Source organism: Mycobacterium sp. (assembly GCF_002863225.1).
Lineage (GTDB): Bacteria > Actinomycetota > Actinomycetes > Mycobacteriales > Mycobacteriaceae > Mycobacterium.
This window is the reverse complement of the sequence record NZ_PKEK01000076.1, coordinates 1-46,786: the sequence shown is the minus strand read 5'-3', so window position 1 is coordinate 46,786 and position 46,786 is coordinate 1. Positions and strand designations below refer to the sequence as shown.

The following is a 46,786-nucleotide window of genomic DNA, read 5'->3' as shown; positions in this document are numbered from 1 at the left end:
CCGGCCGCAGCAGGGTAGTGATACTGATGCGGCGATCGTTTGCGGTGCGCGGGATCTGATATCGCCACATGTCGGCTGCGCGTTGCAGGTCTTCGGTGGTGTAGCTGCCGGGGATTCGGGAACTGTACTGCTGATAGTGCATGAGCATATGGGCGACGGCTCGGCGTACTCCGCTGGCGGCTTGGGCCGTTGCGAGGGCGTTGCGGATGTGGGCGAGGTGCAACGGGTGCAGCGATGCGGCAATCTTCAGGCCGAGCGCGATGACTTGCGGTTCTAGAGGGACTGGGCCGTTGAGGCAGCGCAGGGTGGTTTCGATGAGGCGGCGTTGGTCGTTGGGTTTCGATGCCGCCAGCCCGTCTTCGAGTAGGTAGGCGGCAAGTTCGGCGGCGGCGGGATAGAGCCAGGCGGGCCAGTGGCCGTCTTCGTCGCAGTGGTCGACGATGTCAATGACCAGCTCGCGGCGGTGCCGGCCGCCGTCGAAGAGTCGGCCGGCCGCGAACAGCCAGGTGTTGCGCCAGTGGGGGCTGTTGGCGGCGGCCGTCAGGTTGGTGCGGATCGCGTCGTCGTTGCCCTCGACAAGCGCGCAGGCTGCCATGAGTTCTTGCAGACTGCGCACTTCGAAGGAAACGGTGTCGTCTTCATCGGTAGTGAGCAGGACCAGGCGTTGGGTGGCGACGTCAAAGATGCGGTCGGCGAATTCGGTTGCGGCCGTCTCGCTGTGGCCGTTGTCGAGCATGTGTTGACGGGCGAGGTTGTGCAACTCGGCGCGGGGCAGTCGGGCGTGGGTCTCACCGGTGGATTCGCAGTCGATCTGCATCAGTAGGCCGACGCGTTGGTGTAGGTCGGTGATGTCGTCGCGGTGGGTACGGAAAAAGGAGCGGTAGGTGGTGTGTTTTTCTGCTTCGCGCTTGAAAACGGTTTCGTAGTAGCCCCAGAAAAGCAGGTAGCGGCTGGTGGGCAGGGTGCCGGTACTGCCCAGGATGATCGTGAGGATCAGCACCTGAAGCGGTGTTTGCAGTAGCCGTTCCATGGCTGGGTTGGCGATGGCGGTATCGAGGCGAGCCAGCACCAGCTCGCGGTGCGGCGCCTCGTCGTCAAGGCGTTGGTTGGTGATGTGGTGTCCGTACTCGGCGGCTTCCTCGAGGGTCAGGTAGTCGAGGTCGAGCTGATCGAAGTGTTCAGGATGGATCCGTTCGGTGTAGCCGGTGCGGCGGGTAGTGATGATGATGAGCAGGTCGGCGTCGACGGCGTCGGCGTGCTCAAGTAGGCCGGTGATCTCGTCGATGATTCTGTGCCGCAGGGCAGGTGCCGTGACTTCGTCGAGTCCATCGAGGACCAGCAGCGTCGGCCATGTCTTTATCCAGGCGTCGAGGGTGACGGGTTGGATGACAACGCCGGCGCGTTCGGTCACGCGGTCGGCGAGCCAGCGTTTGATGCTCGGGCCGCCCTCGGGACCCATCTCGGTGGCCATCTTGGCCAGCTCGGCGTGCAGGGGCCAGCGTGGGCTGGTAGGCGCGGTGACGCCGATGCGTTGAAGGGATTCGGCGGTGCGGGTGATCAGGTCGGTGATGCTCGCCTCGTTGGCTTCGCCCGCGGCAAATCGGGCCCGATAGACCTGGGTGAGGTACTTGGCCAGGGTGCTCTTGCCGTTTCCCGGCGCGCCGGTGATCACGAGATGACGGGGGTGGGACGAGTGCCACACCGACGCGCGCACGATCTGGTCGGCACGGCGCATCACTCGGTCGAGCACCGAGTAGTGGCGGTGGCCGTCGGGGTCGCGGGCGGGAAGGTCGACGATGATTCGGTCGATGGGGTGGCGGGTCTCGGGCGAGTCGCCAGCTTCGTCGAATCGCAGCCATTGTTCGTGGCGCAGGGTGTTTTGGGCGTGGCCGATCAGGATTGGGGCCAAGTGCTCGGGGTCGATTTTTCCGGGCAGGGCGGCCAGGCGGGTAAGGATGTCGCCGACGGTGAGCAGCGCGGGGAAGGCGTCGCGGATGCCTGGATGATCGGAGATCAGGGCGTTGAGGGTGTCGCGGTGCCAGACGAACACCTCGGTGAGTCCGCGTAGACGCAGCGTGGCCATAAGTTGGCCGGCGGCGTCGTGGCGATCCCTATCGAGTTCGGACTTGATGAACTTGTTGACCTGATCGACGCCACCGACTTCGATTTGGGCCGAGAGCCGCACGTTGGTCACGAATAGCAGGTTGCGGGGGAGGCGCTTGCGTTTGCCGGCATCCCAGTCGTTGAGCTCGTCGTGGATCTGCTTCTTCAGCCAGTTCAGATCATCGGAGGGAGACACAACGCGTTCACGCTGTTTGGCTTGCACCACGGTGTAGCCCGTCCAAGCACGGTCAGGACAGTGCGCGCCGTCGGCGATCTGAGGCCAGTCGATCGGGCTGTCATAGGTCGCTTCGCGGCCGCCGTCCTTACCCGAGCCATACACCTCGATCTTGGGGCCGATCACTGCGGCGGCGAGGGCGACCGCGAGTTGCTCAAATGCGCGCGGTCCGAGCTCCTCCAAGGCCCAGTCGCTTGCCACGTTTGCGCACCTTACCGGGGGACAGCGCGGGTTTAGTCACCCGTGCCAGGTGAGGCACGATCGAGTCTGCGCTCGATTCAACACAGTGACGGAGTGGCCGTCCAACCAAAATCGATCCGGCCGTCCAATCGGGGTCGCCCGCAGCGACTGGCCACGATCGCTGCCGGCGTCACGCCTACACCCAGCACCGGCAACATTTAACGAGCGGCCGCTCGGACCACGGCGCGCGAAGCGCTGCCTGGGCGCGTTCACGTTCTCGACGTTTCTTCGGATTCGCCACGAAGATGAGAAAACGCGCCCCCATCTTCATGAGAATTAAAGCAAACCTGCAGTTGGAGGAACCGGGTTCCGCCATCAAAATTGAGAACCGGCATTCGTCGTCGTCGAATCCTGGGCAACCTAACGAGCGATGTCCGGCACGCGAATTTCGTTGACGGTCAACCTTGTTCTAGCAGGCGGAGTCCCGCGCGCTGGTCGCGTCGCGCTGCAGAGCCAGCGATAGTTCGTCATTGTCGGTCAGTTCTGAGACAGACGTCAGTATGCGGGCGACGCGATGCAAAAGCGCCGGGGGACAGGCTATTTCAGCATCAGTCTGAGCGGCCTGTATCTGTCCGGTGACGGACAGCAGTTGGGTGATCTCGAGCATACGGTCGCGGCGCTCGTTGTCGGTCAGAGAGCTGGCATTTGTGTAATGCAGAAGACACTCGGCCAGTCCAGCGATGAGCCGTCCGAAGATGTCCACGCCGACGGCAGCGCTTCGGTCGAGCGCGAACAGGTCAGCCCCAGGCTGCTCGTCGTCGAAGGTGGAGACGAGGCGGTCCGCGGACAGGTTAAGAGCGTCGTCCTCGAGGTAGCTCTGCGCGGCCTGCTCGCTGATTCCGAGCTGGTGGGCGAGCGTGGTGCGATGTTGTCGCACAAGGGTCTGCGCAGCCTCCGGCGTGACGGTCATGCCGGCTGCGCTGACCCGTGCGGCGAGGTGTTGGCCCGCCCGCGCCACCCAGCGAGCTTCCGCGAATGAGGTTAGATCGGTTGGGGTTTCGTCAGTCATCGGCGTCACATGCGCCCGAGGAGTTCGGTCTTTTTCGTCGTGAATTCATCCTCGGTAAGTACGCCCGCGTCGCGTAGCTCCCCTAATTTGCGGATGTGGTCTGTCAGGTCTGGCGGACTGGACGTCGCTGTGGGCGTCGCCGACGCTGACCGAGTGCGGTGGAAGGCGGAAACGAAGGTTTCGGCACGACCGGATGCCACTTGTCTGATACTGGCCGAACGCCCAGCGGCGGTGATATCGATTCCTTCGTTGCCTAGGCTTTTCACAAAGACCAGTGAGGTGATGGCCGGTAAGTGGAACTCCTCGATCTGCGCGGTCTTGAAGCCCTTGTCGAAGAAGAAGATTCGTTGCGTGGTGAGGACCAGAAGGCCCTGAGCGCCGTTGTAAATGCCTTGGGCGAGTTCGATCACCCGCTCGTCGACATGGACGTGGTTGATGAGGCTGCGTGCCTCTAGCCAGCCGAAGAGCCGTCCCATCTTATTCAGCCGTTCCAGCGCCTCGGCCACGCCCAGATCGTCGACCGGTGCCGTTGTCGCGGCCACGATCTCAGCGATGACAGCGAAGTGTTGATCGCCGGCCATATCGACCGTCCAATCGACTACCGTCGACGTCGACGATTCGGACCGAAGCGCCGCCGTGATCTTGGCCGCCCAACGGTTCTTGCGCAATGAGCGCTTCGCGTCACCAATCAGCGGGTCCGTGGACTGACGGATGTCGATGCCCAAGCTGCCCATAGCTTCCAGGACCGCCTCGCGTGCTCTGTCGTGCGGGACCAACAAACGCGTGGACGACTTACGAACGATCCCCATAACGGCATCATAATTGCCGCCGAATCTAGCGAGGGGTACTCAGGGGCGCGTACAACCAGGTGTAGGCGGCAAACGAGCTATCGATCGGGAAGTGTGTTTGCACCTGGCAGCCTTGCGGGGCTCGTAATTTGCCAGATCGCTGCACGAAAGTACCGCCGCAAATAGAATCGAACCCTCGAGCGTTCACCGTCTGACCTCTAGAATTCGTGCCGCTTTCGTGCTGGCTCTAAGTGGGATTGTCGACTCCGAACGCGCGAGGACGAGCCGGGTAACTCCGGTGTTGCGCCGTCACCTGGTGTCTGGCTGCAGGGCTTCGTGCCGCCCGCACGGGTTGGCATTAATGGACGATGCCGACGTCAGGCGGCGGCGCGACGCGTCGCATTGATCGCAATTATCGATCACGCCGCTGCTGGCAAGGAGGGTCCCAATGGGTGTGGTGGTTGGCATCGACGCGCACAAGAAAGAACACACAATGTGCGTCGTTGATGCTGTTGGCCGCAAGCTGGCCGAGAAGACCGTGCCAGCCACCAGCGCCGGTCATCGGCAGGCGATGAGTTTTGTACGCTCCCGCTTCGTCGACGTGGTCTGGGGCGTCGAGGACTGCCGGCCGCTGACCGCACTGTTGGAGCGCGAGTTGCTAGGCGCCGGGCATCGGGTGGTCCGCGTGCCGCCCCACCTCATGGCACGTGCCCGCGCATCCTCGCGTACCCCCGGCAAATCCGATCCCATCGACGCGCTGTCGGTCGCTCGGGCAGTGCTTCGGGAGCCAGATCTGCCGGTGGCCTTCCATGACCGCGCATCAATGGAGTTAAAGATGCTGGTCGATCGTCGCGATGACCTTGTCGGACAACGCATTGCGACCATCAACAGGCTGATAGCGCGGGTCCACGAACTAGATCCCCTGCAGGGGACTCCGGCCAACTGGAGGGTAAAGAAATCGCTGGAAGCCTTGGGAATGTGGCTTGCCACGCAGCACGGACTGATGGCCGAGTTAGCCCGCGACGAACTCAGCGATACCCAGCGGCTCGGTGACGACGTCGACGCATTAGAAAAGCGAATCGGCGGCCGTGTCGCCGGCATCGCCCCGACCTTGCTCGCATTGCCGGGCTGTGGTCAGCTGACCGCAGCCAAGATTGTCTCCGAAGCCGCGCGGATTGAGCGTTTCAAGTCCGAAGCAGCATTCGCGCGCTACGTCGGCTTGGCGCCGATCCCACACTGGTCAGGACCGACCCAGGTTGCGATGCGACCAACCCGTCGGGGCAACCGACAGCTAAGCACAGCAATCCATCGCATCGCCATTGTTCAGATCCGGCTCGATTGCACTGGGCGACAATACTTTCAGCGTCGTCTCGATCAAGGTCTCAGCCGGCCGCGAGCGTTGCGCGCCCTGAAACGCCATCTGTCCCGGGTGGTGTTCAGATCGCTGTATTGCGACAGAGGACTTCGCCCGCAGGCGTGGCCCTTCGCCGTCGATAGCCAAGTGCTTGTCCACGATCTCAATGAGTAACATGCGGACGCGCGGCGAAATCGGCGTTGAGTTGCAGCCCAGGCAACGCCAGTAGGCTCGTTGGCAGTGATGTCGCACCCCATTCCGCTGCCAATGCTGGCCACGCTTGGCGATCCACCCGCGCACTTCGATGAGTTCGCTGTTGAAGCGAAATACGACGGTCAACTTCACTGGACTTGTCAACACGATTGCCGGTGGGTTCGGAGATCGACTACATCAGATCGAACGTGCTCACGGGTGGGCCACCCTCGTTGCGGATCTGACTAATCCGGCCTTCGGTGAGCCCGCTGAGACGAGCGACCCGCTTGGGTGCCATCCCTTGGTCTAGCGCTTCGCGGATGAAGTGCTTCTGGTGGTCCAAGGCCTGCTGAACTGCATTGCGGCGGCGGATGATGGTGGCGCGATTCCGCCGGATCTGGGTGGTCAGCACGGCGACGTGGTCGTCGGCGAGCTGGGGAGGGTTAATAGTCATGACCGCCAAGCTTCCAGAGTCGCGACCTGTTCGCAAGGCATATCGCCTGTATAGACGGTACTAACTATTTAAGGAAGTAAACGCCTCCTAGGCCGGGAGTAGTCGCGAGGCGAGTTCTTTCACGTGGGTGGCGATGTCGTCGCGGATGAGGCGCATGCGTTCGATGCCGTCGATGCCGCGCAGCGACGGTTCGTCGGTGTCCCAGACCTCGGTCGGGGTGCCGGTCGGCTGAACCTGGGCTTGGGTTCCGAGGACGACGATGAGATCAGCGGCGTCGATGAGGGCGTCGTTGAGCTGTATGGGCGTGTGGTCGCTGATGTCGATGTCCACTTCGGCGAGAGCCTGCGCGGAAACGTGGTTGACTTCGGTCTTGGCGTGGGTTCCCGCGGAGAGGGCGTTGATGCGCCCTTTGGCTGTGTGCCGCATGAGGCCTTGTGCCATAACGGATTTCCCGGCGTTGCTCACGCATACGAAAAGCACGGTGGGTGCATCGTGGGCTGTCATGGGTCAGGCGCTGATGGGGACTTCGAGTTGTGATAGGAGTTGGCGGACGCGGCCTTCGATCTGGTCGCGGATGGGCCGCACCGCGTCGACGTCTTGGCCGGCGGGATCGGGTAGGTCCCAATTCTCGTAGCGTTTTCCGGGGAAGATCGGGCACGCATCGCCACAGCCCATGGTGATGGCGACGTCGGCGGCTTGGACGATTTCGTCGGTCCAGGGTTTGGGGTATTCGCCGGTGATGTCGATGCCCACTTCTGCCATGGCGGCGATGGCGGCGGGGTTGATCTCGGTGCCGGGTTCGGAGCCGCCCGACCACGCCACGGCCTGATCACCGGCGAGGTGGGTGAAGTATCCGAGTGCCATTTGGGAGCGTCCGGCGTTGTGGGTGCAGAGGAACAGCACGGTGGGTTTGCCGTCGCTGATCTTGCCTTCCACCCTGGCCAGAGCGTGCAGGCGCTGGCGGGCGAACCGTTCGGCCAGCAGCGGTAGGAAGTTGGGAACCGTTGCTCGCCCGGCGAATTGATCGTAGGACGAGTGCAAAAATCGCTCGATGGTGTCGGTGCCGAAGGTATCGGCGAAGTCCGTGTGCAACCGGGTGGCTGCCGTGCGCAGGGCGAGCTGCTGGTCGATGGAGAGATCGCGGGCTGGGTGGATGACGGGGCTGTCGGTCATGGCGTGACTTCTGGCTCGGTGACGGGTCCGGATGAGGTGGTGTCGGGGAAGCGGCGGCGCAGCGCCAGGGAGACGTAGACCAGGGCGACCAGGACCGGCACTTCGATAAGCGGGCCGACGACGCCGGCCAGGGCTTGGCCGGAGGTGGCGCCGTAGGTGGCGATCGCGACGGCGATGGCGAGTTCGAAGTTGTTGCCGGCGGCGGTGAACGCCAGGGTGGTGGTGCGTGCGTAGCCCAGGTGCAGGGCCGCCCCCAGCAGGTAACCACCGCCCCACATGATGGCGAAGTAGGCCAGCAGCGGCAGCGCGATGCGCACGACGTCGAGGGGTCGATGGGTGATCTGATCACCCTGCAGGGCAAAGAGAATGACGATGGTGAACAGCAGGCCGTAGAGCGCCCACGGGCCGATGCGGGGCAGGAATCGGGCTTCGTACCAGTCACGGCCCTTCGCGCGTTCCCCGAGCCGTCGGGAGAGGTATCCCGCGGCCAGGGGGATGCCCAGGAAGATGAGCACCGATTTAGCGATCTGCCAGGGCGAGGTGGAGATGGTGGTTTGGGACAGACCCAGCCAGCCGGGCAGCACCGAGAGGTAGAACCAACCCAGCACGGCAAACATCACGACCTGAAAGATCGAGTTCAGCGCCACCAGAACGGCGGCAGCTTCGCGGTCCCCGCAGGCTAGGTCGTTCCAAATGATGACCATGGCGATGCAGCGGGCCAGCCCGACGATGATCAACCCGGTGCGGTATTCGGGCAGATCGGCCAGCAGCAGCCAGGCCAGCGCGAACATCAGCGCCGGGCCGAACACCCAATTGAGTAGCAGCGAACTCAGCAGCAGGCGCCGATCGGAGGTGACGGTGTCGAGGCGGTCGTAGCGGACCTTGGCCAGCACCGGATACATCATGATCAGCAGACCCAGCGCGATGGGCAGGGAGATCCCGTCGACCTGCACTTGGTTCAGGGCGGTGTTGAGTCCGGGGATCAGCCGGCCCAGCAGCAGCCCGGTGGCCATGGCCACCCCGATCCAGACCGGCAACAGCCGGTCGAGGGTGGAAAGCCTTGCTGGAGTTGACGATTCGGTGGTGGCCACGGCGTCGGTCATCGGGTTCTTCCGCTGGGGTCGGCGAGATCGGTGGTCAGCAGCACGACGCCGTGGGCGCCGCGCTGGCCGGGGTGTCGGCGGCCGCGCCGCAGCACACGCCTGCACCGTTGCCCGTGCTGTCGGGGTGTTGGGGGCTGGTGCCGAAGGTCTCGGAGTCGGCCAGCACGGTGTAGACCTCCCACCGCTCGCCGCCGGGCCCGGTGACCCAGACCTTGTCCTGGGTCGCGAAGCAGCACGTGGTGCCGATCTCCTCCTCGGTGAACATTCCGGCCTCGGTCAGCCGGGCGATCTCGTCGTGCACGGTGTCACTGGAGTCGACCTCCACCCCGAGGTGGTTCAGGGTGCCGCCCTGGCCGGGGTTCTCCAGCAGCACCAGCTTCAGCGGCGGCTCGGTGATCGCGAAGTTCGCGTACCCGGGCTTGCGTTTGGCCGGTTCAGTGCCAAAGAGTGTGGAGTAGAACGTGATCGCCGCGTCGAGATCATCAACGTTGAGCGCGAGCTGAACACGTGACATGAGACATCCTCCAGTTGTGAGACATATATCGAACTAACGCGATGCTGCCATCATGACCCACTTCTTTGATATATGTCAATCCCTGTGGCAGGGTGAGGTGCATGCCCAAGACGCTGCCGGTCATCGACACCTCGGCACCGGTGTGCTGCGCTCCGGTGGCGTCTGGTCCGATGAGCGACGATGACGCGTTGCAGATCGCGCTGCGCCTCAAGGCGCTGGCCGATCCGGTGCGGGTCAAGATCGTGTCGTATCTGTTCAGTTCCCCGGCCGGCGAGGAGATCTCCGGGGAGTTGGCCGCGGTGCTGGGCTTGACCGAGTCCACGGTCAGCCATCACCTGACCCAGCTACGCAAGGCCGGGCTGATCCTCTCGGATCGGCGCGGTATGAACATGTTTCACCGGGTCCGGCCCGAAGCGCTGCAAGCCTTGTGCGTGGCACTGGACCCGAACTGCTGCCAGTAGCGGCGGGTCGCATGTGGCCCCACCGTTCCCCTCGGATCGACTGTGTGGGGCCGCCGGGTGACGGGCATCAAGCGTGCTGCCAAACGCGGAATGCCGAGAAGATCAGCAGCCCGGCCAGCAGCGGAATGAGGACCAGGGTGGAGACGACGCCTAGCAGCAGTCCGCCGATGAGCGTTCCGGTAACGGATCCGGCGGCCATGATGGCCAGGAAGCGAATGTTCTGGCGCAGCACGACGAAGCTCTGATCGCGGCTGTAGCGGGCGAACGCGACGAGCATGGTCGGGAGCGAGACGACTAGCGAGAGACTGCCTGCAATCTTGATGTCGACGGCGAACAGCAGCACGATCGTGGGAATGAGCAATTCGCCGCCGGCCACGCCCATCAACGCGGCGACGATGCCGATGAGCACGCCGGCGATGACTCCAGCGGCAATGCGCGGAGGCGCGGACAGATGCAACGATCCGGTATGGCCCAAGTGGGTCGCCACGAGTGTCGCGGCGATCAGGACGAGTAACACAGCCAGGACCCGGTAGAGGGTCGTCGAACGCATCCGGGTCGCCCAGCTCGCCCCCAGCCAGGCACCGACGAGGCTGCCCGCGAGCAGGTTGACGGCGATCGACCAGTGCGGGACCACCTGGGCGAACGGGACGCCCAACAGCCGTGCCGGCAGGGCGGTGAGGACGACGATCAAACTCATCGCCTTGTTCAAGATGACCGCTTGCAGTGCGGCGAACCCGAACAGCCCGATCAGCAGCGGGAGCCGAAATTCCGCGCCGCCCAGCCCAATCAAGCCGCCTAAGACGCCGATGACAGCACCGGAGCCGAACACCACCGGCCAGCCCTGCCGGGAGATCCGCACACCGGATCGCGCGCGTTCGTTGCTCATCGAGGCGCACGACCGACGCGCGACGTCCGGTCATGGGAGGCGAAGCCCAGCGCGTCGAGGAACCAGCCGAGACCGCCCGGATGACCGCGCTGGGTGAGGAACTGGTCTACCTCGGCGTAAACGACGGGGCCGGCCTGGCCGAAGAAGTCCGCGCAGAGTGCGAGCAACTCCGCGGCGATGTGATCGGGAGGGACGCCGAACTGGACGTCGGGATCATCGGGATCTGGTGCGTCGGCAGGATTGAACTCTTGATGCATGCTGAAGCCTCTTTCGGGTGCCGGGCCGGTCGTCAGGTGGCGAGCCCAGGGACGATGTCGCCCAAGCTGAACGTCAAGGGTTGTTCGAGTTGGGCGTAGGTGCACGAACGTGGGTCGCGGTCGGGCCGCCAGCGGTTGAACTGGGCGGTGTGGCGGAACCGGTCGCCTTCCATGTGGTCGTAGCGCACCTCGACCACCCGCTCGGGTCGCAGCGGGACGAACGAAAGATCCTTGCCGGCGTTCCAGCGCGAGGTTTCGTTCTTGCGCGGCGTGCGGTCACCGGCTTCGTGAGCGGCCCAGTTCCACGGATGACCGTCGAAACTGGTTACCAGTGATTGCATTTCGGTGAACAACTGCCGCCGTGTGGCCATCGGGAACGCACCGATCACGCCCACCGAGGCGAGGGTGCCGTCGTCGGTGTAGAGCCCCAGCAGCAGGGAGCCGATCGCGTCGTCGCTGGACTTGTGCACGCGGTAGCCAGCGATGACGCAGTCGGCGGTCCGCTGATGCTTGATCTTGAACATGACGCGCTTGTCCGGCTGGTAGGTGACCGTCAACGGCTTGGCGATCACCCCGTCCAGGCCGGCTCCCTCGAACTCCTCAAACCACCGTTGAGCGGTCGCGAGGTCGGTGGTCGCCGGCGTGAGGTGCACTGAGGGACCGGAGTCGGCCAACGCCTGCTCGAGGGCGGCGCGACGCTCGATGAACGGCCGCCGGGTGAAGTCCTCGTCACCCAAGGCGAGGAGATCGAACGCTATCAAGGATGCAGGAGTCTTCTCCGCGAGCATCCGCACCCGCGAGTCGGCCGGGTGAATGCGTTGCTGCAGCGCATCGAAGTCCAGGCCTGCATCGGTGGCGATGATGATCTCGCCGTCGATCACGCAACGCTGCGGCAGCTCAGCGATCACCGCGGCCACCAGTTCGGGGAAGTACCGGGTCAGCGGCCGCTCATTACGGCTGCCCAGCTCGACCGCCCCGCCGTCGCGGAAGCAGACCGAACGGAAGCCATCCCACTTCGGCTCGTAGGAGGCATCGGGAGGGATCGTCGGGACCGACTTGGCCAGCATCGGCTTGATCGGCGGCATGACGGGGAGCTTCATCGCCTCATTGTGGTCTCTGGTCGTCGAACCGTTGCCTCGTCGTCGTGCATTGCTCGTCCCCGGATTGCGATGATGCGACCGGTGGCGAAGGTGGGGATTACCGTGACATATGGCTCAGAGTTCCGCTGCCCCGGACTGGACCCCGACCTCGTGCACGCTGCCGACCACGAAGCAACCGTTGCGTCTGGCGGAGTTCGACGCCTTCTTCCGATCCGCCGTGCGCAGTTCGACCCGATCATCGGCGACGCGACTGGATCTGGTAGTGGATGGGACGTGCGAGGCCACCGCGCGTGATCTCGCCGAGCGCGAAAGTAGTTGTTGTTCGTTCTTCGCGTTCACCTTCGATAACGGCCGAGATGGTGTGGTGATGACGATCGGGGTCCCCGACGATCGCGTCGACGTTCTGGACGTGCTCCACGCTCGGATCGCCACCGTGGGTGGGAACACAACCAACGGCACTGTCTGAGAACGGATTACGCTGCTGTTGGAGCGATGCGGTCCTACTCCCATGGTGACCGCGGTGAGGGTCTCGTAGGGTTCCTGCCATGACCGTGATGCGTTCGATCCTGCTGTTCGTGGTGGCGGCGCTGGCCGAGATCGGCGGGGCGTGGCTGATCTGGCAAGGCGTGCGGGAACATCGGGGCTGGATCTGGATGGGTGTTGGCGTCGCCGCCCTCGGTGTGTACGGCTTCGTCGCCACGCTGCAACCCGACGCGCACTTCGGGCGGATCCTGGCCGCCTACGGCGGCATCTTCGTCGCCGGATCGCTGCTGTGGGGTATGGCACTGGACGGTTTCCGGCCTGATCGCTGGGACGTCACCGGCGCCCTGATCTGCCTGGCCGGTGTCGCCGTCATCATGTACGCCCCCCGCGGTGTCTGATCGCGGGAAGCGCCCGGCCCCGTCGACGGAAACACCGCGGCCGATGTTGAGTGCGTGGCGGTTCGTGACCGTCTTCGGCACGGTCAGCCTGCTCGCCGACTTCGTCTACGAGGGTGCCCGCTCCATCACCGGACCGCTGCTGGCGTCCCTCGGGGCGACCGGCCTGGTCGTCGGCGTGATCACCGGCATCGGTGAGGCTGCCGCCCTCGGGTTGCGGCTGGTGTCGGGCCCGCTGACCGATCGCACCCAACGGTTCTGGGCCTGGACCATCGCCGGCTACACCCTGACCATCGTGACCGTCCCGGTGCTGGGCATCGCCGCCACGTTGTGGGTGGCGTGCGCATTGGTGATCGCCGAACGCGTCGGCAAGGCGATCCGCAGCCCGGCCAAGGACACCTTGCTCTCGCATGCCGCCGCGGTCACCGGCCGCGGGCGCGGTTTCGCCGTGCACGAGGCGTTGGATCAGATCGGCGCGGTGATCGGACCCTTGACGGTGGCCGGTGTGCTGGCCCTCACCGGTGGCGATTACGGTCCGGCGCTGGGCATCCTGGCCCTGCCCGGTGCCGCCGCGCTGGCGCTGCTGGTCTGGCTTCGGCTGCGCGTCCCCAAGCCGGCCCGCTACGAAATTCCGGCCGAGCCCGCCCCGCTGCCCGCGGGCCCGGTCGCCAGCGCCGATCCCACCCGGCCCTCGGCTTCTCTGCCGCCGACGTTCTGGGCGTACTGCGCGTTCACCGCGACCACGATGGTTGGGTTCGCCACCTTCGGGGTGTTGTCCTATCACATGGTGATCCGCGGCATCCTGTCCGCCGCCGCGGTCCCACTGGTCTATGCCGCCGCGATGGGCGCCGATGCCGTCGCGGCCCTGCTGTCGGGGTGGCTCTATGACCGGGTGGGGGCGAAAACGCTTGCGGCGCTGCCGATACTGTCCGCGTTGGTGCCGGTGGTGGCGTTCACCGATTCTGTGTGGCTGGTGGTGGCCGGTGCCCTGTTGTGGGGTGCGGCGGTCGGTATCCAGGAATCCACCCTGCGGGCGGTGGTCGCCGATCTGGTGGCTCCGCCGCGCCGGGCCACCGCCTACGGGGTGTTCGCCGCCGGGCTCGGCGTCGCCACTGCAGCGGGAGGTGCCCTGACCGGCTGGCTTTACGACACCTCGATCCCCGCACTGGCCATCACCGTCGCGATCATCCAACTCGCCGCGGTCGGTCTGGCGGTTACGGTCATCACCCGACACCGCTCAGCCCCGGCCAGGTCGTGATTTGTGGTGAACCACGTCTGGACCATGGTGATCGCGATCGTCGCCGGTCTCCTGTTGCTCTGGCTGGCGCTGCTCATCGCGCTCGCCGTCACCCGGCCCGCTGATCTCCGCATCAGCGACATGCTGCGTCTGCTTCCCGACACGGTAATCCTGCTGCGCCGCCTGGCTGCTGACCCCAATGTGCCGCGCGGGGTCAGGATTCGGCTGGTGTTGTTGCTGGTGTACCTCGTCCTGCCCGATCGACGTGATCCCGGACTTCATCCCGGTCCTGGGCTACGCCGACGACGCGATCATCTTGGCGGTCGCGCTGCGCTCGGTCCGCAGCAAGTCACAGCGGCCTCTGGTCGGCGAACGGGTTGCCGCCGTGTGAAAGTCGGTGTTGTGCCTCGGATTGCCGGATGCGCAGGTGTTTGATGCTCTCCTCCAGCGCGGCGACCTCACCGAGCCACGCTCGATCCTTCGCCTCGACGAGGCGCTGCTCGGCGTTCTCGGTCATCTCGTCGATGCGGCCCAGCTGGGCGGGGTCGACGCGCAGGAACCGGCACCGGGTGCAGGCGTGCTCGTGCACGCACGGTGTGCCGTAGGGGCGGTGGCACTCACCGAGGGCCACCCGGCGTAGCAGGAAGTGGTTTTCGAACTCCGACCATTCGTCCTCTTCGGCGACCCGGTCCTCGCCGATCGGGCGCAGCTGCCGCCGCCGTTCTATGAACGCCTGGTGGGCGGCGATGAGGTGCTCGGGGAACACCGCGGTGTAGCCACGGGTGGTGTCGAGGTTCAGGTGACCCAGCAGGGCGGCGGCGATGTGCAGTGGCAGGCCGCTGTTGACGGCGTCGGTGGCGAACAGGCGGCGGAAGTCGTGGGGGGTGAACCGGATCGGTTCGCCGGCGTCGCTGAGTCCGGCCACCACCGCCAGATGGCTGAGGATGCCGCGCAGGTAGTGCCCGGAGAGGACCTCCTGTCGGGCGCCGACCTTGCGCGAGAACAGGTGCGGAAACGGTTGACCGTGCACCTTCTCGGTGACGTCGTAGCGAACCGAGAGCGGCACGTGATCGTTGCTGCCCTTGGCTCGGCGCAGCACTGCCAGCAGCACCTGCACCAGTTCCGGGGTCATCGGCACCAGTCGTTCGCAGTCGGTCTTGCTGGGAACGATGTGCAGCAGCGGTACCAAGGTTCCGGTGGTCGATGCGGTGTAGTGGCGTAGCGACAGCTGCGTCAGCTCCATCAGTTCCTCGACGCGAATCCCGGTGTGGCGCAGGGTCTCGGCGACCGCCCAGCACCAGAACCCGTCGTCCTCCACCCCGGTGACGTCGATGCGTTTGGCCTCGCCGCGGATCCAGTTCGGCCGCGGTTGTCCCGGCGCCAGCCGGGCCCATACCCGTGCACGCTCGTCGATGGCGAGGCGCTCCGGCGGCGCATCCCGCACGAACACGTAGCCGTCGACCTCGAACTGCACCTCGTGCCCGGCCGCGCGGGCCCTGTCCAGAAACATTGTGCTGCGCTGCTTGTGTTCGTTCACCGCGGTAAGGAACGTCGGTAGCAGCGGCGTGAGCATGCGGGTGCGGCTTTGCATCTGGCTCTGTTGGCGCCGCTTGTTCTTGGCCGCCGCTCGGCTCAATGCCCGCGGGACGGGGCATGGCGCCACCCAGACGCCCCAGCGCACCGGGTCATCGTGGGACCACTCGGCCAGATCGCGGTAGAAGCCGCGGATCGCGAACAACACGGAGTGGACTTCCCGGCGTTCACGCCCGTCGGTAGTCAAGGCCAGTCGTTCACGCCACGCCGTGATGACGTCCGTCGATAGCCGTAGGTCGGTCTGCTGGGGGTTGATCTGCAGGATTTCCCACCAGAACAGGCGCACGATCCGGTAGGCCAGGCCTTCCAGTGAGCCGTAGTCCATTCCGGGGCGGATCTCTTCGAAGTAGTCCGCCAGCAGATCCCGTACACCCGAGGGCGGGATGCCGTAGCGGTCGACGAGGGTGGCGGTCGAGTGCTGTCGTGTGTTGCCCTTTGCCGACCAGGCGGCCCGCAGCGTCGGGGCTTCGCCTGCCAGCGGTCCGAGTCGCACCAGCAGTTCCCACAGAAGGTGTTCGCGGCGTTGCCTCCCCGATGTCTTCACCACGTCGGCGTAGTAGAGCAGGTCATCACCGGTGATCTGCTCGATGGTCTTGCCGGTGCGGATCATCACTCGCGTCAGTCCGGCTTCGGCGTCGCGCTGATGCCTCAGCAGCGATCCTTGGTACTCGCTCAACTGGCGCAGCTTGGTGAGTGCGTCACCGCCGTTGTGTTCGATGAATTGGGCGGTGTTGACCTTTGTTCGGGAATCGAGCATCCAGCTGTAGGACGGTCGCAGCACACGTAATTGCAGCAGCGCGTTCATGCCTAGCAGGGTGGGTGAGTAGCGGTCGTATTGAGGCAGGTCCGCATGGTCCATCCAGGTCATCGGGGCGGCGTCGGAGCCGCTGGCCAGCCAGCGCTGCTCCCAGGTGTCGCCGGGGTAGCCGTTCAGCCGTGTCAGCAGTGCTCGCGCACCGCGCACGATCATCTGGCGACGTTTCTGGTTGTAGGAGTGGTGATGACGGCGGACGGCGTCGCACAACTCGTCCACCGTGTACTGCTGCATCGCGGCGCCGGGAGCCAGGGCGGGCAGCTCGGGCGGCGGCTGACTGGCGTCGTAGCCCTTCAAGATGCGCAGCCGTCCAGTGCGCCCGAACCGGTCATCCGGTGGGATCGCCGCCAGGTGAGGCGAATCAGGCCGCGACAGCAGCTGTATCGACGGGGCGGCCGCCGCACGGGTCGCCGCAGCTTGCCGACGCTGCTGCAGTCGGGTGTCCTCGTCCTCGATGGTCACGACGGCGGGAGTCCCAATAATTCGCGCACCGCGGCCGCGTCGTAGCTCGGTTCGATCGTCGGCCCCGATACCGGCGGCCGGGCGTAGTGCTCGAGCACCTTGCCGACCAGATCCTCCAGCCGCGGCTGGGTGTAGATCTGGGTGGTCGTGACGCTGGCATGCCGCAGCACCGTCTGCACGTCGACCAACGTGAACGCCGGATCGGCGAGCAGCCGCGCCGCCGCGGTATGGCGAAAGTCGTGCAGCGACCAGTTTGTCCCCAAGCTGTCATTCGCCCGGCGCAGTACTGCGCGCATGGCGTGATAGTTCAGCGGGGCGGCCTTGGTTCGTCGCGTCCACCACACCGGACCGCCCGGACTCATGGGCGGCTGCTGCTCGGCGAGGTAGAGCGCCAGCCACACGAAGGAGTCCACCGACGCCGGCACCATCTCACGCGCCCGGCTGCCCTTGCTGGTCACCGTGATCGTGTAGCGGCCGGCATCGAGGTCGCCGTGACACAGCCCCAACAACTCCGATGCCCGAACTCCCGACGACAGGTAGAAACTGACCAGGGCGCGGTCGCGGTGACTGCGCAATGCTGCGAACAGCGTCGTCGCGGCTTCGTCTGGAATTCCCCGCCAGACCGGGCGGGGCGTCTTCTGCCGATAGTTCGCCCGCTTGTGAATGACGAAGTCCTGCATCGGATTATGGTGCGCGTGTGGTCGTCCACCACCGCGAGTCCGCTGCACTGGCACCGGGTTGACCAGCGGCCCCAAGTTGGCCGCGCAGGCATGATCGTAGAACCCAAACAACACCGAGAGCTGATGGTTGATCGTTCGCGCCGCATACTTCACCGGCAACTCGGTCTTGCCGGTCAGCGCATTGACCGAGCCAGGCGCTGGTCTATCCGAGCGCCGACGCAGACGCTGCGGATTCGGCGTCTCCCGTAGGTACTCGACGAACGCGCGGACGTCGACCCGCTCGGCTCGTTCCCAACCGATCAGACGCTCGTGGAGGAACCGGAACCACCGCAGCAGGTCGAACGCGTAACTTCGAACTGTGAGTGGACTGCAATCAGACGCCGCCAGCTCCCGCAGGTATGACGTCGCCCCGAGGTGCTCGACGTCGGGGAAGATCACCCGCCAGGGCAACCCGCTCGGCGCCGCTTCGACTCGTCCCAGCACCGTCACAGCGCGATCCTCCGTCCGCAGCCCTGCTCAGTTCGGAAGGCTCGCCGAAGTTCAGTCAACTAGACGCGGCCTCGCGAGCATCAACCACGGTTTTGTCACCCTGCTCAGCCGCAACGGCGCCAACATCACGGACACCTTTCCTGAAATCTCGACCGCGCTGTCGGCGTTGCCGGTGCGCGGTCTCGTCCTCGACGGGGAGATCGTCGCCCTCAACGCGGACGGCGTGCCTAGCTTCTCTCGGTTGCAGCGCCGCTGGCCTCAGAATCGGAAACCGACTCGCGACCTGATGCGGGCGGTACCGGTCCGGTTTTTCGCCTTCGATGTGCTTCGCGTTTTGGACGAAGATCTCACTGGTGAGCCATACCAGGCGCGTCGGTCGGTACTTGTTGATCTCATCGACGTCAAGGGATCAACTATTCAGGTTCCGGGCAGCTGGCCAGGAGTTGATCCGAAGACTGTGCTGAAGGTAGCTGGCGAGCACCAACTTGAGGGCGTGGTTTGCAAGCGCTTGCAGTCGATCTACACACCGGGGATTCGTTCACCGGACTGGATAAAGACGCCTCTGCGTAAACGCGCGAATTTCGTCATCGGCGGCTGGGTGCCCGGATCGGGAGTCAACCGCAACACCATCGGTGCGCTGCTCGTCGGCGCCTACGACTCTCGGGGTGCTTTTCAGTTCTGCGGCCAGGTCCACGCCGGTCTCAGCGCGCGGCACCGCCGCTACCTGATGAGCGAGCTCGGCTCCCGAGCAAGTGCGACGTCTCCATTTGCGGGCTCCGGTGCGGACGTCGCCGCAGACGCACATTGGGTTCGGCCGGAGCTGATTGCCGACATTGAATACCGAGAACTTCGAAAAACCCTGCGTCACCCGTCTTTTAGAGGACTGCGGCGCGATGTCGAGTTGAATGCCGTGACGTTGCCCGCGGCGGCTTCGTAAACTCGGCTCGTGATTCGACGTCTGCGCTCGTGGCTCACCCCCCAGCTGAGTCGGCGGCGGGTGCGGTCGACGACCGCGATAGATGATCGAGCGGTCATCGCCTGGGTTGAACTGCGACAGGCCCTCGACGATCAACGACGGCCGGTGAACGACGGTGAGCAACGCCAGGATTGATCAGCGCTAATCGTAGCGACGGCAACGGTGTTGCGGCCACGGATCGCGTTGTCAACGGTCTGCGAAAATTGACCCTCTGCGGTTCGGTGAGTTCAAACCGCAGAGGGTCAATTCAGGAAGCGTCAACGCGCGTCGCGATAGACGCTGCGGAACTTATGAGTGCGAGGCCCACCAGTCGAATAGCTGCTCAAGTGGGGGTCCTGCAGCGTCGGCGACTGCTTCGCTTAACAGTCGTTCGGGCTCGTTGGTCCAAGCGACCACTGTGTGTCCTGAACGTGTTCCGCAAAACACCACACCAATTGCTGCGGTGGGGTTTTCGGTGTGATGCCAGGGCCCTGGGGACAGGATGTTCGGTGGGCAGATGACCGGTGTCGCGCTGCGCACGATGTCGTCGAGGGCTTTACGTAGAGCCGTGGTGTCGCGGGTGAGCGTGTAGGTCGCCGATGTGGGGCCACCGGGATCGATGTTGGGTCCGCACCGGATGGCGGCTAACGCTTGTGAAGTGGGGAGGGTGGCGGGTGCGCATTCACCGGGCGGATACCCCTTCGGCAGCGTGCCCGCGAGCCGTGCCTGTTCGCTCGGATCAGGTGACACGGTTGTCGTCGTGACCGGACTCGGTTGAGGGCTCGCGGCCGGCGGTGGTGGTGGGGGAGAGGAGTGGCTGCTCAGCGCGTAGATGACGGCCCCGATGAGGGCAGCACTGATCGAAGCCGCAAGTGCGATTCGCCTCGCTGCCGGGGGTCTGTGAATTCCTGGGTGATGTACCCCGGGCCGGTGGGGTGGTGCGCCGCCGGCCGTACGCCAGTTAGTCGGTGGCATCGACAGGGGTCGATGTGGTGGCGGTAGGTGATTGGCGGGTTGCCAGGGACCGGTAAACGGTGCCGGTCCATCGGCGGCAGGGCGGCGCACGGGTGGTGGCGGGAGTTGGTCGCGCTGGGAACGCTCGGACTGGTCGCGGTGCGGGATCGTGTGCTGTAGAGCTTGGTGGGCTGCGGCAGCGAACTCGCGGGCTGAGTGGAACCGTTGGTCTGGATCTTTCGCCAGTACCTTGGCGATGACTGAGTCCAGTTGCGGTGAACTGCCGGACAGGAAATCTGAGATGCGGGGCGGCGGCTGACGTAAGTGAGCCTCGACGAGGGCCGACGTGCCGTCTGCTTGGGAGAAGACGTGTTTATTGGTGAGTAACCGAAATAGCGTGCAGCCCAGTGAATATATGTCTGCGCTGCCGGTGATCGCGTTGCCGGCGATAGCTTCTGGCGCAGCGTAAGCCAGCGACAGGGTCAATGGCGCAACTCCGGGTGTGTCGGTGTGGCCCATCGTGCGTGAGATTCCGAAATCGCTGAGCAAGATGTGCTCGTCGTCTTCGCCGTCGACGCCAGAAGACAAAAGGATGTTGGACGGCTTGACGTCGTTGTGCACGACGTTGAGTCGGTGCGCGTAATCGAGAGCTTTCGCAACTTCGCGGACAACCCGTAACGCACGGGCGGGATTCATCGTGCCCGCGGCCAGGGCGGCCTCGGCATCAGTGCCCGCCACATATTGCATGGCCATCCACAGCTGACCGTCCTCGGCCTCGCCGCGGCTGTAAATCGACACGATGTTCGGATGATGCAACATGGCGCCGGTGTCGGATTCTCGGGTGAAACGCTGCCGTAGGCCCGCATCCTTCGACGCCTGCACGCCCAGCACCTTCAAGGCGTCAAGCCGCGGCAAAACAGGGTCATGAGCGAGATAGACAGTGCCCATACCGCCAGCAGCGAGTACCCGCTCGATGCGGTACCCCGCTAACTCTGAACCCGGTTCCACACCTACAAGCATCACCGAGATCCGCCGAATCTGTCATCACGCGCACATATTCGGCGTGTAAAAAGCGGCGCCTGTCCTGCTCGCGGTTTGGTAGAACTTAATCAACCCACGTCCGATAGTCCCCGATGAGTAACCCGGAGCTCACATCGTGAACAACTCTGCCTTTGCCGCAGCCATCGCCGCCATCAGCACCAGCGCCGGAGTGCTCTACGCCGCGCCAGCGGAGGCCGACGCCGCCGAAACGCAGGCCGCCACCCAGCACGTACTCGGCGGCGCAGCTCAGGTCGGTGACAGCACCTGGACCGTGTCAAACCTCAGACCGAGCAGTGACACCATCCCGTATCACCCGGCGGGGACGCTCTGGGAAGCTACCGCCACCGATGAAGCCAGCAGCGGTTCGACAACGCCGATCGTGTCGAATTTCAACGCCCGCGCCCACAGCGGCCAGACCTACCGGGAGCTCTTTCAAGTGGCGTCCGCCCAAGGCGTCAACCCTGCTGGAATCGCCCAGGGCCAAAAGGTCAGCGGCAAGCTGTATTTCGATGTTACCGGAGACAACCCGGACAGCATTACCTACAACGCCGGTGGACCCGACCTTGCTCTGTGGGTTCAACCACCACCCAGTGCAGGGTCCGCTGGACACGGCGCGCACATGACGACCCCTATCGGATCGCCCGGAACTAGCCCTTCAGCCGCCACCGCGCCCATAGCCCTGCCTGCCGGCAACCCGGGAGGCGGCAGTGCGGGAACGGTCATACCGGGGGCGGCACCTGGACCTCAATCGGCGGGCACGGGAAATCCTGCCGGGCCGCCCTCGGCAGGGACGCCGGCCACTGCGCCCGGGGTGCCAGCACCCGCAGGGGCCCAGCCGACGCCTGCACCCGCAGCTGGCAGCCAGGGGACACCCGGAGGCGCTGACGTGCCCGCTGGCGCACCCGCAGCCGGCACACCGGTGCCAGCGGCAGGAACCCCCGGACCCGGCTCCGCCGCCGGCCCGACCCCGGTGCCAGCGGGCACTGGCAGCCAAGGCACACCGCTTCAGCCCGGGCCCGACCAAGCGGGTGTCACCCCCGGTGGGGCTTAACCCGCCACCGCCCCGGCTGCCAACGCCCAACCGTCACCAAACCCCATATCGGCACCTGCTGGCTGATTAACGGTGCGGGACTTACCGTCCGCACGAAACGTAGACAGCCGCCTATCTCCGTCGATCAGGGGCGGGCAGAGGTGCGGCAAGCAACTACAGTGATCAGCGTGACGCCGGTTTTGGCAGGACCCGGCCGCTCCGATGTGAACGGCCTCAGTAAGACGCGTCAGCGAATCTGCGCGGCCGCCTTACGATGCTTCGCGCTGCACGGCCCCGAGGGATCGTCGATGCGCATGGTCGCCGAGGCTGCCGGCGTCTCGATCGGGTTGGTGCAGCACCACTTCGGAACTAAGTCCGCACTTATCGCCGCGGTCGACGACGAGTTGGTCGCCGTCATCGAACAGGCCGCGCCGCTGCCCCAGCCGGCACCCGATCCGGTGGCCGACACCAGTCGGCGGATCTCGGTGTTGATCGCTGAGCATCCCGATGCGGTCGGCTACCTGTCGCGGCTGCTCATCGACGACAAGCCGACCGGCCGCCGAATCTTCGACATGCTGTTCGGCATTGGTCAATCGCATTGGGATTACTTCCGTCACCACAGCAGCGGTAGTGCGCGCGCCGATCCGACATGGGAGGCGCTCAATCCGCTCATCATGGTCTTGGGGACACTGATCCTTCGCAGACACATCGAGCGCCAACTCTGCGAACCGCTGGAGTCGCCCAAGCAATTGCGCACATGGGAGACCGCCGTCGGACATCTAATCGCCGGAGGACGGCGGCGTCGTCAACCCTCCGCCTAAACCGGTCGTACGCATGTAGTCGCGCTCGCGCCGCCAAAGCCTCTTTCTCAACCTCGTGTCACGTCTCGATGCAATAGTGGGGGAGGCGTCACGAATCGGGATCACCGTGCGCGCAGCCGGTTTCGCCGACCCCGACGGCTACTGCTCTGATGTGAAGGGACGTGCATCCGCTGGTGACAACAAACACCATCACCTTCAAAACCGATCGCGGTGTCATCACCTACACGTCGAGGACACGCAACGGCAGCGGCACAGGCCTGCTCGGCGGTGACCCGAGCCTGGTCGCCATCGTCCGCCAGGTGTTGACTGGAAATATCCCCAAGTCCGTGCGCGTCGCCGAACCCGACCTCGAGTATCAATTTTCCGCAGCCCGCGACACGGTCGCCGACGTGGCTGCGGCCATGCTCGTCGCCGGGGACGGGCGAGGGCGTCTGTCTGACTCGGGGTGGGAGGCCTTAGATGCGGCCATGGCCGAAATCGTGTGACTTCGAGCGTGGCTGAGGCTCGCGTGCTTCACGTCGAGTTCGGCGTTGTTCGTCTTCGAACGGAGAGACCGGACTTTTGTCGCGGATGGAACAGTCAGGGTCTTGCTGAGGCGCGTAGATCGACTGTCCGCACCAGCATCTCCACGCCATATGGCCGACTGAACTGCAGGAACACCAGACCTGGCTCACTGACCAGCCCGTCACGAAATCATGTCCGGCCGGACAGCTCGTAGGTTCGACCACCACCCAACCGTGATCGGTCTGGACTAGATCTCCGACGAAGTTGTTCGGAAAATCATCCCCACGGCGTTTCACTGCCCAACTCTTTCACCTCAACACCGCCCTGCGTCCTTGGCGCTACATCGTGAGTGTCGCACGAGCATCGAATATATGTTCGAAAGAGCCCTCTTGGTTGCGCGGCGGCCTGGAGAAGCGCATCGCGTCGGCAACCCGCCGAGCCACAACCGTTGCTTGTGAGTGCCTACAAGTAGAGGTTGTTGGTGTCCATGTCGGACGCTAGCATTCACAGCCATGTCCACCCAGCGGTTTGGAGACTGAACACCGTGGCAAGTGGTGACCCCTCTGTAGCGTTGATTCATGCTGCGGCACAACGAGATGCGGAAGTTTTCGCAGGGAAAATGGCGGAGGTATCCCTGGAAGCGGCCGTCGACGTCTGGCTGCGCAGGATTGCCCGACGCAAGGTGACTCCCGCACAGCGGGCACGGCTCGTTAAAGCCGTCGAACGCGCTACTGCGCCGGAAACCAAAGATGTGCAGTTGACCCGCGCCGCCTTGTTACGAGCGGCTGGCCACGACGAGCGGCCGGCAGCGGCTGCGGCGAAAGCGGCGGGTGCGACATACACCGAAGTCGGAGCTGTCCTGGGAATCAGCCAACAGGGAGCCAGCGCCCGCATCGCCTCGTATCAGTCCACGCATAATCGGTCCCCGCAACCATGAGCGCGTTGATCATTGCCGGCGAGGGCTCGTTTACCACGGCGGGCGAGCGGCTTTCGGGTCCGGTCGACGCGGTGGACAAGTTGGCGAAACTGATCGAGTGGGCACACACGCGACGCCTGTTCAGTAGGTCGACGACTGCCGACGGCAGCGAGGACTCAGCTCCGCGGATCTGGATAGTGGGCGCTGGCTGCGATCTGCTGCTCGGCCCGGCCCTAGATGGCGTCGATGCTGCCCGCACGGAGCAACTCGGTCAGGTCCTGGCACCGCTGATCGGGCAAGGCTGGGATCTTCGCCCCGCCGCGACGCGATCTGTCATCCTGAAGAAGATGGTTGGCGGACAATCGATTTCAGCTGAAATCGTCGCCGAACGGCATCCGTGGCTGGGTGGCGGAGCTGGCCACGGGACTCACGATGTGACCGAACTCGGTCGGCGGTTGCAGCGCTGGATCGCCGCATTCGACGTCCTGCCCGGCGCTAGCGGGGCCGAGTCCGCAGCGACCATCCAGGACCGCCTCATGCGAGCCCGCGACGGTCGCCGGGGGGCCGTGGTCGCCGAGCCAGGAATACTGCCGGCACATGCAGTGCCCGACGTACGGATCCAGCCGCCGTGGTGTGCTCCTGTCCCCGAAGTGGAGGCCGAGCTCGATCGCTCCGAAGACTTGGTGTGGCTCGAGCAGGAATGCCCCGAACTGGCCGGCGCGGGAACGCTGACGTTCGGACACGGCGCGCCACAACTTCTCGAAGGCGACTCCGCGGCCCGCCCCGCTCACGAATCCAAGCGACCGTTCGGTCTTTGGCGCGCAACACTTCCGCCGGCCAGCAGCCTGCAAGCACCGCTGATGCTTCCCCCGCCCCATCCGCAGATGAGTACCGGTGACGCCGTCCAAGCGTGGGTGACCACCGAAGACCTTGCGGGTCTGACCGCCGACGTCCGTGACGGGGGAGCGGGACTGTCGATCGACGACTTGACGATCGACAGCGCCGTCGTATGGCCTCAACAAAGCCGAGTACTGGAAGCTTGGGCCACGCGCGTGCGTGCCGCCCGCAAGGACTTCGCCGATGACCCCGCGATGCGGTGGCTGATCGACACTGCAGCCGCGGACTACCTGTCCGCACTTGCTGATCCGCAGCCGTGGAGTGATCCCACCTGCCGCCACCACTATCAGCCTGCGTGGGCGGCCTCGATCGCCGCCCGAGTGCGCTACCGTGGCCGGCGCGCCGCGACCCGGATAGCGCGGGAATATCGGGTGTGGCCGGTCTACGCCGATAGAGCAGCCATGATCTACTTTCCCGGTCGCGACCAGGCGTCAAATGCTCGAATCGATCTGTCCGACACCCATTCTCGGCTCGGTCGGCTGATGGTCACCCGGCGCGCCGAGCTGTCCACTGAGCTGATCCTGGAGATTCTTCAGGCACAAGACGGCGTCGGTGTCGCCACTGCATTGACCCAAGCACTCGCAGTGCGCACCCCGGCGCAGAACACGCCACAGAGCGGCGCGCCCGCCGATGGCTCCAAGCCCGCCCTCACGGCCGTCGAACCGCAGCCCGAAGGGTCGGCACAGCTAGCCGATTCGGCTGCGCCTTCAACGCCGCGCGAAAGGCCCCGGGCGGGCACAAATGCGGTCCGGAAAACGAGGTCGACAGCAGGTAGCGCGGGGATTCCCGCCGCGGTCTTGCACACCGACGGGTTGTGGCTACCCGACGGAACCCACATCCAGCCCGCTACAGCCGTTACCCACGTAGGCCAGGTCGCCGAGCTGGCCTACGCCCACAACATCGGCTACCACCTCTCAGCGACATACGCCGAACAAGCACAGATCTGGATCACCGGGCAGGCGTGCACGGCCTTCGGTATCGACATCGAGGCCATCAGCCGACGCGATCGCACCAAATCCCTGCGCCAACTCACCCAAGGGCTCGACTTCGTCACGCTCGCCGTGGCCGAAGGATGGAGCCTCGGCGGTGCAGGAGAGGACCCCAACGCGCAACGGCTAGGCACCTGGACGCGGATCTACCGCGAGGACACCCGCGGCGAAAAACGAGGCGTCATGGTGGCCCTCATCCCAGGCATGGACACCGGCGCCGACGAGATGCCGATCCTGTCCGATGAACCCAGTCCCGCTCAAATAGCGCGCCGTCTCCAGCTTTTGGCCGACGCGCTGCGCTATCCCTGGAAAATCAATGCCGGGGTGACCGCGGTGGATCTGATGCTGCAAACCCGCACCAAAGCTTTCTCGCCAGACGAGTGGAAAAACGAGGTCTTCGCTGCGTCGACCACCGAGGTTCCGTTCGGCATCGGTGATGTCGAAGCGGACTTCGACTGGTCACGTCCCGCCACCGAGGAGGAGGCTCGCTGCCGCTACCTGCACGCCTACGACCGTGGTGGCTCCTACGTCGCGGGAATCGCCGGCCTTCAACTTCCCATCGGCCAACCCGTCCACTATTCCGACGGTGCGCCCTTTGATGCCGCCACCCCGGGCTACTGGCTGATCGACATCCCTGAGCCGGCGGATTGGCGCATTCCGTACGTGTTGAACCCGCGCGCCAGGCAGTTCACCGACGCGAAGTGGGTCTGCACACCGACGCTGGAGCGCGCCATCGACCTCGGCTACGAACCGCGCATCCTCGAAGCGTGGGTGTGGCCTCGACACGGCCGCGTCTTGAACGGATGGTACGAGCGGTTCCGTGACGCCAGCACGACTCTCGACGTCGAGGACATCGACGCTCAAGCAGCCCGCAACCAGGCAAAGATCATCCGCACCCACGGGGTCGGTGTAATCGGCTCGATCGAGCACCTTAAAGGCAAGACAGCCTTCAGCCCCGAACGACGATTCCACATCGTGGCCAAGGCCAAAGCCAACATTGTTTACCGCCTGCACCAAATCGGCCAACGGCGCGGTCAGTGGCCACTAGCGGTGTCGACCGACACCGTGCTCTACGCCTCCAACGATCCAGATCCCATCACCGCTTGGCCCGGTGATCCCAAAACGCTGGGCCGCGGCTTCGGGCAATACAAACCCGAGGGATCAGCGCTAATGGCCGAGCACGTCGAATTCCTCAACGGTCATGACTACCGAGGCAAGCAACACCTGCTCGACGCTGACGAGTGGGCCACGAAACTCGCCGACAGCGACCAAGACAGGAGTCGCTGATGGCGCGCAGAGCCCGTCGCCGCAACCCCATCACCGCCGACGATCTCAGCGAGTACGGATCAGTCAGCGACGGCGACGTTGACGTCGACCGCGCTGCACGCGGCCTTGGAGCGTCGAAAACGTCAGTCCGCCAAGCGCTTCGGCAGGCCCGCAAGTCCCTGACCAACACGGTCTTTCAACGACTATCCGGGCGCAAAGACGCCGACTCCAGTAAGGGCGACGATGTGCGGGGCATGCTGCAGGCCGCGTTCGGCCGCGGACCTCGAGGCGGCGCTGTCAACGCCGCTGACGCCGCCAAACGCCTCGGCGTCTCACCGGGCACCGTGCGGCGCTGGGCCGCAGGAACCCAGCAGCCAGCCGCGCAGACACTCTCACGCATCCGCACCGCGGCACGCCGGGCCAGCAGCACCAAGCGCGGTCGCCGCAACGCCACCAAAGACTTCCGAACCAGTGTCGCCGGCGCACGGGCCCTGCGCACTGGCAGCAAGCTCTGGATCAGCGGCCAACAAGGCGTGGGCGGCTACAGCCAGGGCTACGCGCGCGATCGCCGAGTCGCTGTCGACATCAACCCCGACGACGTCGGCGCCCTGCTTGCGGCCTACGAAGAAAACGGAGACGCCGGCGTCCGTGAATGGATGAAAAGCTTTCTGGACACCAATTACGTCGCCGGCTGGGACTTCGTCACCATCGACGACTTCGGCTTCGGTAACCCCTAAATGCAGCCCTCCCGCACGAGGATCCGGCCGGCGCGCGCCCCCCGCTGGAGCCGCAAACGCCTGGCCGCCATGCTCATCGACTGTTACGGGCCCAGTCCCTCCAACGGTGTGGATTTCGCCGCGGTCGCGCGCTACGTCGGCGTCTCACCATCGACGGTGCGGCGCTGGATCACTGCTCGCCCGCCATCGGGTCACCGAATGGTCATACCGAAGGCGCGTCTGGTCCAACTCCGATGCGGCCCAGCCGAAGTGGAACTACGAAACCGGCAACGCTACGAGCACGCGCTTGCGGCCCTGGCTTCCATCGACGACGACACGGCCATCTTGACCGCGTGGCGCCAGCGTCGGTGGCTCGACCAACACACCGTGGTGATCATCGCGATCCGCGGCCGTCCCTGGCTGCAAGTGGCCATCACCAACGGCAGCAAACGTGCTCTGACAGAACTGCTGCGCCGCGGCGCCATGGTGGCCGCCACGCGTGTCCCCACTCAGTTTCATGCCCAAGTGCTGGCGCACGCGGTGATGGTCCGCCAGCGTGGATGGCGTGTGCACCCAGCAGTGGAACGCCTACCTGTCGGCCGCACTCAGGTATGGATGGGCGACGCTCCCGCGGTCGACCTCGACGATCTCGCTGGCACATTGAGGCTTCATCGTGCCGGCGCTGGATAGGCTCTGCCGGTGGGACTGATCAGCCGCCTGGCCGCCCGGCGCCAGCTACGGCGCAGCTCGCGCCAATCGCTGGAGACTTTTCCCGGTTGGATTCCCACCCCCGGCGACCGCAGCTACGGCCCGATGCCCCAGCTGGGCCGACCACCCAGGCCGCCGCACACGTCTGGCTACGGCGTGCCCGCCAACCCGAACCCGAGTGTGCCCCCACGCCCGGCGCCCCAGCGGGAAGGTGCTGAATCACTGGCGCTTTCGCCACAGCGGCCAGCTGTGCCGCGTCACGAACGACCCGGTGATGCGCCCTCGGCGGCAACCGATGGGCAGCAGTTCGACCGCCTTGTTGCCTCGGCCGCCGCACTTGTCGATGAGATCGTCGATCATGCCAGCACACCGACGGACACGAGGCCTGCGCGGTCAACACAGCCCGTCGGGGCCGTGACAGCTGCGCCGCCACCCGCCCCGCACGAGACGGCCACCGCAGTCCCCACAACGGCTGCCGCTCCCAAGGCTCCGACGTTCGCCGCGCCGCCAGTAGATGCGGCGGTCGACCTGAGACCGTCGACGGCTCCAGCCCCTACAGCCGCCCCCTCGCCCGAAGACACAGTTCAGCCCTCAGCGTCGCTCAGCCCGGCGGGCGAGTTTCCTCCATGCCCAACGTGGCCCTACACGCGGCGGGTCCGCCAGCGTCGCCGCCGCCGGGGCACCCCGTAGATCGGCCGGAACCGCCGCCGCACACCTGGAACCGCGCGACTTTCTTTCCCTTCTAGGCACCTGATTTGACTCTGATGTGAGCCCCGAATCTGGCCGAAAATCTGCGTCACTCAGCGATCATTATGCGCGGTATGTTGATCGCAATCCGGCTCCGAACCGGGCAGGTCCAGCACCGGGAGGAGGGCGGCCAATGTCAGCGATCGATCAACTCATAGACGAGTCTCAACAGCAGCATCAGCGTTACTACGATCTGTACGGCTCCAGCCCTGCCAGCGGCGACGGATTCCGCGACATCGTCGGCTCTGCGCGCCAACTCGCCGGGCACATTCGCGACACCCGCAGCGATGTCCAAGCACTTCAATTTTCGACCGCTGTCGAGACGCCATACGCGGCCGCGACTGCCCACGATCACCGACCGATCACAGCGACGGCGCACACCGCGCAAGTATGCGCAGACGTCGCCGACACCAGCGCCGCGATCAACCGTCGAGGAGCACGGGACATCTCGTCGAACTCTCGCGCCGAAGCCCGCAAAATCGACGCCGTACCCGACCCTGATTCGCCCGAGGGTCAGGCCGCGATTCTGAGCATCATCGCCCACCATCAAACGCAGTCGGCGCACACGGTCGCCGACTCCGGCGCCGCCCAGCAGGCGGCCGCCCAGCGCGCCGCCGACAGCGGCAACAGCACACCGGATCATGTGAACGGCGGCGGCGCGTTCCGCGCCGCACCGGCATTAATGACCACGAACGATCCCGCGACGTCGACCGTCCCGGCCTCAGCCTTATCGACCGTCGCCAAGCCGCCCGCACCGCGGCCAATCCCGCCGCCGCGGCCGCGAATCATCGCCCACCAGATTGACCGCCACACCACCGACAGTCAGCCGCAGACAAACCCGACACAGTCTCCCCGGGCGGCAACACCGCCACCCCAGCAGCAGCCACCGCCACTGCAGCAGACAGCGCCGCCGCCTCCGCAGCACCGCGAGCAAACCGCGTACCAACCTCGTCCCCAAAGCGTCCCGTTGCCCGGTGCTGCACCCAGCTCGTCAGGGGCCGGGGCAATGTCGGGGTTGGGCAGCGGTGCCGGATCTTCGGGCAGCTCGTCAGGGCTGCTGTCGGCGTTGACCAGCTTGAGTCAGTTCGCCGGTATGAGCCCCGCAACCGCCGGCGAGCAGCCACCAACCAGTGAACCGGCCGCTGCCGCGCCGGCGGCGCCATCCGCAGCTCACTCGGACCCGGCGCCGTCGTCAGCCCCACCCCCGGCGCCTGCACCACAACCGGCGGCCACCGCGCCGCACCCCGCACCGGCACCGCCTCCACCGGCACCCCCGCCACCGCCTCCACCGGCGCCCGCGCCACCGGTGGCACCGCCGCCGTCGCCGGCCGCCGCGCCGCACCCCGCACCCGCTCCGTCGCCACCGCCGGCTACGCCGCCACCGGCTTCCCCGCCGCCGGCAGCTACCGAACTGGGACACCCCAAGCAACCGACCAAGCCGCTCTGCCCGTCGGATATGTGACCGTGAACGCGCCATTTCGCGCTGCCCCGCGCCGACACTGGGGCTGGCCGATCACCCTGGCCGCGCTCGTATGCGTGGCAGTCCTCTACGCCGCCACGCCCGCGTTGCACCGCAAGGTCGTCGTCTATCCGACCACTGACTTCAGCCAGCTGCCCACCGGGACCACCGCCACAAATCCACCCCGCTCCTGCGTGTCCTTACGGCGCGGAACCCGCGGCCCGGAGCTCTCCGCGCAGACATGCGGCTCACCGGCAAGCGCTCTGCGGGTGATCGCGCAGGTCAAAAGGACCGCCGACTGCGTCGCCGACGCCGATCTGAGTATCACTCAAGCAGCGGGGTCCGGATCCGGGGCGTTGTGTCTGGACTACGACTGGTCGCCCGGACAATGCCTGCGTATCACCGACACCGACGTCGCGAAAGTAAATTGCGCTCGGCCCGGCGCAATCCAACCAGATATTGCGATCATCGGCGCCGTCGATGTCTCATACTGCCGCGAAAGTGGAATCGCCCACCCCGTACGCCATTTCACCGTGTGCACCGTCACCGGCGACAAGGACTGCCCGAGGAACAGACATGACAGCTGAGCGGACCCAAGCCTTGGTGCAGGCCGCAGCCCTAGCCCTCATCCCCATCGCAAGCACGGTGCTGATGATTCTGTTGTGCACGCGCGCCGCCAACGGACGCCTCGCCCGCAACCAGTGGGTAGGCATCCGAACCCGAGCGACGATGCGCAACGACCAATCATGGGCTGCCGGCCACCGGGCAGCATTGCGCCTGACCCCGCTGCTCATCCTCATCAGCATCGCCGGATGCGTCGCCACCGCCTGGGCTGCGCTAGCGACCTCGAATCCAAACACCGTGATGCTGACCGGAATTGGCGTCGCAGCCCTCGTCGTGATCGTCCTGATCTACAGCGCAGTGCTAGCAAACAGAGCAGCTAACGCTGTCGGCTCCGCACCCCCAGGTCAACGACGGCAGTGAGGCGTCGACTTCTTGCCTGCCTGACCGTAATCGCGGTGGCCGGCGCCGCAATCCTGCATCACGCCCAGCACACGCCCGCGCCACCCGGCAGGCACGCGACACGCGCCCCCTACAGCACCTCCGATGTCGTCGAATACCTGCTGATGTCGAAGGGCCGCGTCGTCGACGAGCACCCCGACCTCAACAAAACCGGCGCCGCGATGGCGAAACTGTCTGATACCCAAGCCCTCAGCGTGGTCGAATCCATCACGCGCTGCGTCGACCACTTCGACGCGGCCGCAGGCCCGACACTGACCGCAGCGTTCAATTCCGCTGAGCCGCAACGCCTCGACAACGCTCTGCAGCGCTTCGAGACCGCCGCCCAGCACTGGGTCGAAGCGCCCCACAAACAAAACGACCCATGCCCGCCGCCGCCACCGCCGCCCTCCCGAGGCGGCCCCTACGACCCGGGGTCAGGAGCAGTGGAAATCACCGGCTATATCCACCTCGATTACGTCTTCGAGTCCTACGACGTCGTCGCCGGCGTCGCTACCCTGGCGTCCCTGGTCGCTCTCGTCGCAGGCCTAGCCACCGTGGTCATTCTCGGCGTCTTCGTCGTGCTGCTACTCGTTCCGGCCTTCGTGTTCTACGAATTTCAGTCCACTCCAACACCGTTGGACCGCCAGACAGAAATTGCGCGCCTAGTCCGCAGCCTCCGATCATGAAGCGAGCAGGCGCTAACACCGGCCACCGCAGGCCCGGGCGGCGCCGCATGACGACCACAGTGGTCGTGTCGACGATCTACATCGGTCTGCTTACCGCGATCGGCGCGGCGAGTCTTGTGGCCAGCGTGCCCCCCAACATCCTCTGGGGCCGAACGCAATTGCCAGAGCTACGGGCCAACTTGAACAAGATCGTCGGCCAGGACTTCGCGTTTTTCACCAGATCTCCTGAGACCGATGAGATCGACGCCTACCGGTTGACCGCCGAAGGGATTGGACCCAGTCTGCTGGTGACACCGCAAGCGCGCACGGCCAACCTGTGGGGGCTGTCGAGAAACCAGCGTGCGCAAGGCCCCGAGTTAGCGATCGTGCTGCGCGAAGTTCCGACTTCTAGCTGGATCGACTGCTCGACGCTCGATCGGTCGGCGTGCATTGCCGCACTGTTACGTGCGCCGAAAGCGCAGTTGCGCAACGACAGTCCCGTCCCCACGCTGTGCGGCGACGTTGCGCTCAGCATCGAAAGCACCACCAAGTGGGCCTATCGTGACGTGACCGACATGCGCTACAGCATCTCGCGCATCGCTGCCGCGGTCATCGGCTGTGAGCAGCAGGGTTAGGGCCGCGCCATGACCGCCGTCGTCCGCGCCGCCGTGGCCCGCGCGCTGCGCGCCGACTACCGGGGCCTCTGGTTCGCTGCGGGGCGCAGCACGCTGGCGTTGGCGACCGCCTCCGAGTTGATCTTCACCCACCCTGCGGCGCTGTTCACCCGGGTGGGGCCGGTCCGTGGCCCACTGTGCGCGCCGCATTCAGCGTCGCTGTTTTGCCTCGGCCAGCCGCACGACTACCTCGACGCCCGCCGGTGGATTGCGATCGCCGCGCTGCTGCTGGTGGCCAGCGGGTATAAACCTCGACTCACTGCGATCGTGCACCTGTGGATCGTCTTCTCTGTCAGCACCACGATCACACTGCCCGACGGCGGAGACGCCATCGCACTGATCGTGGTGCTGCTGATCACCCCCATGTGCCTGGCTGATCCGCGGCGGTGGCAGTGGTCTGCGGTGCGCACCCGCATGACTCCAACGGGCCGCGCGCTCGCCTACCTCAGTTTTTGGGCGCTGCGCCTGCAGATCGCCTACCTCTACGCCGACAGCGCCATCGCCAAAATGGGAGTCGCCGACTGGCAGAACGGCTCCGCGTTCTACTACTTCGTGCGAGACAAAATGTTCGGCTCAGCCGGTGTCACCGCCCCGCTGTGGCTATGGCTGTCCAACCACACGGTCACCACCCTGGCTGTCACATGGGGCACCATCATGCTCGAGCTGGCGATCGCCCTGTTCACCCTGCTGGATGCACGCTGGCGCATGATCGCCTTCTGGCTCTGCGCGGTCCTGCACACGCTGATCTTCCTCAGCATGGGGTTATGCAGCTTCTCGCTGGTCATGATCGGTGCTGCCGCGCTCACCGCAACCTGCCTCATCCACCCGCCGCGTCGACCACCGCACACTCGAGCGCCGGCAGACCGCAGAGATCCCGCCGCCGGACGCACAATAGAGGCCTCAGGGAGGTGAGCATGCACAACAATTCGATGGCAGCGGCCAACGCGCGCTACGGCCGCATCATCATGGGCGTCTACACCCTGGTCAACGTCGTGTTACTGGTATCTCTTGTCGTTGGAGCTTGGATTTTCACAGGCCGCGCCCACCACCATGAGATCGCGCCCAACACCACCCTCGGATTTCGTTCTCAAGCGACGTTGGCGTCGCTGCATGGCTGGTACGTTGCCCAGCGCGTCGGCTTCCAGTTCGTGGCTATCGCGGCCACCGCCGTCACCGCCGCCGTGCTGGCGACCATCGTGATCGCCTACCTTCGAGGGCCTAAACCTCTGTGGATCTTCGCCGCACCGGCTATCGGTGCCGCCGTGATCGCGCTGAGCTTCATGATCGCCGGCGAGCGCGCCGACGCAGCCGCGACCCACATCGAAACCCCCGCCGCGCCAACCCCTTCCATGTCGCAGTGAACCGTGAAGTGGTGCCTACGACGGGCGTCGGCCACCGACCAGAGGTGGAAGCCGCGGGACTTTGCCGCACTGCGTACAAACGCCGCGCGCGGGAGCGGACGAGGTTGTCTGGAGCCCGCAAATTGTTGTGCGGTGATCGCGAAAAGGCCCGGTAAGTTGGTGATCGCAGGTGTGCCCGCACCGAAAAAATCAGGCTGGCAAGGAGGGCAACGATGGCGGAGATCGATCAGCTGATCATCGAATCCCAGCAACAGCACCAGAGCTACAGCGAGCTCTACGGCCCAAACCCAGCCAGCGGCGCGGGATTTCGCGACCTGTCCGGCTCGGCCAAGCAACTGGTCGCACAGATCAACGACATCCGTGACGACATTCAAGCGCTGCAATTCTCGACGGAGGTGGTTCCGCGCTACGCGCAAGCCACCGCTGCTGACCACCGGCCGGTATCAACAACCGCGCATGTCACGCAGGTCGCGGCGCACACCACTGACCACAGCGCTCAGGTCATTCGCGACGGACTCGCCGCGATCCTGTCCAATGCGAATTCTGAACTCAACCAGATATCGGCCGTGCCCGATTACGACTCGCCAGAGGGACAAGCCGCGATCCTGGGCATCATCGCCGACCACCAGGCGCGATCAGCGGAAACAGTGACCCACTCAGCAGCTGCTCAGCAAGCTGCCGGCGCCCAGGCCGCCGCCAGCGCAGGCGGGCTCGGCGCTGCGCCCGCAGGCGCCGCCGCGGCAGCGGCCATGGGCGCCATGGTCCCCGCGCTCGCATCCGCCATGGCGGTGGCACCGCAAGCCGCCGCCGCGATGGTCCCTGCAGCAGCAGCATTAGCCAGCGCACCTATGGGCGCGCTATCCGCAGCCCGCCAGCCTGCCGGCAGCCACCCAGGCGCCTCGCACACCCAGCCCCCGCCAGCCCCAGCCGCGCAAGCAGGACCCGCGCCGAGCGCCGGCACATCACCGTCTGCTGGCCACGCATCGCCGGCACCTATGGGCCCGGCCGCCCCAAGCGCACCGCCCACCCCTCCCCACAGCGGAGACAGCTCCGAGAGCAGACAACACGTCCAACTAGCCGGCTTCGGGACAGGCCAGCATCCGCCGCAAACACCCGCGCCGCCCGACCCGCCACACGGCCAGGACCCGCGCTACTGGCTCGACACCAAGCAGATCCTGACCCTGCCACCCGGCCAGCTGCCACCCGCTGGATACACCCAGATCGGGCCCGGAATGTACTATCCCTCAACAGATCCCGGATATTTCGCGCTACCACCCCCACCGCCTGCACAACTGCCGGTCGACATGCGCGACATCCTGCACCTACCACCTGGGCAACTGCCGCCACCGGGCTATCAGCAGATGGCACCCGGAACATACTTCCCCGTACCCCACGGCTCAGACGTTCCCGGGCCATGGCCAACGCCGAAACAGCCCATCGACGTTCGCGACATCATCCACCTGAAACCCGGCGAATTGCTTCCCTCGCCCGGGTACATCGAATTCGCACCCGGCTGGTACGCACCGAATGTCAACTCGCCCAACGTATCCGGCGGGCCGCGGTGAATACCACCACACGGCTGGTCGGCGGGTGATTTGTGTTGCATTCGAATGGGGCGATTTCGCTTCGTGAGCTTGAACGGAGAGGGCCCCGGCAGCTGCGGCATATCTTCGCGCCACCGATCCATTCAAGCTGGCGGCGCTAATAAGTGACCCTCTAACGCGCACTAACAAAACAACCTGCTATGAATCAAAAGGGTGGCAGCGCTACAGAAATCGCGCTCGCCCCACAACGGCTACGCAATCACCATCGTCCGTCGACCCGCCCTCGCGTCGCAACCGCCGTTGAAGCGATCCTCATTTCACATCCCGCAGGGCAAAGTAAGGCAGCCTCGACGTATAGGCGGATTTGCCCGTTGCTCACGAAAGCGCCCTACTAGTAGTGCCTTTCGCGAAGCGGGGTCGGCTCAGTGATCTGGTAATTCCGTCACTAATGATGACGCATCGGGCCCATACTGGCCGGGTGTCGTTAATTGGTAACGATCCCGGTCTGTGGCCCTACGCATTCGGAATGGACAAACCGCCGAAGTGGGCGATGCCGTGGGTGAGACCAGGGGTGCTGGCCCAGCAGGCGCTCGCTGTGTTGCCGTCGCCGCTGTGCGCATGCGCGACCGGTTTCACGTTCGACGCCGAAGACTTCTATGAGACGACTTACGACGAGGACGACCCCCCACTCCGGCTCACAGCCGTGGAGAAATCCATTCGGGAACTCGGGGAGCGGATGGAATGGCGTATCGAGCGAGTCTGGGCACTTGACGACGAGTCCACTCCCGAAGAGACCGCAGCATACGAGAAGGGAGTAAAGCGCGTAGCCGAGTGCGACATCAACCCTCGCTGTCTCGATGACTACAGCCTGAGAGCGTGGGAGCTACTCGCGACGGTCGGATACGACGACGATAATCCCGACTGGAAACTCGGCTCTGATGCCGAATCCCTGGAAGCCCATAGCGCTGCCCTCGAGTGGGTCCAAGCCGGCGTCGTTGTACTCCAGCAGAGTCTTCCGTGGCCGTTCGTAGACGTCTTGCCCTGGAGCGTCATCGACAACCGCCCCGCTCATCGCGTGCTTTACGCCTACGGCTCCTTGCTGGCCATGAGATCAATGGCTCAAGCGAGACCGTGGTTTCGGGCAATGCTCTACATGAATCCCATCGACAATCTCGGCGTTCGATATGCCCTTTGAAATGCCTTACGAGCCTGCGTTATTCGGCCCGCTTTGAGTCGCGCTTATCGACATGGATTAAGTCACTATTGGTTGGGCGAGGTTCGCTGCTCGGGCTGTCCAGCAAGCCGCGCGCCTAGGAACTTAGCGCCGTACGGGGCCCATACACGAGGTTCGAGTTGCTGGCCAAACTTTCGACTGCCGGGGGCCGCTTTTGCCCGAGCAATAACCACCACGCTATCCCTGCCCTCGCGCCTACCGGGCCGGCTGATAGGCCGGAGTGCGGCTGAGCGGATGCAGGTATGGCGGCCGGATTGAGGCCGTGCCGAGTGGTCCTGTGGCGAGGGTGGTGTCAGTGATGCAGCGAGGTGGCGTGGTGCGGCCCAGGACGCCAGGCTCGTGTTCGTGGCCTGCGCGCCATTCGTTGAGCTCGGGGGTCGGCTGGACGTCCCAGTGTGCAACGAGGCCTTCACCGACGCCTCGGTGTTTCCCGATGGACGGCAGGTCTGCCAATAAGTCACGAATCTGATCAGGATCGCCGACCGCGCGCCACGTCAAAGCTGTTGCGGGGTGGGCGATGACAGGCACCACGCGTCGTTGGTAGCGGCCGGCGCTGTCGGAGACCACTTGGCGGCCGATCGAGGGGTTGAGGTGTTGAAGGCGGGTGCGGTCCGTTCGTGATGTGCGCCAACGGATGTCGGGTTCGATGGCGGCAGTGGTTTGTGGGTGAAGGTCGGCGAAGGTCGCCATCCAGTGCCAGTCGTCGTCGCGGTCGGGGTCACCGCAGCGGGCGAGGGGAAGCTCGATTGCTTGCGGGGTTTTGTCGGGGTGGTAGTGGAGGGTGCTGCCAGTGGCGCGGGCCGCCCATTTGTGGCGGTGCCAAAGCGCCGAAGCGAGGAGTCCGTCGAGGGCGATTCCCCACGGTCGGGAAAGCACAACACCGTGTGGTGTGGTGGCAGTGATCTGGAGCGGGATCACGTTGTGCCTAGGCGAGTTTGGTGAGGGCGGCGATGGCTTCATCGCGGTGAGCGGCTAGCTCCATCGCCCACTCGAGGGTGTCGGTGGGAGCTGGCCCGCGTAGAACGGTGGTGGAGAAGTTGGCGGTGACTTGTCCGTGGCCAGAGGCGATGCGTCCGCCTAGATGTCCGTGATTGGCGAAGCTGCTCAGGACGTCGTGGAAGAAAGCGGCTTGGGTAGCGGTGGCGTTGGTAAGCCTCGCCCAGCTTTGCAAGCGGGTGCCGGCAGGCAGTGTTTCTACGCCGAATCGTCCTAGGGGGCTGCTGTTTTCGTCGGCGTCTGCGACCGGCGGTCTGGCAGTGGTGGGTCGGTGATCGTTGAGGTGGCTGAATGATTCTTCCGCCAGGCCGAGAACCGCTGGCAGGCAGGCGGAGTGGGGTGAACGCGGTAGCAGATGGGCAAGTTCTTCGATTTCGGGAAGTACTTTGCCGACGGTCAAAAGTCCGGACATGATGCGCCCCGAGGCAGCGCCACCGAACACTGCGATCTGAGGTATGAGCGCCTTGAGGTGACGCTCTTCTTCATCGGTTAGCGGGCGGGCGGCTTTTGCGAGGCGCCCGCCGTTGGAGAGCAGATGGGCTGCGGGAATAGGTAGCGCGGCGCCTTCGTAGTCCAGGATGGCCGCCGTCAGGGATTCTCCGATACGTCGCAAAATGCCGCGAAAGCTGCTGCCGGACACGATCGGAACCTGAAGGACGTCACCTGTGGGGCTGATTATTTTTTCGCGGCGAAACAGGGCGAAGTTGTCGGTGCCCGTGGAGCTGTAGTCCTCGCGGTGCACGATCGAGGAGCGGGCCATGATGTCAATGTCGAAGTGAAGACTGATCAGGCTCATTGGCGGCTAGCTTCTCGTTGTTCGGCCACAGCGTCGCGGATGATACGCACCCGGAGCAGCAACGCTGGAAGGCTGTCGCGTAGGGCGGCGATGACGGGCAGGGGCGGTTGACGCAGTAGCGCCGCCAGCTCGAGGCGGCGGTCGCGCTGGCGCGGCGCTGGGGCGCCTAATTGAACGGAGATATCGGACCACCAGCGATCGAGAGTGTCGGCGCGGTAGGCCGCACGACGAACGCGGCTGGGCAACAGTTCATCCCAGTACGTTTTGCGGTATTTCGGATCAGCCAACCAGCTGGTTTCCCAGTCGATTCCGAAGTGCAGCAACAACAGAAGCCGCTCAGCGATCGCTGGCGGCCCGGTGAGGGGATCGAGGTCGGGCACCGTTGACTGCCAGGCTTGGGTAGGAGTTAGTACCGCAGTCATGTCCGAAGCGTAACGGCGACCCACGTCACCACTTCACGGGAATTTGGCTAGGTGCCCGGCGGATTGGTCAGGACTCTCGCAGCAGCCCACAGCGGGGGAATTGCCCGCCACGGGCGAAGCCCTTCCCAGGCCTGCAGCAAGCCTGCCCATCGCTCGCCGGGGAGTTTCTTGAGGAGTGCCGGCGGCGGCGCACCGCGGCATACCTGCGGCCACGTCGCGCCGAGCTCGCTGCGCAGCCAGATCAGGTCGGTCAATCGTGTCGCAGCTTGGGTGCCCCAAGGCGTGACGAGTCCGTCAGTGGCTACATGCCCCCACTCGGCGGTCGGCAAGATGTGCCGGCGGCGAGCAGTGGGCAGCACCACCGCCTGGGTGGTCGACAATGGGCCCAGAGTCAGGACGGCGCCGAGATCGGAGCCCATGGAGTACTCCGTGACTGCGGTGTCAGTGATCAACAGACAAGGCTGGGTCGTCGGCTGTCGGCTGTATGCCCAAGCGCATGGCACGCACAGTCGCCGAGATCCAAACGGCCAGGCGTCGAAACCGGTGAATTTCTCCGAGATGATGCGAGCGCTGGTCACGGTGGGGCCGTTCTGTCCGCAGCGCCCGCACAGCCCCTCGACCGGTTCGGGCGCGTCCACAGCAGGGCTCCCGGCGAAGATCCAAGCGGTGGCAGCAGGATCGGAGAGCATGCTCGGACGATACGGGCACTGAATCGGCAGAGCGGTGGCAACGGCTCCTGAGTCCGCGGTCCAGACGGCGGCTGTGCGCATGGGCGTGACCGCAGTACTCGAATTGTCGCGAATGAGCGGCGCGCGCCACTGGTAGCTTCAAATGCACGACACGCACACAGGGACTGGGTGAGGGTTTCACCCGATGCGGCGGCGGCTTCGGCGGTTGGCTGACAACTGGCCAGTGCCGCCGCCGTCATCGTCTCCCCAACGACATCCGGTGACGGGGTCAGGCTGTTGCCGCAACCTCGTGTCCAACTCAGCTCGTACACTCCGAACTGTCCGACCCAGCAACGGGAGAACGCGTGGGTGCCAAGACCGCCAGACCAAACCGGGAGGTACCCGTCGCTGTCGACGTCGAAGGCGGGGTGATCTCTGCGCGCGACGTCAAGGCGGCCCGCGAAGTAGCCCAGGATGCGATGACAGAGCGCGAGTTTCAGCGTCTTGCCAACCGGGTCGTCGACGAGCTGCGCGACGACGACCCGGGCCTGACGAGGGCCGCGCGGGACAGGGACCGATCCACGCCACGCGACGCCAGCCACGTCGACTCCGACCGGCTACGCGGCGCGTTGCCCGGCCGCGAAGAGTTCCGCGAAACACTCAGCGGTCGGCAACGCAAGCTGCGGTCCGCAGTGAAGAACAAAGTGATGGCGGCAGCGCCGGCATCACAGCACGCCGCCATCGGCAGCATGCTCACCGCCGAGGATCCCACTGAGTGGCGACGCATCAACGGAGGCCTGCACCACTCGGCAGGCGACGCCCAACAACTCGCCGATGTCGATCGCGCAAAAGTGCAGCGGCTTGATCGGGCGATCCAGTCTTACGAGCGGCTCAACGACCGCACCCACCGGGTATACGTCGCCGTGGATTTGCCCGATACCGTTGCCGACGTCACCAAGCCCGAAGACCTTCCCGACAGCCTGCAGCCGGGGTCGACGATCGCCTTCGACCAGTTCACCCTCACCCGGCATAACCTGCACGAGACACCCGGTCACGACAGCGCCCGGCATGTGGTGTTCGAAGTTGTGACCAGCCGAGGCATGTATCTCGGGCGTTCAGACAGCGTCGAGGACACCCCCCACCTGCTGCCCAGGGGGATGGAATTCGATGTCGCATCAGCAGAACACGTCGCCTACGCCACTCAGTCCGGAGGCTTCAACGAACGCCTCGTCATACAACTCAAGGAGCGGTGATGACACGCCCCGACTGGACAGTGCACCCCAACCGACTCAGCGTGGTCGAAGACCACGAAAGTCCCAACGGCCGCTTCCGGCCGATAACAAGGCTGCGCCCACGGGCATCGACATCAACCTGTCTGGCGCGAGTCGAGCTGCCCCGCGACCTATCTCATCTCGCCGACCCCGACGGTGCTGTCACGTTCGGCGGTAAGGATTGGTGGTTTGTGGTCGGCGCCGCTCGGACGTTCGCGCGGACCCATGTCAACCCCGAGGTACCGCCGCCGTTCGGGTTCACCCGGGCCGGCAAGTGGTGGTGGTGGGATCACACCAGCTCCGACGACTCGATCCTCGAGGATGAGGGAGCCATTGATTATGTCCGGGAATACCTTGGCGTGCTTTTCCCCACGCTCGCTGTGACCGTGACTGACAACCGGTGACGTCGACCCCGTCGGGGTTAGACCTGGCCACGTTGCGCGGCGTCGCCGCTCGGCGGCGCGGACCCGATACTCACCGGCCGTTGCTCGATCGCATCGCCGCCCACCTCGATGCCCACGACGGGTTCGTGTCCTGGAGTGGCGGCAAAGACTCCACCGTCGTCGTCGATCTCGCCCGACAGGTCGACCCCCACATCCCCGTCGTGTTCTTCGACAGCGGTCTGCAATTCCCTGAGACCCTGCGGTACTTAGACGATCTCGCCGACCGCTGGCGACTGAACTATCAGGTCATCGCCGCGGATCCGGATCTGTTGACGGTTCTGATCGCCGGAGGCGGCTTCGATCACCACGCGGTGGACCGGCGTCTAGGCGGGCAGCTGGCCGACATCATGATCACCGGGCCGGCAGCCGAAGCTCACCGCCGCCACGGTCAGGGATCGCTCTGGGGTGTGCGCGCCGAAGAATCCTACGGCCGACGGATGCTATACCGGCGGGCGTTGGGAGCCCATGCGGCCAAACAGCTTTCGCGTCAAGACATCCGCGCCCGGCACGGCGGTGTGGTGACACGTAATGACGGCACAATCACCTACGGGCCGATCTGGGACTGGCAGCGATCCCACGTTTTCGGATACCTCGCCGGACGCGGAATCGAACCAAACCCGCTGTACCGCAGGCTCGCTAAGCTAGGTGTGCCTCAGCAGCAGATCCGCGTGGACTCGATTATTGATGCCTCCAAGCTGTCCAACGGACACATTGCCTGGTTACAGAATGGGTGGCCGGACCTGTTTGACCGCCTGGCGCAGGCGCTGCCCAGGCTCCAAGAATGGGTCTGACGTCACCGCCGGCTGCTAACATGGGCGATGTAGATGGACTAGCCGAAGGGGCAGGTCCGGTCACTCCGGAAGGGAGCTGAAATCATGAGCGTCGCACTGGCAGAATTACTGCTGGCCGGCGATCTGGAGGACACCATTAACGAGCAGCCCTACCTGTGGTCGGACCTGCTCGCGCGTCGCAACGCGCTCGGCCTCCAGGTCGAAGATCTTGTCACTGTGCTTCGGGTGGATCTGCGGAAGTACCGCTCCCGCGAGACCGGCGCCCTTGACGTTGGTTTTGATCTGGTCGATGAACTGATCGCTATGGAGCACTTTGTCTCGAGCGAAACCGAGCGGCTGATGCTAGCCGCGCCGCCTGCGGGCACCATCATTTTGCACGCGGTCGTCGACCAGACGGAATTTGAGAGCAGCTACCCCAGCGCGCGGACCACGCGGGATTTGGTGCCCTACCCGCTGTCGTTGCAGCACGTCGCGGTCGGTCGCGCCGCGGCGGCGCTGACCCGGCAGGGCCGCGATGTCGAGGTCCACCGAGGTGATCGGCGGGCCGATCTCACCACGCGCCGGCTCGCCGTCGGCTTGCTCAAGGACGAAACGGCCCGGCTGTTGGGTCTTGATGGCAAGAAGTACGCGAAGTTCGAGCGCAGCACCGCCGCGCCCCCTGCAGGCCTGCTGGCGGAGCTGCAGGCGGTCGACGACTTCATCGACGCGAACGCTGCCGTGCTGGAGGTTGCCGACCTTGATGCAGCCAGCGTGGTGCTCGTGGTTGACGATCAGTCAGATTTTGTTCGGGCCTACCCGCAGGCTCGCACGCTGCGGGACGGCACACCCTACCCTCGCCGGGTTCACCGCGTGGCAGCCGCTCGACGCGCGAGGATGATCGAGGCATCGGGCAGCTCAGCGCGGATCGCCGTCGACCGTTAGGTCAGGGGCAAGTGCCGCGGTGCCGGCGCAGTAAAGATACAGCAGACGCGCGGCAAGCGATCCGCGCTCTGGTCATCTCAGATGCTGGGCCTGATTTCGGCGGCCGCACACTGGGCGAGGTCGCCGCGCAGCGCGATGTCGATGTGCTGATCACCGCCGGTGATCTTCACCGCACCGACCTCGCTGGCGCCGATCAACTGTCGATTCCTGCGATCGGGGTGGACGGAAACCACTGTGATCGACGCTATTTGAGCGACCTCGGTATGACCGACCTGCACCTGGCCGCCGTCGACATCGCCGGATTGATGTTCACAGGCCTCCAGGGCTGCGTGCGATACAAACGGGGCAGCAGCGCCGTCCATTACAGCCAAAGCGAGTACTGCTCACTGGTCGACCAGCTTCCGACGGCTGACGTCATCGTGTCGCATTGCCCGCCGGCCGGAATCAAACGATCATCCAGATGCTCCCGCGCTCGTCGGCATCACCGCGTTGCGGTCCTGGCTGGAAAATATGGGGCCACGATTTCTCATCCACGGGCACACTTACCCCAAAGCCCTTCCATGGTTTACCGCCAAACCCGGGTCGAATACGTCTACGGGTCAAGAATTCTGACTATTTGAGGGCGCGGTTGTTGCCGGCGGTGCGCGAGGTCCAGTATTCGCGGAGGCTGGCGATCCGGCCGCCTTCGATTTCAAGGATGGCGACTTCACGCATGAGCTTGCGGCGGCCGTCAACCAGGTCGTCGAAGTTTGCTTCCCATTCGGGGATCGCTGTCGCTTGGCTGGTGTCCCAATAGAGATTGAGTAACTTTGCTTCGATATTAGACTGCCCCGCAATGACTTTCGTCTCCCAGTAGCGGCGTATGCCAATCGACACCTCGGATGGGTGCGTCAAGAACCCGCTCGTGGTAGGTCGCACCAGGAGTGAAGATTGTGACAATCAGATCAGCGTCCTGGGTCATCCACGCCCGCAGGTAGATCTCGATGGTCGCTCGAAGCTCAGGCAGCGTGCCGGTCATCAAGCGCTCCACGGGTTCTCGACAGGACGGGAATGCGTGAACATTGCTGCTGTGCAGATGCGCAGCTCACGCACAGTCACCTACCGTGCTACCCCAGCTGCGCAATAAGCGCGTTGATGGCGGCGACTGCATCAGGTGCGACGTGTCGCTCTGCCTCGGCGTCGAGCATCGCCTGCGGGGCAACGCCGGCAGCGTTGGCAGCCTCGTCGATGCTGAGTTCACCACGATGGCGTAAACCGTAGAGCCGTTGCCCGAGAGTCGCTGTGGGCGATTTTGCGGCTCGCAGCATCAGTTCGTTATAGCGCCGGCGAACCGTGCCGAGCGCGCGTGCCGCTGACGGTGTTCCGCGGGCGACTCGAGCGGCGTTGGCGGCCACCGATTCGAGTTTGCGCAAATCAGCCAGAATTGGCGTCACCCGAGCGGTGAATTCTGGGTCCTGGGGACCGGGTAAGGCGTCAGCTGCGGTGTTGATGCCGTGCATGGCCAACTCGACGACCTCGGCCATGTGACCTGCCTGGATCGAGTCAGTCAGGACGTCGGTGACCTCATCGCGCTGTACTGGCTGTTGGCCGTTGCGGATTCGAGTGATCGTGCCGGTCGGCCAGTCCAGTGATTCCTCCAGCCGGGCCAGGGTGCCGCGGCGTGGCCAGCTCCGCCCCTTCTCAAACGCGATCAAGGTCCCGGCGCTGATCACTTTGTCTCTGGCCAGGCTGCGCTGGGTGAGGTCGAGTTCCTGACGGCGAGCGGCAACCGCGGCGCCGGCCCGTGCTACGTCAGGATCTGTTTCGGAGAGTTCGTCCCAGCTGTCGTCGTCGGTGTCGGCTGCCACCGGCTCAGAGGCTGCCGATGTTTCCGAGGTGTCAACAGGCTCGAGGGTCACCGCGATTCCCTCGGCGTCGCCGAGGTGCAGTGTTGTCGGGCCGGTAATCACCAGCGAGTGGCGTTGTACGCCGTCGACGAACATGCCGTTCGTACTGGTGTCGACGATATGCCAGCCGTCTTGGTGGGGTTCGAGCCGAACGTGAGCGCGTGAGATTCGCGCATCGTTAATGCGAATTGCCGATGCAGGGTCTCTGCCGATGACGGCCGCCCCGTTGGCGGGGTTCACCGTATGAATCTGCCCTCCGACCTGGACTGCGATGGGGCACGCCGCGGCGAGCTGGTCAGTGGTCAACGAGCGCTCCTCAAATGATGCACGGGCCGCGGATAGATGCGGATCCGACGAACTACTCGAAGCATATGCTACTGCTTCACTGCTGCGAACGCTAGCGTGGGGGCTAAGCAGCGTGGGCTTTTTGAAGCAGCGCTAGTCGGCATTTCTGCCGCGTTCGACTTCGGCGATGCCGGTCCAAGCGTCCTAAGAGCTAGGTTTTTACCCCTGGATGGTGGGCAATTATAGGTCTGGGCTCTCCCGCTCGCATGCTGCAACTTGTTGGATGTGCTTCAATTTAGTTGTTGCAACATTGAAGCGCCCGCGCTACTGTTTCGCTCAGGACAGCGTGAACGCGCCGCATCAGAAGAGGGAACGCCATGACTGCTATCGCCGTATCGCTCACCGCGGTATCCGAGGAATACGTCCCGGTCTGCACTACCGACCCGGAACGCTGGACCACGCATCCGGACGACGAGGCCAAAGCGCTGTGCCGGGGCTGCCCACTTCGCTGGCGTTGCGCGCGCGAAGCATGGGAGACACCGGCCTCCGAGGGGTTATGGGCTGGAGTGGTCATTCCGGAGTCGGTTCGCGGCCGCGACTTCGCAATGCGTCAATTGCGCTCTCTGGCCGCCCATGGCGGATACCCGGTGCGGCCCGGCTACCGCGCCCGCCGGCGGCTTGTCAACGACGGCCGAAAATTGACCCCCTTTCGACGGTTGAAAATTGACCCCCTTGGTGTTCATTCTTCGGTGGCCGATCCCGGGACTCGCCCGAGATCGCGGTCTTTGATGCGGTAAGAGTC

49 protein-coding genes and 2 pseudogenes are annotated in these 46,786 nt (G+C 65.0%); 28 read left to right on the top strand and 23 right to left on the bottom strand.

Annotation, left to right across the window (positions count from 1 at the left end; translation table 11 throughout):
• The 3 genes from CYU59_RS23425 to CYU59_RS23415 form a co-directional block, all read right to left on the bottom strand.
• On the bottom strand, positions 1-2,539 hold a 2,539-nt coding region (locus CYU59_RS23425), incomplete at its 3' end, for a hypothetical protein (protein ID WP_293003312.1).
• 448 nt (positions 2,540-2,987) lie between these two features.
• Positions 2,988-3,587 carry a hypothetical protein gene (locus CYU59_RS23420; protein ID WP_293003310.1) on the bottom strand — a complete coding sequence of 200 codons (600 nt, stop codon included), beginning with the start codon at positions 3,585-3,587 and terminating at the stop codon, positions 2,988-2,990.
• 5 nt (positions 3,588-3,592) lie between these two features.
• Positions 3,593-4,396, bottom strand: a complete 804-nt coding sequence (locus CYU59_RS23415; protein WP_293003308.1) for an SHOCT domain-containing protein — start codon at positions 4,394-4,396, stop codon at positions 3,593-3,595.
• 427 nt (positions 4,397-4,823) lie between these two features.
• On the opposite strand from CYU59_RS23415, the gene CYU59_RS23410 reads away from it, so the two are divergent.
• A complete protein-coding gene (locus CYU59_RS23410) occupies positions 4,824-5,903 on the top strand; it encodes an IS110 family transposase (RefSeq protein WP_293003306.1) in 1,080 nt (359 codons plus the stop codon).
• Positions 5,904-6,114: 211 nt separating this feature from the next.
• Here CYU59_RS23410 and CYU59_RS23405 read toward each other — a convergent pair whose 3' ends face one another.
• From CYU59_RS23405 to CYU59_RS23385, 5 genes and pseudogenes are all read right to left on the bottom strand, one after another.
• Positions 6,115-6,375 (bottom strand): hypothetical protein, encoded by a 261-nt coding sequence (locus CYU59_RS23405; protein WP_293003304.1) that lies wholly within the window; start codon positions 6,373-6,375, stop codon positions 6,115-6,117.
• Positions 6,376-6,462: 87 nt separating this feature from the next.
• On the bottom strand, positions 6,463-6,879 hold the full coding sequence (locus CYU59_RS23400) for a low molecular weight phosphatase family protein (protein WP_293003302.1): 417 nt from the start codon (positions 6,877-6,879) through the stop codon (positions 6,463-6,465).
• Between the two features lie 3 nt (positions 6,880-6,882).
• A complete protein-coding gene (locus CYU59_RS23395; protein WP_293003300.1) occupies positions 6,883-7,548 on the bottom strand; it encodes a three-helix bundle dimerization domain-containing protein in 666 nt (221 codons plus the stop codon).
• Between the two features lie 56 nt (positions 7,549-7,604).
• Positions 7,605-8,651 (bottom strand): annotated as a pseudogene (gene arsB, locus CYU59_RS23390) (ACR3 family arsenite efflux transporter); the annotation flags it as partial.
• 34 nt (positions 8,652-8,685) lie between these two features.
• Positions 8,686-9,165, bottom strand: a complete 480-nt coding sequence (locus CYU59_RS23385; protein WP_293003298.1) for an ArsI/CadI family heavy metal resistance metalloenzyme — start codon at positions 9,163-9,165, stop codon at positions 8,686-8,688.
• A 101-nt stretch (positions 9,166-9,266) separates the two neighbouring features.
• Between CYU59_RS23385 and CYU59_RS23380 the strand changes: the two genes are divergently transcribed.
• The gene (locus CYU59_RS23380; protein WP_293003296.1) at positions 9,267-9,626 is read left to right on the top strand and encodes an Rv2640c family ArsR-like transcriptional regulator; all 360 of its coding nucleotides are present in this window, start codon (positions 9,267-9,269) and stop codon (positions 9,624-9,626) included.
• Between the two features lie 67 nt (positions 9,627-9,693).
• Here the strand turns inward: CYU59_RS23380 and CYU59_RS23375 are convergent, their stop codons facing one another.
• From CYU59_RS23375 to CYU59_RS23365, 3 genes are read right to left on the bottom strand one after another with little or no spacing between them, the layout of a single operon-like run.
• Positions 9,694-10,512 (bottom strand): sulfite exporter TauE/SafE family protein, encoded by an 819-nt coding sequence (locus CYU59_RS23375; RefSeq protein ID WP_293003294.1) that lies wholly within the window; start codon positions 10,510-10,512, stop codon positions 9,694-9,696.
• Positions 10,509-10,769 (bottom strand): hypothetical protein, encoded by a 261-nt coding sequence (locus CYU59_RS23370; RefSeq protein WP_293003291.1) that lies wholly within the window; start codon positions 10,767-10,769, stop codon positions 10,509-10,511. Before CYU59_RS23370 ends, CYU59_RS23375 begins: the two co-directional genes overlap by 4 nt.
• 32 nt (positions 10,770-10,801) lie before the next feature.
• A complete protein-coding gene (locus tag CYU59_RS23365; RefSeq protein ID WP_293003289.1) occupies positions 10,802-11,869 on the bottom strand; it encodes an ATP-dependent DNA ligase in 1,068 nt (355 codons plus the stop codon).
• A 109-nt stretch (positions 11,870-11,978) separates the two neighbouring features.
• Here CYU59_RS23365 and CYU59_RS23360 point away from each other — a divergent pair, with 109 nt between their 5' ends.
• The 3 genes from CYU59_RS23360 to CYU59_RS23350 all read left to right on the top strand — a co-directional run bounded on the left by CYU59_RS23360 (position 11,979) and on the right by CYU59_RS23350 (position 14,005).
• The gene (locus CYU59_RS23360; protein WP_293003287.1) at positions 11,979-12,335 is read left to right on the top strand and encodes a hypothetical protein; all 357 of its coding nucleotides are present in this window, start codon (positions 11,979-11,981) and stop codon (positions 12,333-12,335) included.
• 79 nt (positions 12,336-12,414) lie between these two features.
• Positions 12,415-12,750 (top strand): YnfA family protein, encoded by a 336-nt coding sequence (locus tag CYU59_RS23355; protein WP_293003285.1) that lies wholly within the window; start codon positions 12,415-12,417, stop codon positions 12,748-12,750.
• A gap of 43 nt (positions 12,751-12,793) precedes the next feature.
• Positions 12,794-14,005: an MFS transporter gene (locus CYU59_RS23350; protein ID WP_293003283.1), complete on the top strand. Its 1,212-nt coding sequence runs from the start codon at positions 12,794-12,796 to the stop codon at positions 14,003-14,005.
• Here the strand turns inward: CYU59_RS23350 and CYU59_RS23345 are convergent.
• Positions 13,985-14,266 (bottom strand): hypothetical protein, encoded by a 282-nt coding sequence (locus CYU59_RS23345; RefSeq protein ID WP_293003316.1) that lies wholly within the window; start codon positions 14,264-14,266, stop codon positions 13,985-13,987. The genes CYU59_RS23350 and CYU59_RS23345 overlap by 21 nt on opposite strands.
• Here CYU59_RS23345 and CYU59_RS23340 point away from each other — a divergent pair.
• Entirely contained in the window at positions 14,184-14,375 is a 192-nt protein-coding gene (locus tag CYU59_RS23340) for a DUF1232 domain-containing protein (protein WP_293003281.1), read from the top strand. The two genes, CYU59_RS23345 and CYU59_RS23340, sit on opposite strands and share 83 nt — an antisense overlap.
• On the opposite strand, the gene CYU59_RS23335 is transcribed toward CYU59_RS23340, so the two are convergent.
• Together CYU59_RS23335 and CYU59_RS23330 are read right to left on the bottom strand one after the other, a co-directional pair.
• Positions 14,334-16,853: a site-specific integrase gene (locus CYU59_RS23335; RefSeq protein WP_293003279.1), complete on the bottom strand. Its 2,520-nt coding sequence runs from the start codon at positions 16,851-16,853 to the stop codon at positions 14,334-14,336. The genes CYU59_RS23340 and CYU59_RS23335 overlap by 42 nt on opposite strands.
• Complete coding sequence (locus CYU59_RS23330; RefSeq protein ID WP_293003277.1) at positions 16,850-18,022, bottom strand: tyrosine-type recombinase/integrase; 1,173 nt, start codon at positions 18,020-18,022, stop codon at positions 16,850-16,852. Before CYU59_RS23330 ends, CYU59_RS23335 begins: the two co-directional genes overlap by 4 nt.
• Between CYU59_RS23330 and CYU59_RS23325 the strand changes: the two genes are divergently transcribed.
• Positions 17,967-18,959, top strand: coding sequence for a hypothetical protein (locus tag CYU59_RS23325; protein WP_293003314.1), 993 nt, complete (start codon positions 17,967-17,969; stop codon positions 18,957-18,959). The genes CYU59_RS23330 and CYU59_RS23325 overlap by 56 nt on opposite strands.
• A gap of 327 nt (positions 18,960-19,286) precedes the next feature.
• Here CYU59_RS23325 and CYU59_RS23320 read toward each other — a convergent pair whose 3' ends face one another.
• Positions 19,287-20,951, bottom strand: coding sequence for a serine/threonine-protein kinase (locus CYU59_RS23320; RefSeq protein ID WP_293003275.1), 1,665 nt, complete (start codon positions 20,949-20,951; stop codon positions 19,287-19,289).
• A gap of 136 nt (positions 20,952-21,087) precedes the next feature.
• On the opposite strand from CYU59_RS23320, the gene CYU59_RS23315 reads away from it, so the two are divergent.
• The 7 genes from CYU59_RS23315 (at position 21,088) to CYU59_RS23285 (ending at position 28,801) form a co-directional block, all read left to right on the top strand.
• Entirely contained in the window at positions 21,088-22,023 is a 936-nt protein-coding gene (locus tag CYU59_RS23315; protein WP_293003273.1) for a DUF1942 domain-containing protein, read from the top strand.
• Between the two features lie 167 nt (positions 22,024-22,190).
• Positions 22,191-22,823 (top strand): TetR/AcrR family transcriptional regulator, encoded by a 633-nt coding sequence (locus tag CYU59_RS23310; RefSeq protein WP_293003271.1) that lies wholly within the window; start codon positions 22,191-22,193, stop codon positions 22,821-22,823.
• Positions 22,824-22,984: 161 nt separating this feature from the next.
• Positions 22,985-23,308: a hypothetical protein gene (locus CYU59_RS23305; protein ID WP_293003269.1), complete on the top strand. Its 324-nt coding sequence runs from the start codon at positions 22,985-22,987 to the stop codon at positions 23,306-23,308.
• A 638-nt stretch (positions 23,309-23,946) separates the two neighbouring features.
• A complete protein-coding gene (locus CYU59_RS23300; protein WP_293003267.1) occupies positions 23,947-24,264 on the top strand; it encodes a Fis family transcriptional regulator in 318 nt (105 codons plus the stop codon).
• A complete protein-coding gene (locus CYU59_RS23295; RefSeq protein WP_293003265.1) occupies positions 24,261-27,416 on the top strand; it encodes a hypothetical protein in 3,156 nt (1,051 codons plus the stop codon). Before CYU59_RS23300 ends, CYU59_RS23295 begins: the two co-directional genes overlap by 4 nt.
• Positions 27,416-28,132: a helix-turn-helix transcriptional regulator gene (locus CYU59_RS23290; protein WP_293003263.1), complete on the top strand. Its 717-nt coding sequence runs from the start codon at positions 27,416-27,418 to the stop codon at positions 28,130-28,132. Before CYU59_RS23295 ends, CYU59_RS23290 begins: the two co-directional genes overlap by 1 nt.
• A complete protein-coding gene (locus CYU59_RS23285; RefSeq protein ID WP_293003261.1) occupies positions 28,133-28,801 on the top strand; it encodes a hypothetical protein in 669 nt (222 codons plus the stop codon).
• A 237-nt stretch (positions 28,802-29,038) separates the two neighbouring features.
• On the opposite strand, the gene CYU59_RS23280 is transcribed toward CYU59_RS23285, so the two are convergent.
• Positions 29,039-29,179, bottom strand: a complete 141-nt coding sequence (locus CYU59_RS23280; RefSeq protein WP_293003258.1) for a hypothetical protein — start codon at positions 29,177-29,179, stop codon at positions 29,039-29,041.
• A gap of 520 nt (positions 29,180-29,699) precedes the next feature.
• Here CYU59_RS23280 and CYU59_RS23275 point away from each other — a divergent pair.
• The 9 genes from CYU59_RS23275 (at position 29,700) to CYU59_RS23235 (ending at position 37,466) form a co-directional block, all read left to right on the top strand.
• The gene (locus CYU59_RS23275) at positions 29,700-31,028 is read left to right on the top strand and encodes a hypothetical protein (RefSeq protein ID WP_293003256.1); all 1,329 of its coding nucleotides are present in this window, start codon (positions 29,700-29,702) and stop codon (positions 31,026-31,028) included.
• A gap of 2 nt (positions 31,029-31,030) precedes the next feature.
• A complete protein-coding gene (locus CYU59_RS23270) occupies positions 31,031-31,612 on the top strand; it encodes a hypothetical protein (protein WP_293003254.1) in 582 nt (193 codons plus the stop codon).
• Positions 31,602-32,009, top strand: coding sequence for an SdpI family protein (locus CYU59_RS23265; RefSeq protein ID WP_293003252.1), 408 nt, complete (start codon positions 31,602-31,604; stop codon positions 32,007-32,009). The genes CYU59_RS23270 and CYU59_RS23265 overlap by 11 nt, the downstream gene beginning before the upstream one ends.
• Positions 32,010-32,044: 35 nt before the next feature.
• Positions 32,045-32,713, top strand: coding sequence for a hypothetical protein (locus CYU59_RS23260; RefSeq protein ID WP_293003250.1), 669 nt, complete (start codon positions 32,045-32,047; stop codon positions 32,711-32,713).
• 47 nt (positions 32,714-32,760) lie between these two features.
• Positions 32,761-33,327, top strand: coding sequence for an SdpA family antimicrobial peptide system protein (locus CYU59_RS23255; RefSeq protein ID WP_293003248.1), 567 nt, complete (start codon positions 32,761-32,763; stop codon positions 33,325-33,327).
• 9 nt (positions 33,328-33,336) lie between these two features.
• Positions 33,337-34,278, top strand: coding sequence for a sporulation-delaying protein SdpB family protein (locus CYU59_RS23250; protein WP_293003246.1), 942 nt, complete (start codon positions 33,337-33,339; stop codon positions 34,276-34,278).
• Positions 34,279-34,280: 2 nt separating this feature from the next.
• A complete protein-coding gene (locus CYU59_RS23245; RefSeq protein ID WP_293003243.1) occupies positions 34,281-34,727 on the top strand; it encodes a hypothetical protein in 447 nt (148 codons plus the stop codon).
• A 212-nt stretch (positions 34,728-34,939) separates the two neighbouring features.
• Positions 34,940-36,292 carry a hypothetical protein gene (locus CYU59_RS23240; RefSeq protein ID WP_293003240.1) on the top strand — a complete coding sequence of 451 codons (1,353 nt, stop codon included), beginning with the start codon at positions 34,940-34,942 and terminating at the stop codon, positions 36,290-36,292.
• A gap of 505 nt (positions 36,293-36,797) precedes the next feature.
• On the top strand, positions 36,798-37,466 hold the full coding sequence (locus CYU59_RS23235; RefSeq protein WP_293003238.1) for a hypothetical protein: 669 nt from the start codon (positions 36,798-36,800) through the stop codon (positions 37,464-37,466).
• A 234-nt stretch (positions 37,467-37,700) separates the two neighbouring features.
• Here the strand turns inward: CYU59_RS23235 and CYU59_RS23230 are convergent, their stop codons facing one another.
• From CYU59_RS23230 to CYU59_RS23215, 4 genes are read right to left on the bottom strand one after another with little or no spacing between them, the layout of a single operon-like run.
• Positions 37,701-38,423 carry a hypothetical protein gene (locus tag CYU59_RS23230; protein WP_293003236.1) on the bottom strand — a complete coding sequence of 241 codons (723 nt, stop codon included), beginning with the start codon at positions 38,421-38,423 and terminating at the stop codon, positions 37,701-37,703.
• A gap of 7 nt (positions 38,424-38,430) precedes the next feature.
• Positions 38,431-39,297, bottom strand: a complete 867-nt coding sequence (locus CYU59_RS23225; RefSeq protein WP_293003234.1) for an RAMP superfamily CRISPR-associated protein — start codon at positions 39,295-39,297, stop codon at positions 38,431-38,433.
• Entirely contained in the window at positions 39,294-39,719 is a 426-nt protein-coding gene (locus tag CYU59_RS23220) for a hypothetical protein (protein ID WP_293003232.1), read from the bottom strand. Before CYU59_RS23220 ends, CYU59_RS23225 begins: the two co-directional genes overlap by 4 nt.
• Before the next feature lie 47 nt (positions 39,720-39,766).
• Positions 39,767-40,171 carry a hypothetical protein gene (locus CYU59_RS23215; RefSeq protein ID WP_293003230.1) on the bottom strand — a complete coding sequence of 135 codons (405 nt, stop codon included), beginning with the start codon at positions 40,169-40,171 and terminating at the stop codon, positions 39,767-39,769.
• A gap of 581 nt (positions 40,172-40,752) precedes the next feature.
• Between CYU59_RS23215 and CYU59_RS23210 the strand changes: the two genes are divergently transcribed.
• The 4 genes from CYU59_RS23210 to CYU59_RS23195 all read left to right on the top strand — a co-directional run bounded on the left by CYU59_RS23210 (position 40,753) and on the right by CYU59_RS23195 (position 43,813).
• A complete protein-coding gene (locus tag CYU59_RS23210) occupies positions 40,753-41,640 on the top strand; it encodes a hypothetical protein (RefSeq protein WP_293003228.1) in 888 nt (295 codons plus the stop codon).
• Positions 41,640-42,062, top strand: a complete 423-nt coding sequence (locus CYU59_RS23205; RefSeq protein WP_293003226.1) for a hypothetical protein — start codon at positions 41,640-41,642, stop codon at positions 42,060-42,062. Before CYU59_RS23210 ends, CYU59_RS23205 begins: the two co-directional genes overlap by 1 nt.
• Positions 42,059-42,892: a phosphoadenosine phosphosulfate reductase family protein gene (locus CYU59_RS23200; RefSeq protein WP_293003224.1), complete on the top strand. Its 834-nt coding sequence runs from the start codon at positions 42,059-42,061 to the stop codon at positions 42,890-42,892. Before CYU59_RS23205 ends, CYU59_RS23200 begins: the two co-directional genes overlap by 4 nt.
• Positions 42,893-42,976: 84 nt before the next feature.
• Positions 42,977-43,813, top strand: coding sequence for a hypothetical protein (locus tag CYU59_RS23195; protein ID WP_293003222.1), 837 nt, complete (start codon positions 42,977-42,979; stop codon positions 43,811-43,813).
• A 77-nt stretch (positions 43,814-43,890) separates the two neighbouring features.
• On the opposite strand, the gene CYU59_RS23190 is transcribed toward CYU59_RS23195, so the two are convergent.
• From CYU59_RS23190 to CYU59_RS23180, 3 genes are all read right to left on the bottom strand, one after another.
• Entirely contained in the window at positions 43,891-44,184 is a 294-nt protein-coding gene (locus tag CYU59_RS23190) for a hypothetical protein (RefSeq protein ID WP_293003220.1), read from the bottom strand.
• 241 nt (positions 44,185-44,425) lie between these two features.
• On the bottom strand, positions 44,426-44,707 hold the full coding sequence (locus tag CYU59_RS23185) for a nuclear transport factor 2 family protein (protein ID WP_293003218.1): 282 nt from the start codon (positions 44,705-44,707) through the stop codon (positions 44,426-44,428).
• 212 nt (positions 44,708-44,919) lie between these two features.
• A complete protein-coding gene (locus CYU59_RS23180; protein ID WP_293003216.1) occupies positions 44,920-46,005 on the bottom strand; it encodes an FHA domain-containing protein in 1,086 nt (361 codons plus the stop codon).
• Positions 46,006-46,361: 356 nt separating this feature from the next.
• Between CYU59_RS23180 and CYU59_RS23175 the strand changes: the two are divergent.
• A pseudogene (locus tag CYU59_RS23175) lies at positions 46,362-46,637 on the top strand (WhiB family transcriptional regulator); the annotation flags it as partial.
• Positions 46,638-46,786 lie beyond the last annotated feature (149 nt).

Bases quoted from the DNA above. Each gene is read 5' to 3' on its own strand.
- CYU59_RS23420 (WP_293003310.1), bottom strand. From the start codon at position 3,587: ATGACTGACGAAACCCCAACCGATCTAACCTCATTCGCGGAAGCTCGC.
- CYU59_RS23415 (WP_293003308.1), bottom strand. From the start codon at position 4,396: ATGGGGATCGTTCGTAAGTCGTCCACGCGTTTGTTGGTCCCGCACGAC.
- CYU59_RS23410 (WP_293003306.1), top strand. From the start codon at position 4,824: ATGGGTGTGGTGGTTGGCATCGACGCGCACAAGAAAGAACACACAATG.
- CYU59_RS23405 (WP_293003304.1), bottom strand. From the start codon at position 6,375: ATGACTATTAACCCTCCCCAGCTCGCCGACGACCACGTCGCCGTGCTG.
- CYU59_RS23400 (WP_293003302.1), bottom strand. From the start codon at position 6,879: ATGACAGCCCACGATGCACCCACCGTGCTTTTCGTATGCGTGAGCAAC.
- CYU59_RS23395 (WP_293003300.1), bottom strand. From the start codon at position 7,548: ATGACCGACAGCCCCGTCATCCACCCAGCCCGCGATCTCTCCATCGAC.
- CYU59_RS23385 (WP_293003298.1), bottom strand. From the start codon at position 9,165: ATGTCACGTGTTCAGCTCGCGCTCAACGTTGATGATCTCGACGCGGCG.
- CYU59_RS23380 (WP_293003296.1), top strand. From the start codon at position 9,267: ATGCCCAAGACGCTGCCGGTCATCGACACCTCGGCACCGGTGTGCTGC.
- CYU59_RS23375 (WP_293003294.1), bottom strand. From the start codon at position 10,512: ATGAGCAACGAACGCGCGCGATCCGGTGTGCGGATCTCCCGGCAGGGC.
- CYU59_RS23370 (WP_293003291.1), bottom strand. From the start codon at position 10,769: ATGCATCAAGAGTTCAATCCTGCCGACGCACCAGATCCCGATGATCCC.
- CYU59_RS23365 (WP_293003289.1), bottom strand. From the start codon at position 11,869: ATGAAGCTCCCCGTCATGCCGCCGATCAAGCCGATGCTGGCCAAGTCG.
- CYU59_RS23360 (WP_293003287.1), top strand. From the start codon at position 11,979: ATGGCTCAGAGTTCCGCTGCCCCGGACTGGACCCCGACCTCGTGCACG.
- CYU59_RS23355 (WP_293003285.1), top strand. From the start codon at position 12,415: ATGACCGTGATGCGTTCGATCCTGCTGTTCGTGGTGGCGGCGCTGGCC.
- CYU59_RS23350 (WP_293003283.1), top strand. From the start codon at position 12,794: ATGTTGAGTGCGTGGCGGTTCGTGACCGTCTTCGGCACGGTCAGCCTG.
- CYU59_RS23340 (WP_293003281.1), top strand. From the start codon at position 14,184: ATGTGCCGCGCGGGGTCAGGATTCGGCTGGTGTTGTTGCTGGTGTACC.
- CYU59_RS23345 (WP_293003316.1), bottom strand. From the start codon at position 14,266: ATGAAGTCCGGGATCACGTCGATCGGGCAGGACGAGGTACACCAGCAA.
- CYU59_RS23320 (WP_293003275.1), bottom strand. From the start codon at position 20,951: ATGCTTGTAGGTGTGGAACCGGGTTCAGAGTTAGCGGGGTACCGCATC.
- CYU59_RS23300 (WP_293003267.1), top strand. From the start codon at position 23,947: ATGGCGGAGGTATCCCTGGAAGCGGCCGTCGACGTCTGGCTGCGCAGG.
- CYU59_RS23295 (WP_293003265.1), top strand. From the start codon at position 24,261: ATGAGCGCGTTGATCATTGCCGGCGAGGGCTCGTTTACCACGGCGGGC.
- CYU59_RS23290 (WP_293003263.1), top strand. From the start codon at position 27,416: ATGGCGCGCAGAGCCCGTCGCCGCAACCCCATCACCGCCGACGATCTC.
- CYU59_RS23285 (WP_293003261.1), top strand. From the start codon at position 28,133: ATGCAGCCCTCCCGCACGAGGATCCGGCCGGCGCGCGCCCCCCGCTGG.
- CYU59_RS23280 (WP_293003258.1), bottom strand. From the start codon at position 29,179: ATGATCGACGATCTCATCGACAAGTGCGGCGGCCGAGGCAACAAGGCG.
- CYU59_RS23275 (WP_293003256.1), top strand. From the start codon at position 29,700: ATGTCAGCGATCGATCAACTCATAGACGAGTCTCAACAGCAGCATCAG.
- CYU59_RS23265 (WP_293003252.1), top strand. From the start codon at position 31,602: ATGACAGCTGAGCGGACCCAAGCCTTGGTGCAGGCCGCAGCCCTAGCC.
- CYU59_RS23255 (WP_293003248.1), top strand. From the start codon at position 32,761: ATGACGACCACAGTGGTCGTGTCGACGATCTACATCGGTCTGCTTACC.
- CYU59_RS23250 (WP_293003246.1), top strand. From the start codon at position 33,337: ATGACCGCCGTCGTCCGCGCCGCCGTGGCCCGCGCGCTGCGCGCCGAC.
- CYU59_RS23245 (WP_293003243.1), top strand. From the start codon at position 34,281: ATGCACAACAATTCGATGGCAGCGGCCAACGCGCGCTACGGCCGCATC.
- CYU59_RS23240 (WP_293003240.1), top strand. From the start codon at position 34,940: ATGGCGGAGATCGATCAGCTGATCATCGAATCCCAGCAACAGCACCAG.
- CYU59_RS23235 (WP_293003238.1), top strand. From the start codon at position 36,798: ATGGACAAACCGCCGAAGTGGGCGATGCCGTGGGTGAGACCAGGGGTG.
- CYU59_RS23225 (WP_293003234.1), bottom strand. From the start codon at position 39,297: ATGAGCCTGATCAGTCTTCACTTCGACATTGACATCATGGCCCGCTCC.
- CYU59_RS23220 (WP_293003232.1), bottom strand. From the start codon at position 39,719: ATGACTGCGGTACTAACTCCTACCCAAGCCTGGCAGTCAACGGTGCCC.
- CYU59_RS23205 (WP_293003226.1), top strand. From the start codon at position 41,640: ATGACACGCCCCGACTGGACAGTGCACCCCAACCGACTCAGCGTGGTC.
- CYU59_RS23195 (WP_293003222.1), top strand. From the start codon at position 42,977: ATGAGCGTCGCACTGGCAGAATTACTGCTGGCCGGCGATCTGGAGGAC.